General features: G+C 61.5%; 48 protein-coding genes (1 of these 48 running past the window's edge). 21 read left to right on the top strand and 27 right to left on the bottom strand.

Annotated features, from left to right (window positions below; all coding sequences use genetic code 11):
* The 3 genes from AABE10_RS32995 to AABE10_RS32985 all read left to right on the top strand — a co-directional run.
* Window positions 1-1,147: the 3' portion of a tyrosine-type recombinase/integrase gene (locus tag AABE10_RS32995; RefSeq protein WP_342937295.1), read on the top strand. The gene continues 92 nt to the left of window position 1, outside the view; 1,147 of the gene's 1,239 nt are visible here — the last part of the coding sequence; its start codon lies beyond the left edge, outside the window; the stop codon is at window positions 1,145-1,147.
* Window positions 1,148-1,653: 506 nt separating this feature from the next.
* A complete protein-coding gene (locus tag AABE10_RS32990; RefSeq protein WP_342937294.1) occupies window positions 1,654-5,106 on the top strand; it encodes an adenylate/guanylate cyclase domain-containing protein in 3,453 nt (1,150 codons plus the stop codon).
* Window positions 5,093-5,248 carry a hypothetical protein gene (locus AABE10_RS32985; protein ID WP_407670889.1) on the top strand — a complete coding sequence of 52 codons (156 nt, stop codon included), beginning with the start codon at window positions 5,093-5,095 and terminating at the stop codon, window positions 5,246-5,248. The genes AABE10_RS32990 and AABE10_RS32985 overlap by 14 nt, the downstream gene beginning before the upstream one ends.
* Before the next feature lie 509 nt (window positions 5,249-5,757).
* Here the strand turns inward: AABE10_RS32985 and AABE10_RS32980 are convergent.
* Window positions 5,758-6,840 carry a LysR family transcriptional regulator gene (locus tag AABE10_RS32980; RefSeq protein WP_342937293.1) on the bottom strand — a complete coding sequence of 361 codons (1,083 nt, stop codon included), beginning with the start codon at window positions 6,838-6,840 and terminating at the stop codon, window positions 5,758-5,760.
* Between AABE10_RS32980 and AABE10_RS32975 the strand changes: the two genes are divergently transcribed.
* From AABE10_RS32975 to AABE10_RS32940, 8 genes are all read left to right on the top strand, one after another.
* Window positions 6,822-8,213: a M20 family metallopeptidase gene (locus AABE10_RS32975; protein WP_342937292.1), complete on the top strand. Its 1,392-nt coding sequence runs from the start codon at window positions 6,822-6,824 to the stop codon at window positions 8,211-8,213. The two genes, AABE10_RS32980 and AABE10_RS32975, sit on opposite strands and share 19 nt — an antisense overlap.
* 61 nt (window positions 8,214-8,274) lie before the next feature.
* Window positions 8,275-9,567, top strand: a complete 1,293-nt coding sequence (locus tag AABE10_RS32970; protein ID WP_342937291.1) for an MFS transporter — start codon at window positions 8,275-8,277, stop codon at window positions 9,565-9,567.
* A 3-nt stretch (window positions 9,568-9,570) separates the two neighbouring features.
* Entirely contained in the window at window positions 9,571-10,704 is a 1,134-nt protein-coding gene (locus AABE10_RS32965; protein ID WP_342937290.1) for an aminotransferase class V-fold PLP-dependent enzyme, read from the top strand.
* Entirely contained in the window at window positions 10,701-10,862 is a 162-nt protein-coding gene (locus AABE10_RS32960; RefSeq protein ID WP_342937289.1) for a hypothetical protein, read from the top strand. The genes AABE10_RS32965 and AABE10_RS32960 overlap by 4 nt, the downstream gene beginning before the upstream one ends.
* Entirely contained in the window at window positions 10,828-11,952 is a 1,125-nt protein-coding gene (locus AABE10_RS32955; RefSeq protein WP_342937288.1) for a cupin domain-containing protein, read from the top strand. The genes AABE10_RS32960 and AABE10_RS32955 overlap by 35 nt, the downstream gene beginning before the upstream one ends.
* A gap of 10 nt (window positions 11,953-11,962) precedes the next feature.
* Complete coding sequence (locus tag AABE10_RS32950) at window positions 11,963-12,676, top strand: SDR family NAD(P)-dependent oxidoreductase (protein ID WP_342937287.1); 714 nt, start codon at window positions 11,963-11,965, stop codon at window positions 12,674-12,676.
* 13 nt (window positions 12,677-12,689) lie between these two features.
* Complete coding sequence (locus AABE10_RS32945) at window positions 12,690-13,919, top strand: dienelactone hydrolase family protein (RefSeq protein WP_342937286.1); 1,230 nt, start codon at window positions 12,690-12,692, stop codon at window positions 13,917-13,919.
* A 221-nt stretch (window positions 13,920-14,140) separates the two neighbouring features.
* Window positions 14,141-15,316 (top strand): porin, encoded by a 1,176-nt coding sequence (locus AABE10_RS32940; RefSeq protein WP_342937285.1) that lies wholly within the window; start codon window positions 14,141-14,143, stop codon window positions 15,314-15,316.
* Between the two features lie 603 nt (window positions 15,317-15,919).
* On the opposite strand, the gene AABE10_RS32935 is transcribed toward AABE10_RS32940, so the two are convergent.
* The 9 genes from AABE10_RS32935 to AABE10_RS32895 all read right to left on the bottom strand — a co-directional run bounded on the left by AABE10_RS32935 (window position 15,920) and on the right by AABE10_RS32895 (window position 28,302).
* Entirely contained in the window at window positions 15,920-16,093 is a 174-nt protein-coding gene (locus AABE10_RS32935; protein ID WP_342937284.1) for a hypothetical protein, read from the bottom strand.
* Between the two features lie 270 nt (window positions 16,094-16,363).
* Window positions 16,364-17,305, bottom strand: coding sequence for an electron transfer flavoprotein subunit alpha/FixB family protein (locus tag AABE10_RS32930; protein WP_342937283.1), 942 nt, complete (start codon window positions 17,303-17,305; stop codon window positions 16,364-16,366).
* 9 nt (window positions 17,306-17,314) lie between these two features.
* Window positions 17,315-18,064 carry an electron transfer flavoprotein subunit beta/FixA family protein gene (locus AABE10_RS32925; RefSeq protein ID WP_342937282.1) on the bottom strand — a complete coding sequence of 250 codons (750 nt, stop codon included), beginning with the start codon at window positions 18,062-18,064 and terminating at the stop codon, window positions 17,315-17,317.
* A 19-nt stretch (window positions 18,065-18,083) separates the two neighbouring features.
* Window positions 18,084-19,304, bottom strand: coding sequence for a PLP-dependent aminotransferase family protein (locus AABE10_RS32920; RefSeq protein ID WP_342937319.1), 1,221 nt, complete (start codon window positions 19,302-19,304; stop codon window positions 18,084-18,086).
* A 342-nt stretch (window positions 19,305-19,646) separates the two neighbouring features.
* A complete protein-coding gene (locus AABE10_RS32915; RefSeq protein WP_342937281.1) occupies window positions 19,647-20,819 on the bottom strand; it encodes an FAD-binding oxidoreductase in 1,173 nt (390 codons plus the stop codon).
* A 114-nt stretch (window positions 20,820-20,933) separates the two neighbouring features.
* Window positions 20,934-22,433, bottom strand: a complete 1,500-nt coding sequence (amaB, locus tag AABE10_RS32910; RefSeq protein ID WP_342937280.1) for an L-piperidine-6-carboxylate dehydrogenase — start codon at window positions 22,431-22,433, stop codon at window positions 20,934-20,936.
* A gap of 272 nt (window positions 22,434-22,705) precedes the next feature.
* Window positions 22,706-23,857 carry a branched-chain amino acid ABC transporter substrate-binding protein gene (locus AABE10_RS32905; RefSeq protein WP_428983423.1) on the bottom strand — a complete coding sequence of 384 codons (1,152 nt, stop codon included), beginning with the start codon at window positions 23,855-23,857 and terminating at the stop codon, window positions 22,706-22,708.
* A gap of 436 nt (window positions 23,858-24,293) precedes the next feature.
* Window positions 24,294-27,272: an FAD-binding and (Fe-S)-binding domain-containing protein gene (locus AABE10_RS32900; protein ID WP_342937279.1), complete on the bottom strand. Its 2,979-nt coding sequence runs from the start codon at window positions 27,270-27,272 to the stop codon at window positions 24,294-24,296.
* 1 nt (window position 27,273) lies between these two features.
* On the bottom strand, window positions 27,274-28,302 hold the full coding sequence (locus AABE10_RS32895) for a DUF1338 domain-containing protein (protein ID WP_342937278.1): 1,029 nt from the start codon (window positions 28,300-28,302) through the stop codon (window positions 27,274-27,276).
* Window positions 28,303-28,458: 156 nt separating this feature from the next.
* On the opposite strand from AABE10_RS32895, the gene AABE10_RS32890 reads away from it, so the two are divergent.
* Window positions 28,459-29,370 carry a LysR substrate-binding domain-containing protein gene (locus AABE10_RS32890; protein WP_342937277.1) on the top strand — a complete coding sequence of 304 codons (912 nt, stop codon included), beginning with the start codon at window positions 28,459-28,461 and terminating at the stop codon, window positions 29,368-29,370.
* A 363-nt stretch (window positions 29,371-29,733) separates the two neighbouring features.
* Here AABE10_RS32890 and AABE10_RS32885 read toward each other — a convergent pair whose 3' ends face one another.
* The 3 genes from AABE10_RS32885 to AABE10_RS32875 form a co-directional block, all read right to left on the bottom strand.
* Entirely contained in the window at window positions 29,734-30,516 is a 783-nt protein-coding gene (locus tag AABE10_RS32885) for a class II aldolase/adducin family protein (RefSeq protein ID WP_152764984.1), read from the bottom strand.
* A gap of 76 nt (window positions 30,517-30,592) precedes the next feature.
* Entirely contained in the window at window positions 30,593-31,564 is a 972-nt protein-coding gene (locus AABE10_RS32880) for an electron transfer flavoprotein subunit alpha/FixB family protein (RefSeq protein ID WP_342937276.1), read from the bottom strand.
* 36 nt (window positions 31,565-31,600) lie between these two features.
* Window positions 31,601-32,350 (bottom strand): electron transfer flavoprotein subunit beta/FixA family protein, encoded by a 750-nt coding sequence (locus AABE10_RS32875; RefSeq protein WP_342937275.1) that lies wholly within the window; start codon window positions 32,348-32,350, stop codon window positions 31,601-31,603.
* Window positions 32,351-32,727: 377 nt separating this feature from the next.
* Here AABE10_RS32875 and AABE10_RS32870 point away from each other — a divergent pair, with 377 nt between their 5' ends.
* The 7 genes from AABE10_RS32870 to AABE10_RS32840 all read left to right on the top strand — a co-directional run bounded on the left by AABE10_RS32870 (window position 32,728) and on the right by AABE10_RS32840 (window position 41,085).
* Window positions 32,728-34,827, top strand: coding sequence for a hydantoinase/oxoprolinase family protein (locus AABE10_RS32870; RefSeq protein WP_342937274.1), 2,100 nt, complete (start codon window positions 32,728-32,730; stop codon window positions 34,825-34,827).
* Between the two features lie 14 nt (window positions 34,828-34,841).
* Window positions 34,842-36,524, top strand: a complete 1,683-nt coding sequence (locus AABE10_RS32865; protein WP_342937273.1) for a hydantoinase B/oxoprolinase family protein — start codon at window positions 34,842-34,844, stop codon at window positions 36,522-36,524.
* A gap of 9 nt (window positions 36,525-36,533) precedes the next feature.
* Window positions 36,534-37,367 carry an NAD(P)-dependent oxidoreductase gene (locus AABE10_RS32860; protein ID WP_342937272.1) on the top strand — a complete coding sequence of 278 codons (834 nt, stop codon included), beginning with the start codon at window positions 36,534-36,536 and terminating at the stop codon, window positions 37,365-37,367.
* A 37-nt stretch (window positions 37,368-37,404) separates the two neighbouring features.
* Window positions 37,405-38,601 carry an FAD-dependent oxidoreductase gene (locus AABE10_RS32855; protein ID WP_342937271.1) on the top strand — a complete coding sequence of 399 codons (1,197 nt, stop codon included), beginning with the start codon at window positions 37,405-37,407 and terminating at the stop codon, window positions 38,599-38,601.
* 32 nt (window positions 38,602-38,633) lie between these two features.
* Window positions 38,634-39,374 carry an SDR family oxidoreductase gene (locus AABE10_RS32850; protein ID WP_342937270.1) on the top strand — a complete coding sequence of 247 codons (741 nt, stop codon included), beginning with the start codon at window positions 38,634-38,636 and terminating at the stop codon, window positions 39,372-39,374.
* A gap of 33 nt (window positions 39,375-39,407) precedes the next feature.
* Window positions 39,408-40,160, top strand: coding sequence for an SDR family oxidoreductase (locus AABE10_RS32845; protein WP_342937269.1), 753 nt, complete (start codon window positions 39,408-39,410; stop codon window positions 40,158-40,160).
* A gap of 172 nt (window positions 40,161-40,332) precedes the next feature.
* On the top strand, window positions 40,333-41,085 hold the full coding sequence (locus tag AABE10_RS32840) for a FadR/GntR family transcriptional regulator (RefSeq protein ID WP_342937268.1): 753 nt from the start codon (window positions 40,333-40,335) through the stop codon (window positions 41,083-41,085).
* Window positions 41,086-41,191: 106 nt separating this feature from the next.
* Here the strand turns inward: AABE10_RS32840 and AABE10_RS32835 are convergent, their stop codons facing one another.
* From AABE10_RS32835 to AABE10_RS32815, 4 genes are all read right to left on the bottom strand, one after another.
* Window positions 41,192-42,364, bottom strand: a complete 1,173-nt coding sequence (locus AABE10_RS32835; RefSeq protein ID WP_342937267.1) for a branched-chain amino acid ABC transporter substrate-binding protein — start codon at window positions 42,362-42,364, stop codon at window positions 41,192-41,194.
* A gap of 610 nt (window positions 42,365-42,974) precedes the next feature.
* Window positions 42,975-44,204, bottom strand: a complete 1,230-nt coding sequence (locus AABE10_RS32825) for a diaminopropionate ammonia-lyase (RefSeq protein WP_342937266.1) — start codon at window positions 44,202-44,204, stop codon at window positions 42,975-42,977.
* A 51-nt stretch (window positions 44,205-44,255) separates the two neighbouring features.
* Window positions 44,256-45,509 (bottom strand): Zn-dependent hydrolase, encoded by a 1,254-nt coding sequence (locus AABE10_RS32820; protein WP_342937265.1) that lies wholly within the window; start codon window positions 45,507-45,509, stop codon window positions 44,256-44,258.
* Window positions 45,510-45,526: 17 nt separating this feature from the next.
* Window positions 45,527-46,690, bottom strand: a complete 1,164-nt coding sequence (locus AABE10_RS32815) for a M20 aminoacylase family protein (protein WP_342937264.1) — start codon at window positions 46,688-46,690, stop codon at window positions 45,527-45,529.
* A 142-nt stretch (window positions 46,691-46,832) separates the two neighbouring features.
* Here AABE10_RS32815 and AABE10_RS32810 point away from each other — a divergent pair, with 142 nt between their 5' ends.
* Window positions 46,833-47,312, top strand: coding sequence for an Lrp/AsnC family transcriptional regulator (locus tag AABE10_RS32810; RefSeq protein ID WP_342937263.1), 480 nt, complete (start codon window positions 46,833-46,835; stop codon window positions 47,310-47,312).
* A gap of 5 nt (window positions 47,313-47,317) precedes the next feature.
* On the opposite strand, the gene AABE10_RS32805 is transcribed toward AABE10_RS32810, so the two are convergent.
* The 8 genes from AABE10_RS32805 to AABE10_RS32770 form a co-directional block, all read right to left on the bottom strand.
* Window positions 47,318-48,256: a branched-chain amino acid ABC transporter substrate-binding protein gene (locus AABE10_RS32805; RefSeq protein WP_342937317.1), complete on the bottom strand. Its 939-nt coding sequence runs from the start codon at window positions 48,254-48,256 to the stop codon at window positions 47,318-47,320.
* 203 nt (window positions 48,257-48,459) lie between these two features.
* Window positions 48,460-49,791, bottom strand: a complete 1,332-nt coding sequence (locus tag AABE10_RS32800; RefSeq protein WP_152765024.1) for an MFS transporter — start codon at window positions 49,789-49,791, stop codon at window positions 48,460-48,462.
* 116 nt (window positions 49,792-49,907) lie between these two features.
* Complete coding sequence (locus tag AABE10_RS32795; protein ID WP_342937262.1) at window positions 49,908-50,945, bottom strand: alcohol dehydrogenase; 1,038 nt, start codon at window positions 50,943-50,945, stop codon at window positions 49,908-49,910.
* 2 nt (window positions 50,946-50,947) lie between these two features.
* Window positions 50,948-52,120: a flavin monoamine oxidase family protein gene (locus AABE10_RS32790; RefSeq protein ID WP_342937261.1), complete on the bottom strand. Its 1,173-nt coding sequence runs from the start codon at window positions 52,118-52,120 to the stop codon at window positions 50,948-50,950.
* A gap of 3 nt (window positions 52,121-52,123) precedes the next feature.
* Window positions 52,124-52,804 carry a cupin domain-containing protein gene (locus tag AABE10_RS32785; protein WP_342937316.1) on the bottom strand — a complete coding sequence of 227 codons (681 nt, stop codon included), beginning with the start codon at window positions 52,802-52,804 and terminating at the stop codon, window positions 52,124-52,126.
* A 76-nt stretch (window positions 52,805-52,880) separates the two neighbouring features.
* Complete coding sequence (locus AABE10_RS32780; protein WP_342937260.1) at window positions 52,881-53,225, bottom strand: carboxymuconolactone decarboxylase family protein; 345 nt, start codon at window positions 53,223-53,225, stop codon at window positions 52,881-52,883.
* Window positions 53,226-53,293: 68 nt separating this feature from the next.
* Window positions 53,294-53,575 (bottom strand): hypothetical protein, encoded by a 282-nt coding sequence (locus AABE10_RS32775; protein WP_090874148.1) that lies wholly within the window; start codon window positions 53,573-53,575, stop codon window positions 53,294-53,296.
* A 28-nt stretch (window positions 53,576-53,603) separates the two neighbouring features.
* Window positions 53,604-54,383 carry a glucose 1-dehydrogenase gene (locus AABE10_RS32770; protein WP_342937259.1) on the bottom strand — a complete coding sequence of 260 codons (780 nt, stop codon included), beginning with the start codon at window positions 54,381-54,383 and terminating at the stop codon, window positions 53,604-53,606.
* Between the two features lie 147 nt (window positions 54,384-54,530).
* Between AABE10_RS32770 and gcvA the strand changes: the two genes are divergently transcribed.
* Window positions 54,531-55,445: a transcriptional regulator GcvA gene (gene gcvA, locus AABE10_RS32765; RefSeq protein ID WP_342937258.1), complete on the top strand. Its 915-nt coding sequence runs from the start codon at window positions 54,531-54,533 to the stop codon at window positions 55,443-55,445.
* Between the two features lie 166 nt (window positions 55,446-55,611).
* Here the strand turns inward: gcvA and AABE10_RS32760 are convergent, their stop codons facing one another.
* Together AABE10_RS32760 and AABE10_RS32755 are read right to left on the bottom strand one after the other, a co-directional pair.
* Window positions 55,612-56,538, bottom strand: a complete 927-nt coding sequence (locus AABE10_RS32760) for a LysR family transcriptional regulator (protein ID WP_342937257.1) — start codon at window positions 56,536-56,538, stop codon at window positions 55,612-55,614.
* A 12-nt stretch (window positions 56,539-56,550) separates the two neighbouring features.
* Entirely contained in the window at window positions 56,551-57,669 is a 1,119-nt protein-coding gene (locus AABE10_RS32755) for an MFS transporter (RefSeq protein WP_342937256.1), read from the bottom strand.
* Window positions 57,670-57,671 lie beyond the last annotated feature (2 nt).

Below are 57,671 nucleotides of genomic sequence, written 5' to 3'. Positions count from 1 at the left end.
CGCCGACGTCGCGCACTGCCAGCTGGCCGCCCGCCACGACCTCGACGCGGTGCGCGCGTGGCTGGCCAACTACGCGATCACGAAAACGACCTTCGACAGCTACCGCAAGGAAGCCGAACGGCTGCTGTTGTGGGCCGTCGTGCAGCTCGGCAAGCCGCTGTCGTCGCTCACGCACGAGGACCTGCTCGCGTTTCGCGCCTTCCTCGCCGATCCGCAGCCCGCGTCCCGCTGGGTCTCGACCGGCCGCGGTAAATATCCGCGGCGCGACGCGCGCTGGCGGCCGTTCAACGGTCCGCTGGGGCCGCACAGCCAGCGGCAGGCACTGGTCATCCTGAACACGATGTTCATCTGGCTGGTCGACGCGGGTTATCTGCGCGGCAACCCGCTGGCGCTGCTGCGCCAGCGCACGACGCGGCCGGCGCCGCGTGTCACGCGCTATCTGTCCGCCTCGCTGTGGGACGACGTCAAGGCGTTCGTCGCGCAACTGCCGCAGGCGACGGAGAGGCAGCGCGCCTGGGCTGCGCGCAGCCGGTGGCTGATGACCCTCTTCTACCTGCAGGGGCTGCGCATTTCCGAGGTGGCCGGCGGCCGGATGGGCGACTTCTTCCGGCGCGTCGGCGCCGATGGGCAGGAGCAGTGGTGGCTGCAGACGCTCGGCAAGGGCGGCAAGCTGCGTACCGTGCCCGTGTCCGGTGAGCTGTTGCAGGAGCTGCGCCGCTACCGGCTCGCGCACGGCCTCCCCGCGCTGCCCGCGCGCGCCGACGAGCTGCCGCTGCTGCTGCCGTTCCGGGGGCCGCCCCGCGCGCTGTCCCGGTCCGCCGTGCACGATGCGATCAAGGCGATCTTTGCGGACGCTGCGGCCTGGCTCCGGTCGCGCGGGCCGGCCTTCGCCGATCGCGCCGATGAACTCGGACGCGCGTCGGCGCACTGGCTGCGGCACACGGCGGGCTCCCATCAGGCCGACGGCGGCGTCGACCTGCGCACCGTGCGCGACAATCTCGGCCACGCATCGCTGAACACGACGAGCCTCTACCTCCACGCGGAAGACGACGCCCGTCACGCCGCAACGGTCGGGCGTCACCGGATGAACTGGGCGCGGGCGACGGAACGTGGGACGCCCGACGACCGCGATCCGCCTGACAGATAGACCGGCCGCGCCATCGGGTCTATTTGCGACGCCGATGTCTTGCCTGCCGTCCACGCCCGGCGCCCGGGCCGATCGCCGATCCGCCGCCACCTGGACACGGCACGTGTTGAGGCGGACGTCGCAACGGGCATTTTCGGCCACCCAGTCCTTAAAACGGGATGCGCTGCCCGCAGGAAGAGCTGACGACGGTGCGCGACAACCTGCACCGTGCCTCAATCGCGACGGTTGCCAAGGCAGAGAGATGAAGTCAAAGGGCTTGCCAGATGGATCGGGCTTTCACCGCACGGTAGCCCGCTGGATTCCCCCGGCAGTTGTCGCAGTTCGGCCCTCAACAGCCAACTCGAAAGTCCTTCGGACGTCCCTCTCCGTGACAGTAACCGACCGTGCGAGCGTCTCGCGGCCACCAAATCCCCATCTAACCGCCAACGGCTCCTGTACACCGAAGAACTTCCCTCGGGGTAGGGCTCATAATGTTCAAATGGCCGCATAGCAAGGGAAATGCTGTTATGCACTGCGCAAACTGCGGATACGACAACCTCGCCGGAGCCAAATTCTGCGAAGTGTGTGGAGCCATTCTGCCGCGCGCATGTCCTCGCTGTGGGCACGAAGCGACGCCTTCCGCCAGATTCTGCAATGAGTGTGGCTGTCCCCTGACCGAGGCGCCTGCCGCGTCTACTCCGCGTCCGCAGCCTGCTCCAGGACCATCCCCAGCGCCGGTTCATTACACGCCACACCACCTTGCCCAGCGCATCCTCGCCGAGCAGGCGGCCATGGAAGCGAGAGGCGAGACGGCCGGTGAACGCAAGACCGTTACGGCGCTATTCGCCGACATGGCCGGTTCCACCGCGTTGATCCACGACCTGGACCCGGAAGAGGCCCATCGACTGATCGAGCCTGTCATCGCGCTGATGATGGAGGCCGTGCACTACTACGAGGGCTACGTGGCCAAATTGCTGGGCGACGGCGTCCTCGCCCTGTTCGGCGCGCCCATCGCGCACGAAGACCATCCGCAGCGTGCGCTCTTCGCGGCGCTGCGCATGCAGCAGGCGATGCGCCGCCACGGCGATCGCATTCGCCTGGAGAAAGCCATTCCGCTGCAGATCCGCGTTGGCGTCCACACCGGGGAGGTCGTGGTGCGCTCGATCCGCACGGACGACTTGCACACCGACTACGATCCGGTCGGACACACGATTCACATTGCGTCCCGGATGGAAGGGATCGCCACGCCCTCGTCGATCCTCGTGAGCGAGGCGACCCACAAGCTGGCTGAAGGTTATTTCGAGTTCAGGGCCCTGGGGGCGACCCAGGTCAAAGGCATTCCCGAACCACTCCCGGTGTACGAGGTGCTTGGTCTTGGCGCGCTGCGCACGCGGCTGCAACTGGCGGCGCACCGTGGTCTCGCCAGGTTCGTAGGCCGCGAGGCCGAACTGGAGCACCTGAACCGGGCGCTGGATGAGGTCAGGACGGGCCACGGGCAGGTGGTTGCAGTGGTCGGCGAGGCCGGAGTCGGGAAATCGCGGCTGCTCCATGAATTCAAGGAGCGCTCCCGGCGCGGCTGTCTGGTGCTGGAGACGTTTTCGGTATCACACGGCAAGGCTTTTGCCAATTTGCCGCTCATCGAGCTGTTGAAGAACTATTGCCAGATCACCGCCCAGGACGACGAGCGACGTTGCCGGGAAAGGGTCATGGGCAAGGTGCTGACGCTCGAGCGCAGCTTCGGGGATCTCGTGCCTTACCTGCTCCATCTGCTGGGTGTTGGCGAAGCCGGTTCGGCGCTGGCAGAAATGGATTCCCGGATCCGGCGGGACCGCACCTTCGACGCGATCACGCAACTGCTGACGCGCGAGAGCCGCGATCAGCCCATCGAATTGCTCTTCGAGGACCTGCAATGGCTGGACCGCGAGACGGAAGCCTTCCTCGCATACCTGATCGAACACGTGCCAGGCGCCCGGATCCTGCTACTCCTGAACTACCGGCCCGAGTATCAGCCCGGCTGGCAGCACGCGGACCATTGCACCCAACTGCGGCTCGAACCGCTGGGGCCGGCCGAAGCCCAGGGACTGCTCACGGCGCTGCTCGGGGACGACCTCTCTCTCGTGCCCCTCAGGCAGCTCATCCTGGAAAAGACCGAGGGCAACCCGTTCTTCATGGAGGAAGTGGTCCAGACGCTGGCCGAGGAAAAATCGCTGCTCGGCGAGCCTGGCCGTTACCGGATCGAGCAGACCCCGGCGTCGCTGCATATTCCCACTACCGTTCAGGGCGTGCTCGCCGCCCGTATCGACCGGCTCCCTGTCGCGGAGAAGGAGTTGCTGCAGACGCTCGCCGTCATCGGCAAGGAATTCCCGTTCAGCCTGATCCAGCGCATCTGCGCTGCCCCCGTTGCGCACACGGATGACGATCTGCGCCAGCTTCTTGCCCACCTGGAAGCCGCGGAGTTCATTTTCGAACGGCCCGCGTTTCCGGAGGTCGAGTATTCGTTCAAGCACGCGCTGACCCAGGAAGTCGCCGGCCATTCGCTGCTCACTGAGCGCCGCAGCGCACTGCATGAGCGCACCGCGCAGGCGATCGAGGCGCTCTTCCCAACCCGCATCGCGGATTACTGCAGCGAACTGGCGCATCACTACGGCCTGAGCGGCAATATCCCGAAAGCCGTCGAGTATCTGCATCGTGCCGCGCAACAGGCCCTTCGACATGCGGCCCACCTGGACGCGATGCACCACCTCGGCGTCGCGCTCGAGTTGCTCAAGCGTCTGCCGGACACCCCTGCACGCATGCAGTGGGAACTGACACTGCTGCTTTCGCTGGGTCCGGCCTTGATGGACGTGAGAGGCTATGGCGCGCCGGAGGTGGCGGCGACCTATACCCGCGCGCTGGCATTGTGCGAGCAGATCGGCGAGACGTCACAGCTTTTCGCGGTGCAACTCGGACTGAGAATCCACTATGTGTCGCGCGCCGAGTATGCCACTGCGCGCGAACTGGCCGAACGGATGCTCCACACGGCGCAGCGCGCCCAGGATCCGGCCTTGCTCGGTTACGCACATGACGCACTCGGTATGTGCCTCCTCCTCCAGGGGGAGCCCGACGCCGCCCGCACCCACGCGGAACAGGCGCTTGCCCTCTACGACCCTGAGCAGCATCAGGCACATGCCATTGCTCATGCGCTGGATCCCGGCATCTGGGCGTTGAACATCCTGGTTCTGACCTTGTGGCTTCAGGGTTACCCCGATCAGGCGTACAAGCGAAACCTCGAGGCAGTTGCCCTCGCACAAAAGCTTGCCTTTGGTCCAACCCTGGCGAACGCGCTGGCTTACGCGGCCGAGTTGCATCAGCTCCGGCGGGAGTCATTGCGGGTCCTCGAGCACGCCGACGCGCTCACCACGCTCGCGTCCGAGGAGGGGCTGCCATTGTGGGTCGCGTGGGGAACCTATTTTCGGGGCTGGGCCCTGACCGAACTGGAAAGCCTCCAGGCGGGAATCGCCCAGATGCGCGAAGGCCTGGCCGCCGCCCGGGCTGCCGGTTCCGAGGACCATCGATCGTACTTTCTGGCCCTCCTGGCCGACAGCTATCGGTGCGGGGGCAACAGCGAAACTGCCCTCGGCATGCTTGAGGAGGCGATGGCGTTCGTGGACAAAACCGGGGAGCGCTACTACGAGGCGGAGTTGTATCGGCTCCAGGGCAGCATACTGCTCGGTGCAATGGACAAGGATGGTTGCCTGTCCGCGTGCAGCGACGAAGCGGAAACCTGTTTTCGCAAGGCAATGGCGGTGGCGCGCGATCAGGGCGCGAGATCGCTGGAATTGCGCGCGGCGTCAGGTCTGGCCCAGCTGTGGCAGCGCAAGGGCAAAATTGCAGACGCCCGGCAAGCGCTGTCCGAGGCCTACGGCTGGTTTACGGAGGGCTTCGACACCGCTGACCTGCGAGAGGCCAAGGCATTGCTTGGTGCACTTGCCCCGATTTAAGGCCGATGGCGGCGTCGATCTGCGCAACGTCGTGCGCGACAAACTCGGTCACGCGTCGCAGACCACGACGAGCCTCTACCCGCACGTCGACGACGACCGCCGGCACCGCGAGACGGGAGAAAAGCATCGCATTGACTGGTGACGGATGCGATTGCGCCCGCCGCGCCGCCCTCCGACACCCTGAGATAACCGTGCGCCGTGCCGGCGGGCATCGTGGTCACGTCGCACGCGCCTCGTGGTTCGCCTCCCTCGCTGCTGACGGATTGCTGGCGAAGCCGGCTACGACTAATAACGTTTCTGACCGTTAGTTGCAGATAATGGCAGAAGAACTGGTTTGGTTCGCGCATCGCGCAACGACATGCTTCATGTGCATGTGCCTGGACAGGTGACGCGCGTCGCCGAACAAGTCGCTTGCTGCGAAGGCCTGCATCCCGTTGACGTAGAACGAACGGCCCGATGCCTGTCATGGACGGTGCCGCGCCTTGCCGCCTCGTGCATCAGGACCGCGAGCCTACCGCCATGCCGATTATGATCAGGTTGCCACCAAAATCGGCTTTCCAAGTCAATCGATACGTTGATACGTATTCCTTATCATTCTATCCCTGACTTCGCTAGTTTGATTTATGTAAAATTTAGCGAACGTAGCGGCTCTCAGCTCCGCAGTGAGTGAACGTCAACCAACGAACCGCGGGACGTTTCCTCCAGATCCGCAACGATCCAGTTCAGGCAGCTCTGCGCCAGTTCGTCCAGCTGTCGCCCGGCTAGTGTCATCACCTGAAGCCGACGCTGCGTCAACAGCGGATTATCAAACGGAATCGCAGTGAGGCCGTCGACGCCCAGCCGCTTCGCGACCGACACGTACCCCGAGGGCATGATCGCCTCGCGTACAGCCTGAGCGAAACGATAGAGCGCGGCGACATAGCGGCTGGTCATCATTGGCACGATCTCGATGCCTTCGACATTGCACGCAATATCAAACAACTGCCGGTTGGTCGTGCCCTTGTCCTGTAGCACGACGGGATACCCAGTGAGATCCCTGAGCGAAACTTGTTGCTTACTTGCGAGCGGATGATCGACATGCATCAACGCCATGACTGGCGCTTTCTGCGTGAACTGCACGACGACACCCGGCTCGGGCTTGAAGCTGAATGCGAGCGCGATAGACGCTTGCCCCGACAGCAATAGTTGGCTCGCCCTTTCGGACGACACCACCTCCAGTTCAATGGCGATATCGGGATGCTCGCTGCAAAAGGTACTGAGCGATACGGGCAGAAAGTCGAATGCAAACCCTTCGGTGCACGCGATCGTAATCGTTCGTGCGCGCCTGCGCTCCTCGCCCTGGATTTCATCAAAGACCGCCTGCGCGTCGGATAACGTGCGTTGCGCGTGTCGCAACAGCAACCGACCCGCATGGGACAACACCATCCCGCGCGCGTGACGCTCGAAGAGCGGCACACCGATATCGCCTTCCAGCTTTGCGATATGGCGGCTCAACGCCGACACGGTAAGACCGAGCTTTTCCGTTGCGGACGACAGCGAGCCCGCCTGCGCGACGACCGAAAAATAATAGAGAGAGGGCTCGAGCAGTTTGCGCATCTTCCACTCAGGCGACGAGCGAGGTTTGATTTCCACGCAAATGTACCTTGTTTGATTGCGAATACCAACACACGTTGATGCGGCTAATCTGGACGCACCCGATCGAACACCACGCAGATATGTCCCGACAAAGCGCAATCGCCCGAGCCCGCTCGCATTTCGACAGCGGCGCCTTCTTCGACACACTGAGCCGCCGCGTCGCGCTCGCCACAGAAAGCCAGGAGCCCGACGCCGCGCCGCTTCTGCGCCGCTATCTATCGGAGGAGATCGAGTCCCAGCTCGTGTCGCTCGGCTTTGCATGCGAAATAGTGGAAAACCCTATCCCGGGCATGCCGCCCTTTCTGGTCGGCGAGCGCATCGAGTCGCCGAGTCTGCCGACGGTGCTGCTATACGGCCACGGCGATGTGATCGGCGGCGACGCGTCCAACTGGACGAACGCGCGCTCGCCGTGGCGAGTGAAAGTCGAAGGCGAGCGTTGGTACGGCCGCGGCATCGCGGATAACAAGGCCCAGCACTCGATCAATCTCGCCGCGCTCGCGACAGTCTTCGCGGAACGCGGCGACGAGCTCGGCTTCAATACGAAGATCATCTTCGAGATGGGCGAGGAAGTCGGCTCGCCGGGGCTCGACGTCATGTGCTCGACGCTGCACGAACGCCTGCGCGCCGACTTGCTGATCGCCTCCGACGGCCCGCGACAACGCGCGCTCTCGCCCACGATGTTCCTCGGCTCACGCGGTGCGCTGCATTTCCGCCTCGCGCTGGTCAATGCGTTCGGCGCGCGCCATTCGGGCAACTGGGGCGGCGTGCTCGCCAATCCGGCGACGGTGCTCGCGAATGCGCTTGCGAGCCTTGTCGACGGTCACGGGCGCATCCGTATCAACGGGCTCCTGCCGCCGGCGATTCCGCCGCAAGTGCGCGAACGCGTCGCGCATCTGGAAATCGGCACGGACGAAGGCGATCCTCCCTTGTCACCGAACTGGGGCGAACCGGGGCTGACACCCGCCGAACGTGTATTCGCCTGGAACACGCTTGAAGTGCTCGCGATGCAGTCGGGCAACATCGCCAATCCCGTCAGCGCGATTCCACGCGCGGCGGAAGCGGTCTGCCAGTTGCGCTTCGTCGTCGGCACCGACTGGCATCGCGCGAAAGAACTGATCGAAGCGCATCTCACCCGCGAAGGCTTCGACGGTATCGAAGTGACGATCGAAGCGTCGGGCGCCGCAACGAGGCTCGATCCGAACAACCGCTGGGTCGCCTTCACGGAGCGCTCGATCGAATCGACAACGGGCAAGCCCGTGACGCTGCTGCCCAATCTCGGCGGCACGATCCCGAACGAATGCTTTGCGGACACGCTCGGCCTGCCGACCATCTGGATTCCACACTCGTATCCCGGCTGTCGTCAGCACGCGCCCGACGAGCACGTGCTCGCTCCCGTCATGCGTGAAGCACTGGAGTTGATGACGGGCGTCTTCTGGGATCTGGGCGAGCCCGGTGCGCCGTACAGCAGTTGACGCCGTACCGCAGTGGAGCCGTTTTAGCTCTCCTTCCGACCTCTTGCACGGAACACACACCATGGATTCGACCGTCATCGATGAAGGCGTACCCCGCCCCGACGCCAGGCCAATGCGGCGTCTGATTGTCGCGACGAGTATCGGCAACGCACTCGAATGGTTCGACTTCGCGGCATACGGCTTCTTCGCCGTCACACTGTCGAAGCTGTTTTTTCCCGCGCACGACGAGACCGTCTCCCTGCTGATGACGTTCGGCACCTTCGGTCTCTCCTATGTGTTCCGGCCGCTCGGTGCGTTGTTGCTCGGACGTTATGCGGACCGTCGCGGACGCAAGGCGGCGCTGCTCGTGTCGCTTGCATTGACGACAATCGGCACGCTCATCTGCGCGGTCATTCCGACGTATGCACAAATCGACCTTGCCGCGCCTGTCGGCCTGATGACAGCACGCATTCTCATCTCCTTCTCGACGGGCGGCGAGTTCGGCAGCGGCACCGCACTGATGATCGAGCAGAAGAGCAAGCGCAAGGCGTTCCTCGCGAGCTGGCAGTTCTCAAGCCAGGGCATGAGCACCGTTCTCGCGTCGTGCACGGGGCTCGCGCTCAGCACACAACTGTCGCCCGAGCAGATCGAATCGTGGGGATGGCGCGCGCCTTTCATCTTCGGCTTGCTGGTCGCGCCCGTGGGTCTTTATATCCGCAAGCATATCGACGACACACTGCCGGATGCCGCTACCCGCGCAAAGCGCAACGCCCCCGTGCGCGAACTGCTCGCGCACAGTAAGGGCCGCATCCTGCTGGCCGCGGGCATCATGGCCGTGTCGACGGCCGCGAGCTATCTGATGATCCTCTACATGCCGACCTATGCAGTGAAGCAATTGCACTTGCCGGCATCGACGGGCTTCGCCGCGACGGTTGTGACGGGCGCAATCCTGATGATCTTCACGCCGCTCATGGGCCATCTCGCGGATCGCTACGGACGCAGCCGCATGATGGTGATCTCGGCCGTGGTTACGCTCGTTACGATCTATCCGTGCTTTGCGTGGCTGCTGTCGAGCCCGTCGTTCTCCGTGTTGATGGCGATCATGGTGCTGGCCGGCGCGTTGAAGGCCATCTACTTCGGTCCGCTCGCTGCCGTGCTCTCGTCGCTCTTCCCGACCAGCGTGCGCAGCACGGGTCTGGGATTCAGCTACAACATCGGCGTCATGGTGTTCGGCGGATTCACGCCTTGGCTCGTGACCGCGATGATCGGCGCGACGCACAATCCGCTGTCACCCGCGTTCTACCTGATGGCGTGCGCGGTGTTGAGCCTCGCATGCGTCGCGCTCTATCACTACAAGCTCGTCAAGCACATCTGAGCCATGAACCATCTCACCAACGATTTCAGCGGCTGGCTGATGTATCACTCGGTCGGCGTGTATCCGGGCCATCGCGAAGCGATGACCGAAGCGCTCGCGAATTTTGCCGCAACGTGGTGCGCGCCAGACGACACGCGCTGGGACGCCGCGCTTGCCGCACGCGCGCAGCTGCTTTCCGACTGGGCCGCGCTGATCGGTGCGCAAGACGCGAACGTGTTTGCCGCGCAAAACGTGACCGATGCCTTTGCCCGCTATCTCGACGGCCTCGCTGACGACGTGCTGCGCAATCGCACCGTGCTCGTCGCGGCGGATTGCTTCCCGAGCCTCCATTTCCTGCTGACGGGACTTGCACGGCGACGCGGCTTCACGCTGCGTACCGTGCCCGTACGCCAGGGGGAAAGCTATGTGCGCGACGAAGACTTCATCGAGGCGTGGACCGGCGATGTCGCGCTGGCGCTCGTGACATGGATATCGTCGCTGACATCGAAGCGCGTGAACCTGGCCGCGATTTGCGAGCAGGCACGCCGACGCGGCAGCCTCGCGGCGCTCGATGTCACGCAGGGCATCGGCATCCTGCCGTTCGATCTGAACGACACGCCCTTCGACTTCGTCTGCGGGTCGACGCTCAAATGGCTGTGCGGCGCGCCGGGGACGGGCCTGGGCTATATCGCGCCGCATGCGCTCGAAGCGGGCGCGACGCCTGCCGTGCGCGGCTGGTTCAGCCAGGAAGATCCGTTCAACTGGAACATCGACGCCTTCACCTATGCATCCGACGCGCGCCGCTTCGATACAGGCACGCCTTCGGTGCTGCCTTTCGTCGCGTCGCAGCCGGGAATGTCATGGATGCGCGCGCAGCCTGCAGGCAGCGCGCGGGCGCACAATCTCGCGCTGTGCCACGAACTGATCGCACTCGTCGACGACAAAGGTTATCGCCTGCTCTCCCCGCGCGCCGATGACGAACGCGGCGCGAGCATCATGGCCGAAGTCCCCGCTCATCTCGATGCCGCGAAGATCGTCGTGCAACTGAAGGACGCGGGCCTCTTCGTCGATTCGCGCAGTCGCACGCTGCGCTTGTCGCCGGGCATCTGCACGACCCGCGCGGGACTCGACAGGCTCGCGCGATGTCTGCCGCGATGATCGCGGGCGATAACTTCTCGCGCGCGCCGCGGCGCATGGGAATCGCCTGCGTGCTGACAGGGCCGCCGGTATGCGCGAAGACGACGCGTCACCGCTTCCCTTTCATCATCGATATGACTTCCCATGAACACTTCTTCCAGTACTTCCGCACCGACTGACGCAGCGATCGACGGCGTGCGAGGCATTCTCGTATCCATGCCCTGCACCGATCTTGCCGCTACGATGCAGTTCTTCATCACGCGCCTGGGCTTCCGGCTCGACGCGATCTTCCCCGCAGACGGCCCGCGCACCGCGATCCTTTCTCGCGACGGTTTCAAACTGCGACTCGGCCTCGATATACGCGACGGCATCAAGACGCTGGACGTCCTCTGCGACGACCCTTCGCAAGTGCCCGGCGAAACGCAGGATCTGATCGCGCCGAATGGCGTCACCATTCGTCTCGTTCATGCCAATCCACCGATGGTGCTGCCGCCGACGCGCCAGCAACTCGTGCTCGCCCGGGCAAACCACGATGCACACTGGAGCGTCGGACGCGCGGGCATGCGCTATCGCGATCTCCTGCCCGAACGACATGGCGGCGCGTTCATCGCCTCGCACATCCGCATTCTCGATGCCGGACCCGTGCCCGATTACGTGCACTTCCACAAGATCCGCTTTCAGACCATCTTCTGCCGCAAGGGCTGGGTGCGTCTCGTCTACGAAGGGCAAGGCGATCCATTCATGCTCGAAGCGGGCGATTGCGTGCTTCAACCGCCCGAGATCCGTCATCGCGTGCTGGAATGTTCGGCGGGTGCGGAGGTGATCGAACTCGGCAGCCCCGCCGAACACATCACGATGGCCGATCACGACATGGCGCTGCCCTCGCCTGTCTATGATCCAGACCATGAATTCAATGGTCAGCGCTTCGTACGGCATGTCGCAAAGCATGCGGTGTGGGAAGCGTGGAAATCACCGGGTTTCGTCGTGACGGACACAGGCATCGGCGCGGCGACGAAGGGACTCGCGGGCGTGCGCGTGGTTCGCCCGCAGGGCGAGGGACAGGAAGCCTTGCGCATGCACGATACAGAGTTCTGCTTCTTCTTCGTGCTCGCGGGCAGTCTCGACGTCGTGCACGGCGATGAGCAATGGCGTCTCTGTGCGGACGACAGCATCGCGATCCCGGGCATGCTTCCTTACGCGTTCAAGCATTGCAGCGCGGATCTGGAACTGCTCGAAGTGACCTTGCCGGCCGATTTCTCACTCTCATGACCCGCCGCTCATGATCGATCACAACACTGTCGCCTTCGTTTCGGGCGCGAATCGCGGGCTCGGCGCGCAGTTTGTCGCGCGCTTGCTCGCACGCGGCGCGGGCAAGGTCTATGCCGCATCGCGCGCCCGTCATGTCGATATCGACGACGCCCGCGTGGTTCCCGTCACGCTCGACATCACCGACGACGAGTGCGTGACTCATGCCGCGCGCCTCGCCGCGGATACCACGTTGCTCATCAACAATGCGGGCGTGAACCGTCACTCGTCGTTTCTCGCGCCGCTGAACATCGATGATGCACGCGCCGAAATGGACGTCAACTTCTTCGGCACGCTGCGCATGGCACGCGCGTTCGCGCCGATGCTCATCGACAGGCGCGGTGCAATGATCAACGTGCTGTCGATCCTCGCACGCGTGAGCCTTCCCGCGATGGGCTCGCTATGCGCATCGAAGGCGGCGGCGTTGCGACTCACCGAATCGCTGCGTGCGGAGCTCGGGCCGCACGGCGTGGGTGTGTTGGCGGCGCTGCCCGGTGCGATCGACACTGACATGAGCCGCGATTTCGAAGGCCCGAAGCTCGATCCCGCCGATACCGCCGATGCGGCGCTCGATGCCTTGGCAGGCATGGCAGGCGAGGCCTATATCGGCGCGATGGCGCACGGACTCGCGCAAGGTCTCGCGCTGGATCGTGCCGCCACGCACGCGCAACTTCTCTCAACACCCTGAGACGGATAACGACATGGGCTCTTACATCGACAGTCACGACGGCAAGCACTTTCGCGCGTACCAGGCAGCGCCCGCGCACGGCTCGGGGCCAGGCCTTGTGCTATTGCAGGAGATTTTCGGCATCAACGGGTACATGCGCGCGATGGCGGACCGCTTCGCCGAAGAAGGCTATGTGGTGCTCGTACCGGACCTGTTCTGGCGCATGAAACCAGGCGTCGAACTCGGCTACGGCGAGATGGATTTTCATCAGGCGCTCGGTTATAACGAGAGGCTCGATATCGATCTCGCGGTGCAAGACATCGGCTCGACGCTCAAAACTTTGCACGCACTGCCGATGCAGGCGGGCAAGGTCGGTACGATCGGCTATTGCCTCGGCGGAAAGCTCGCGATGCTGGCGGCCGCTCGACTGGATCTCGATTGCGCGGTGAGCTACTACGGCGTGGGGCTCGACGCGTACATCGACGAAGTGCCGTCGATCCGCTGCCCGATGCTCTTTCACTTCGCGGGTGAAGATGCCTTCTGTCCGCAAGATACACGCGAACGACTGCTCGCCGCTTTCGCTGACAACCCGCAAACGAAAGCGCATGTGTACCCCGGCTGCGATCACGCCTTCGCCACGCCGGAGCGCGCTCACTATGACAAGCCCGCCGCGACGATGGCCTATTCGCGCACCATCGCGCTCTTGCGAAGCGTGCTCGGTCCGATTCATGATCTGAACAACTTGTGGGAGCGCCACTGCTACTACGAATTCGCGACGCGCGACGTCGACGCCGTCATGCCGACGATGGTCGGCGAGCCGTACGTCAATCACGTCCCGACGATGACGGGCGGCGTCGGACATGACGAGTTGAAGCGCTTCTATCGCTATCACTTTGTCAATTCGAATCCCGAGGACACAAAGCTCATTCCGATATCGCGCACCATCGGCGCGGACCGCATCGTCGACGAATTCGTATTCTGCGCAACGCACGATCGGGAGATTGACTGGCTGCTGCCTGGCGTCGCGCCGACGGGTAAGTACTTCGAGGTACCGATGCTTGCCGTCGTGTGCTTTCGCGGCGACAAGCTCTATAACGAGCACATCTACTGGGATCAGGCTTCCGTGCTCGTGCAGATCGGCGTGCTCGATCCGAGCGGATTGCCCGTCGCGGGCATTCAGACGGCCAGGAAGATGATCGACGAAACGCTGCCCACCAATAGGCTGATGCGGAACTGGGCGTCGAGCGAGGGCAAGCCGATCTGAACTGACGTTTGGAGTCGTTTTGAGGAAGCGCGATGCCCGGATTCGGCATCGCGCTTTTTCTATTCGCAGACAGGAAAGAAGCCTTGCGATTCTCGCAAACCCAGCTTGATAGTTTGCGAATACAAGAATTTTTTCGTGTGGGTAATGTGGCATGAGGAGTCGACGCTGCATACACTCCATCACCGATAGGTTCTCAACAAATCCATTACTTCGTCATGCCAATGAAGATCAAGACAATATCGGCTGTCGCCATTTTCGCTGCCTGCGGCGTTGCGCAAGCGAATACCAGTTCCGTCACGCTGTACGGACTCATCGACTACGGCGTGAACTACCAGAGCAACGCCGGAGGCGGACGCGTGTTCGGCGGCGCGAGTGGCATCATGCAGGGCTCACGCTGGGGCTTCAAGGGTGTCGAGGACCTGGGCGGCGGCCTGTCGGCGATCTTTCAGCTCGAGAACGGCTTCGATCTCGGCAAAGGCTCAGCCTTGCAGGGCGGCTTGTTGTTCGGGCGGCAGGCGTACATGGGGCTGTCGAGCAAGACATATGGCACATTGACACTGGGACGTCAGTACGATTCACTCGTGACTTTTGTCGAATCCCGCATGAATTCCGCGAACTATGGCGGCGGCACCACGGCGCATCCGGGCGATCTCGACAACCTCAACAATAGCAAGCGCGTAAACAACTCTGTGAAGTACACGAGCCCGAGCTTTGGCGGCTTCACCGTGGGCGGCGTGTACGGCTTTGGCGGACAGGCAGGCGATTTCGCGCGCAATCAGATCTGGTCGGTCGGTGCGGGCTACGAATATGGCAACCTCTCGGCGGGCGCGGCCTTCATGGACGTGAGAAACCCGAATCAGTCGTTCTTTACCGCAACGCCCACGAACGTCACGGGTACGAACGTCAACAATATGACGGCGAGCCCGGTCTACAGCGGATACGCTTCAGCGCACACGTATCAGGCCGTCGCCGTCGCCGGCAACTATATCCTCGGCCCGGCTACGTTGGGTCTCGTCTACAGCAACGTGCAATTCAAGGATCTCGGCGATACATCGTCCGGCTCCAATCCCCTCAAACTGACGGGCACCGCGAAGTTCAATACTGGCGAATTCAACCTCACCTATTTCTGGACACCGGCTTTGGCGAGCGAATTCGTCTATAGCTACACGCACGGCTCGGGAGCGGGAACGATCGGCAGCTCGGAATACAACACGATTTCGCTGTCGCTCGACTATTACCTCTCGAAGCGCACGGACGTGTATGTAATCAGCAGCACGCAATTCGCAAGCGGCACAGACTCCACAGGCCACGCGGCGCGAGCGACACTCAATGCGCTGACGGCATCATCGACCAACCGGCAGACTTTCGTTCAGGTAGGGATTCGACACAAGTTCTGAGTCCGCAGACCGCCGCGACGCGATCTGCGGAGCGTCGGTAGAGGAGCGTCCTGGGCAAGCCGTTGAGCCACGATAGTTGTGTAAATCCGGGGACCGAGGCGGTTCAGAACGCGGAAGTCCACATGGAGAGGCGCGCAAGCGCGAGCGTCCTGACGACACGGCGTGGTCAAAAACCCTGGCACGCACGCTCTTTGCGCGAGAACAACCAGGTTTCTGATCTGGCCAGTTGCACTGTGAACTGGGCCGCATCGGGAAGATAAGGAGCCGTAGTCCAGGAGGAACGGGCGGAAGAAGTCAGACTCCGCCATAGTGTGGGTATGAGCAGTGCGTTGTTCAGCCCGGAGGTACGGTGCTATATCGGAACGCCTCGCGGGCCGAGGAAGGTAGCCGCCAAGGCCGGGCAACGCGTTACCGTACTGCCCTGCCCTCGTTAAACGCGGGGCTTCTGCGCGCGCGCCTTTACTGGAAATAGCAAATGCATTCGCGCACAGCGCTAAAGCCCAATGTCGCAACGACTTCCTGGCGATGCGCGTCTCCACTCACCAAGACCACAAGCGCGCCCACAATCAGGAACACGACGAACAGTCCAAGGAACAGGCCCAGCTACATACGAACCCTGAGTTTCGGCGAGGAAAGCAACTGGCTCCGCAGGCGCAACTGGCTAAGCGCGATGACGAGGTAGACCAGCAAGGCAATCGTCCTTGTCGTCGACAGCCATGACTCGAAGACGTACTTCGGTGCCAGGTTGTTGGCAGCGCAGCCAGCGAAAGCGGCCATGTCCATCCCCGAGCGTCCCACTGCGTTCAGACAGGTCAGAGGTCTCATAAAACAGCGGTTCGCTCATCGCATTGCATACGACGCGAAATCTGCTGTTCGGATACCTGCCGCGGCTTCGCCGCGACGTAGACTCTGTCGAGTCTCGTCCATGTCTTCTCCCGGATCTTTTGAAAGTGCAGCGGACTTTTGTGTCCGCCTTATCGAAGGGGATGGTCAAGATTCGACGGCGTGTACCCTTGTATCGTCGATTGCGATGCACATGGCAACGGGTCACGCGTCGAGTCTTTCCACCAGATCAGGTACGGCCTCAAAGAGGTCGCCGACGAGGCCGACGTCCGCAACCGAGAAAATCGGCGCTTCCGCGTCCTTGTTGATCGCGATGATGGTTTTCGAATCCTTCATGCCAGCAAGGTGCTGGATGGCGCCAGAGATGCCCACAGCAATGTAGACGTCGGGAGCGACGATCTTTCCGGTCTGTCCAACCTGATAGTCGTTGGGCACGTAGCCAGCGTCGACGGCTGCACGCGAAGCCCCGAGCGCAGCCTGGAGTCTGTCGGCAAGAGGTTCCAGCACGGACTTGTACTGGTCGCTCGATCCCAGTCCGCGGCCACCCGACACGATGACCTTTGCAGCCGTCAGTTCCGGGCGCTCGAGTTTAGTCAGCTCGCGGCTGACGAGCGTCGAAAGGCCTCTGTCGGGCACGGCCGCAAGGGCTTCGACGGGCGCCGTTGCCGCCGTTTCTGCGCTGCTCGCTTCGAACGCTGACAGACGGATCGTCAGAACCTTCACCGGGTCCAGCGACTGCACCGTTGCGATTGCGTTGCCCGCATAGACAGGACGCTCGAACGTGTCTGCGCTTATTACCGCAGTAATGTCCGAGATCTGTCCGACCGCCAGTTTCGCAGCGACGCGCGGAGCGATGTTCTTGCCATGGGCAGTCGCCGGAAAGACAAGATGCGAATACTGATTGCCGAGAGCGACTACGTTGGGCTCGATGGCCTCGGCCAACCCGTCTTTCAGATGTTCTGCGTCGGCGTGCCATATCTTCTCGACATCTTCGAGCCTTGCCGCCGCCGCTGCGACCTCAGCTGATCTGAAGCCCGCGACGAGTACGTGAATGGGTTCGCCAATTCGACGTGCTGCCGTCAGAGTATGAAGCGTCGAGGCGTTCAGTTCGACGTTGTCGTGTTCTGCAATTACCAATGTCGTCATGGCAGGACCTCAATTCAGCGTGACTTTGCTCTTGACCATCTGCGCCAGCGCATCGACATCCGGCACGATCACACCCGCCGCGCGTTTGGGCGGCTCACTGACCTTCAACGTTTTCACGCGCGGCGCGATGTCGACGCCAAGTTCCGCTACATCGACGACGTCGATCGGCTTCTTCTTCGCCTTCATGATGTTGGGCAGCGTTACGTAGCGCGGCTCATTGAGGCGCAGATCAGTCGTCACGAGGGCAGGCAGCTTGATACTGACGGTCTCAGCACCACCATCGATCTCCCGGGCAACGAGCGCCACACCGCCTTCCACCTGTAGCCGCGATGCAAAGGTCGCTTGCGGAAGATCCGCGAGGGCAGCCAGCATCTGACCTGTCTGATTCGCATCGTCGTCGATAGCCTGCTTGCCGAGAATGACGAGATCAGGCTTTTCCCGCTCAAAGATCGCGCGCAGGATTCGCGCGACACCAAGCTGCTGGAGCTCGGTGCCGACCTTCACGTGGATGCCACGATCAGCGCCGATGGCCAGTGCCGTGCGCAAGGTTTCCTGACACTGCGTCGGACCAGCCGATATCGCAACGACTTCTGTCGCGTGACCCACTTCCTTGAGCCGCACGGCTTCTTCGACGGCAATCTCGTCGAACGGGTTCATCGAGAACTTGACGTTTGCCAGTTCGACACCCGTCTGGTCGGCTTTCACGCGAACCTTTACGTTGAAGTCGACGACCCGCTTCACAGCAACCAATACTTTCATTTCCGAGTACCTCTGCCTGCTACGATTGAACTGATGAGATGGTGCCCGCTAGTACTTCGTCATATGCGCGCTTGAGCCGCTTCGCGCCTTCCATGATGTCTTCGACGCCAGGCGCTGCGAACGACAGACGCAATGCTGACGTGTCGATCTTGTCCGCGAAGAATGCCTTTCCTGGTACGAAGATGACCTTGTTCGCGATCGCGCGTTTGAGCAGCCCGGATGCATCGATGCCCTCAACGCGAGCCCAAACGAACATGCCGCCCTTCGGCTGGTGAAACTGAATGGCATGACCCAATTGCTCATTCAGCGAGTTGCACAACGCGTCACTCTTGCGCTTGTACATGCTGGTTATACGCGGCAGATGCCGTTCGAGCGCGCCATCTGCGAGGTACTGAGCGGCCGTTGCCTGCGTCCAGGGCGTGCTGCAAAGGTCGACGGTCTGTTTGGCGATCACGCAGCGGCGCGTAATTTCCGCGTGAGCAATCGTCCAGCCCACACGCAGGCCAGGCGCAACGATTTTCGAAAGGCTTGCGAAGTGCACGACCCACTCGCGCGAGTCTTCAACTTCGCTCGTGAGCGCCAGAATCGAAGGGACAGCGTCTTCCGCGAATCGCAGATCGCCATAAGGATCGTCTTCGACGATAAGAAGCCTGTACTTCACGGCCAGCTTCAGCAATGCGATTCGACGCTCACGCGTAAGCGTTGCCCCCGTCGGATTGGCAAACGTCGGGACCGTATAAATCAGCTTGGGACGCGCGACCGTGCCTGACGCAAGCAACGCCGCAAGCGCGTCGACATCGAGGCCGTGTTCGTCGACGGGCACGGTGACGATTCGGGCCTGTTGGAGCTTCATCGCCTGGAGCGTCGCTGGGTAGGCCGGCTGCTCCGTCATCACGACGTCGCCCGGCGCAACCATGATGCGAAGCAACAGGTCCAGGCCCTGCTGCGAGCCGGTGGTGACGAGAAGCTGGTCCGGCGCACATGTCACGCCGCGACGAACCATCAACGCGAGCAGTTCCTTCTTCAGCTCGGGCAATCCGTCCGTCGGACCGTATTGCAGACATTGATTGGAAGCCTGATATGCGCGTGCCTGAGCCGCTTCCAGACCCTCGACATCGAACAGGTCGCTGGCCGGATAGCCGCCCGCGAATGAAATCATTCCCGGCTCGCTCAGGTACTTGAACAATTCTCGAATCGGGGAACCGGAGGGGCTCTGGAAAGGCGCGGTGAATTCGTACATGTTGGTGATGGCCGAGAGCCGGGCGGTCGCGTCGTCCATGCCGTCGATGCTCGTGGGCGTCAGTTGGTAATTTGAGCCTTCATTGTGGTCAGCCATTACTCGTCCATCAAACGATATCTACGCACCAGGTCATGCCGTTTTCTCATCAACCGTGGCACTACATACGCTGACAGCCAGCTTTATGCGCGTCTGGAAACCGTCGGTACTTCCCCCGAATCCGCACTTTTGAAATAGAAGTTGAACCGTTTCGCGAGCAGAAAGAAAAAGACCCGACAGCGTCGGGCCCAAGCAAAAGATACCAGGGAGATTGCCACCCCGGAACGGAGCGGCGCTACGTCACAACTACACGACGTTCTTTTCGACAATGGGACGGTTTTCCAGAACACGGCACCAGCTGAGAGACGACAGATCGAGCGTCGTATACTTGCCTTCGAGAATCAGCTCACTCACACCGCGCCCTGTTGCGGGGCCTTGCTGCAAACCGTGACCGCTATAGCCATTGGCAAACACGCAGTTATCGATATCTGGGTGATAACCGATGATGGCGTTATGGTCGAATACGTTGTACTCGTAGTAGCCTGACCAGCAGTTCTCGACGCGCAGTGCTTCGAACTCCCGTACGCGGTTAGCCAGGGTCGGCCAGATGATTTCGTCGAAAATGTTGTGGTCGACTTCGTCCAGCGGCAGATCGTCCGGGTCGTTGTCAATGCCGGGCGACGTTCCAGTGATATACGTATTGCCTTCCGGGCGGAAGTACACGCCCGTCGGGTCAATCAGCAACGGCGCATTGGTTAGGCGGGCAGGCGACGATACATTGAAGATGCTTCGACGGCGCGCATAGACAGGGATGTCGATGCCCATCATCTCCGATACCGTGCGCGTCCATGCGCCTGCAGCGTTGACGAGCGTATCGCACGCGTACCGTTCACCGTCGCTCGCAATCACATGAGTCACTTTCCGGCCGCCAAGAACGAGTCCCGTCACATCCGCTGCGATGTAACGTGCACCAAGCGATTGCGCCTTCTTGCGCAAGGCCTGAACGAGGCCATAGCCGTCGAACCAGCCTTCACCGCTGACGCCGTATGCACCAGCGACGATGTCTTCGACATTCAGCCACGGAAACCGTGCCTTCAGCGCGTCTCGCGACATCAGGTCGATGTCCGCACCGAGGCTCTTCTGCAATGCATGGTTCTCGCGCAGCGTCGATTCACCTGCGGGCGTCGCCAGGAACAGGTAGCCGCCTTCGTGAAGGTCGATAGCGGGCTTGTTCCCGCCGACTTCGAGCAGGTCACCGATGTTGCGCAGGAATTCGATGCCATACAGCGACATCTGGATCGACAGCGGCGTCGAAAACTGCTGCCGAATAGAAGCGGCCGATAATGCCGACGACGATTTCGCGTAGCTCGGGTCACGCTCGATGACCGTCACGGAAACCGTCGGGTCCGAAGCGCGCAAAAAGTAAGCGATAGAACTACCGATTACTCCGCCGCCAACGATAACGACTTGAAAACTCACGACTTGCTCCACGTTGCAATTATCTCAGGCGCTCTGTCAGGCGCCAGTAAAACGGAAGGCCGATACGTTCTTCTGTAGAAGTTCGTACCGGCTGATATCGAAGGACGACTGACTTTAATCGATGTTGAAGTCGATGCCTTGTGCGAGTGGCAGTGCCGACGAGAAGTTGACCGTGTTCGTCGCGCGGCGCATGTAAGCCTTCCAGGCATCGGAGCCCGACTCGCGGCCGCCGCCCGTCTCCTTCTCACCGCCGAACGCACCACCGATTTCCGCGCCGCTCGGCCCGATGTTCACGTTCGCGATGCCGCAGTCGCTGCCTGACGCCGACAGGAAGCGCTCGCTTTCCCGCAGGTCCGTCGTGAAGACGCAGGACGACAGGCCGTGCACGGCCGCATTGTTTGCTTCGATCGCGTCATTGAAGTCGTTGTACTTCAGCACGTAGAGAATCGGCGCAAAGGTCTCTTTCAGCACGACTTCCGTCTGCGATGGCATTTCAACAATAGCCGGACGCACGTAGAAGCCCTTTTCTTTGCCAGCGACGGCATGGCGCTCGCCCCCGAACACCTTGCCGCCTTCGCGCTTTGCCTGCTCCAGTGCTGCCTGCATGCGATTGAACGACTGCTCGTCGATGAGCGGGCCCATCAACGTGCCATGTTCCAGCGGGTCGCCGATCGGGACCTTGCTGTACAGGGTCTTCAGACGCTCGACCGTTTTGTCGTAGACGCTTTCGTGAACGAAGAGACGCCGCAGGGTCGTGCAGCGTTGACCTGCCGTGCCGACTGCAGAGAACAGGATGCCGCGCAGCGCCAGTTCCATATCAGCCGTATGCGAAACGATGCCGGCGTTGTTGCCGCCCAGTTCCAGGATCGAGCGGCCAAAGCGGCGCGCAACTTCGATACCGACCGCACGGCCCATTTCCGTGCTCCCCGTCGCGCTTACGATATTCGAGCGCGGGTCGGACACCAGCTTCGCGCCGACGGCTCGTCCGCCATTGATGACGCTCGTCAGACCTTCGGGCGCATCGCCGAATTCCTTGAGTGCGTCCTGGAGGATCTTGTCGACAGCGAGCGCCGTCAGCGGTGTCTTCTCTGACGGCTTCCATATGACGGCATTGCCGCACACCAGTGCGAGCGCCGCGTTCCACGACCACACGGCCGCCGGGAAGTTGAATGCCGAAATGATTGTGCAAACGCCCATCGGGTGCCAAGTCTCGGCCATACGGTGACCCGGACGCTCCGACGCGATGGTCAGACCGTAAAGCTGGCGGGACAGGCCGACCGCGAAGTCGCAGATATCGATCATTTCCTGCACTTCGCCCAGACCTTCCTGAAAAATCTTGCCCGTTTCCAGTGTGATGATGCTGCCGAGTGCGCGCTTCTGTTCACGCAGCTTGTTGCCAAGCAGCCGTACCAGCTCGCCACGGCGCGGCGCAGGCACGCTACGCCAGATCTCGAAGGCACCCTGTGCTTTCGCCAGTGCCGCATTGACCTCCCCAACCGACCTGCTTGCAACACGGCCGATCAGTTCGCCGTTGATGGGCGAATGCACGGCGATGTCGCCAGCTTCCGCAACGTGGGAAATGCCGAGTTCCGAGAGAATGGCCGATGCTTTCACTTGATACCCCTTCAAATTTTCGATACGAAATAACAGTACGTCAGGAAACCATGCACACACGCCATTTTGGCTACAACACTCGCGCTCGCGTTTTTAAGGCCTTTAACGCACGCAGCAGCTTCCTGAAGTTTGATGCCGCCAAATCAGTCCGTCTGCAAACACGGGGCGCATTTCGCATGAAAACAGCACGCCATCTCGCATTCGATGCGGTTGCGGCAGCACGAATGCGGCCGGCCAAGCCGCACTCCTTCAATCAACGCCCGGACGATACATCAGTCCGCCGTCTTGGTCGTCACGGGAGCCCAGGCCACATTCTTGACCTGATACATCGTCGAGCTTGGATTCTTGAGGTCACCCGTCTGCGTAAATGCAATCTTCCCGGTAATACCGTCGTAGTTCGTCGCCTTCAATGCAGCGTTGTATTCCGCCGGCTTCACTGAGTTGGCCTTCTCCATCGCCTTGATGGCAACCCAGGTGGCGTCGTAGGCAAATGGCGCATAGGCAAGCATGTCGACGCCGTACTTCTGCTTGAATTTCACTTCGAAGTTCTTGCCCTTCGGAAGCGTGCCAAGCGGTTGGCCGTACTCCCAGACCGACGCGCCATCAGCGGCGTCACCAGCAAGCTTGATGAAGTTCGCATCCATCACGCCGCCACCGGCCAGGAACTGCGCCTTCATCCCGAGTTGACGCATACGCTTGACGAGCATTGCCGCCTGCGCGTCCAGACCACCGAAGAAAACCAGATCCGGATTCGTGCCCTTGATATGCGTGAGCTGGGCGCTGAAGTCCACCGCCTTGTCGTTCGTAAACTCCCGCGCGACGATGGTCCCGCCTGCGGCCTTCGCTGCCTTTTCGAATTCATCGGCCTCGCCCTGTCCGAAAGCGGTGCGATCGTCGATGATGGCGATGCGTTTGGCCTTCGTCACCGTTGCAGCGTACGTCCCGGCGTTGCCGGCGTTCTGCGAATCCGTTGCGATGACGCGGTAGACCGTGTTCAGTCCTGCCTGCGTGATGGTCGGGTTCGTCGCCGCGGGCGTAATCATCGGGATGCCCGCCTTTGCATAGACTTTCGACGCCGGCAAGGTCGTGCCCGAATTGAAGTGCCCGATAACGACCGCGACGTTGTCATCCACGAGTTGCTGGGCGACCTGAACCCCGATTCTCGGGTCGCTCTGATCATCCTGCGATTCCACGACGAATTTGACCGGCTTGCCACCAATCGTCAGATGCCCGGCGTTGGCTTCGTCGACGGCCATGCGCACGCCGTTCTCAATATCTTTGCCGTACGCCGCGCCACCACCCGTAAGCGGGCTGGCGACGCCAACCTTGACCACCACCTCTTGTGCGCTCACGCCGCCCGCAACCAGCGGGAGCGACATTGCGACAGCGAGCATACGAGGGGAAGTGCGAAGACGGAAAATCATGGGCGTTCCTTTGATATCTGAAGTCGGGTTTAAACGCACTTCGGCGACGATGAACGGCTCCAGCGCGCGTCTCACATTCACGTCGGAGTCGGTGCCAAGGGCATGAGCGTGAAGGCGTGAGCGGATTGTCCGTAGCCAATATCTGTGCATCAAACGATATCTATGCACGATCTGATGCGCTTTTATCATCAAGCCTTTGCTGACAATGCTTCGAGCACCTATAAGGCAGTCGTTTTGAAACGTCGGTAGATTCCCGAGGCCGGGCATTTCTGAACGGTTTGTCACTTGGGAGAGGTCGCAATGCATTGGCTTGGTATGCGACATCGACGAGGCAGATAACGGCTCGGAGCGTTATCTGCCTGTGTTTCGCTCGCGCTTCATTCAGTTCGGCATGCCATTTATATGGGCGAGTAACTCGTCGCCACGATGCGTCGACTTACGACACCGAGGTCAGGTCGCCCGTCACGCGCGGTCGATGCGCCGACTGAATCGACGGCATATTCTCGAGTGCTTTCAATGCAAGCTGGGCGATGTGCATTGGCGTCTTCCCTGCCCCCTGCTCGATCTGCTCGCGACAGCTGAATCCATTCGTCACGATGAAGGCATTGGATGGCACGTCGCGCACCAGCGGCAGCAGCCTGTCTTCCGCGATTTTCATCGACAGGTCGTAGTGTCCAGCGTCGAATCCGAATGAACCCGCCATCCCGCAACATCCCGTATCGAGCAGCTTCCAGTTCACGCCAAGCTTGTCCAGGAGCATCGTCTCGCCCTTCATCCCGAACAGCGACTTTTGATGACAGTGACCGTGCACGACCACTTCAGCGTCGAGTTGCGGCCAGTCGAAGTCCGTGCTAGCGACGAAGTCCGGGAAGAGGAATGTCTGCTCGGATAGCTTTCTCGCCATCACGTCATCGGGGAACTGCTTCAGCAGTTCGTCCTTGAAGACGGAGAGACAGCCCGGCTCGAGCCCGACGACAGGCACGCCTGCCCGGACATCGTCGGCCAGTTCATCGACCGCGCTGCGAAGCAAGGCTTTCGCTTCGTCAAGAAGCCCGTAGTCGTACAGCGGTCGCCCGCAGCAAAGCCGCTTGCGGGGCAGCACAACCTGATAACCGATTCTGGTCAATACATCGAATGCGGCCGTAGCGATTTCCGGCGAAAAATGATCGTTGAAGGTGTCAACCCACAGAATGACCTTGTTTGCCGGCTTCGAAGCGGCTTGCCCGTTCCTCAATCCGCGCCGGTTCGCCAGCGCCCTGAACGTCTCTGGCGCAAAGACAGGCAGATTGCGCCGCGGCGCGACGCCAGCGAACCATTTGCTGATACGAGCCAGGGGCGGGGTCGACACCAAAAAGTTCACAAGCCACGGAAAACGACTCGCCACCGGTGCCCATTGTCCGATCCTTCCCATGAACATCGCCTGCCTCGGCAGGCGATGGCTTTCGTAGTAGTGTGAAAAAAACTCTGCCTTGTACGACGCCATGTCCGTGTGCGTCGGGCAATCCGACTTGCAGCCCTTGCAGGCCAGACAGGCGTCCAGTGCTTCCTTCACTTCATGGCTGTTCCAGCCATTCGTGATGACTTCGCCCTGAAGCATTTCCCAGAACAGATGGGCACGCCCACGCGTCGAGTACTTCTCTTCTCTCGTGGCGCGGAAGCTCGGACACATCGTGCCGCCGTCGAGCGAGCGGCATTTGCCCATCCCGATGCAGCGCTCGACGGCGCGCTGCATGCCGTCGCCTTCAGGGCTCGCGAACATCAGTCGCGTAGTCAGCCTGACCGGCTTGTACGAGGGCCCCATACGCAGATTTTCATCCGCACGATAGGCGTTCACGACCTTGCCTGGATTCAACCGGTTCGCCGGGTCCCAGATGGCCTTGAAAGCTTCCATCGCCCGCATGATTTCGGGGCCATACATGATGGGCAGAAACTCCGCCTTCGCCTGACCGTCGCCGTGTTCGCCTGAGAGCGAACCGCCGAAATCGACCACCAGTTGCGCCGCCTCGCGCAGGAAGCTACGCCATGTCAGCACCCCTTCAGCAGTACGGACGTCGAACGTGATACGGGCGTGAACGCAGCCGTCGCCGAAGTGGCCGTAGAGACACGTCTCGTAACCATAGCGGTCGACGAGTGCCTGAAACTGGCGCAGATAATCACCGAGACGCAGCGGATCGACAGCCGCATCTTCCCAGCCAACCATCGGGTCAGGCTTTGAAGGATCGATTGATAGCGATACAGCAGAGGCGCCCGTCTCACGGATCGACCAGATCTTCTGCTGCTTCGCTTTATCTTCGACGACGAAGCCGGTGACACCAGCACCGCCCTCGCCCGCCGCAAACCAGGCGTGCGCATCGTTGGCCCGCTGGATAGCGTCGGCAACGGTGTCGGCGCCGAATTCGAGCACCACCCACGCATCGCCAGCGGGCAGCAATGCTATTTCCTCGGCCTTCAACCCGCGCGCCTGCAGTCCCCGGATGATGCCGCGATCCAGACCTTCGATCGCTATCGGCGAAAAGCGGTTGAAATGAGGAACCGCATCGGCGGCCGTATAGATGTCGCAAAAGCCGAGGACAAGCAGCACGCGGCATGACGGGCTGTGGACGAGACGGACCTTCGCCTGAAGCGTAACGGCGCAGGTTCCTTCGGTTCCAACCAGCGCACGTGCGACGTTGAACCCGTTCTCCGGCAGCAGCTGATCCAGGTTGAAGCCCGACACGCGCCGCCTGATTTGCGGGAACTCGTGCCGAATGCGGTCCGCGTAACGATCCCGCAGATCGCGCAGCTTGCGGTAGATCTCGCCGCGACGACCGCCTTGCGCGATGATGTCTACGAGTTCGGCGTCGGTGGTCGGCCCGACCCAGAAGCGGGCGCCATCGTACGTGACGATTTCGAGCGCCTCGACGTTTTCGACGGTCTTGCCCGCCATGACGCTATGCGCGCCGCACGAGTTGTTGGCAATCATGCCGCCAAGCGTGCAGCGGCTGTGCGTCGCCGGGTCCGGCGCAAACGTGAGACTGTGCTTTTCCGCGGCGTCGCGCAACGTATCGCACACGACGCCTGGCTCGACGATTGCCGTCCTGCTTTCCGGATCGACTGAAACGACCCGGTTCACATACTTGCTTGCGTCGGCCACGACCGCCACGTTCACGCACTGCCCGTTCTGCGACGTGCCACCGCCGCGGGTCAGAAACGGAACGTCCTTGCGACGGCACGCGTCCAGTGCTGCAACGAGGTCATTGACATCGGCGGGCACGACGACGCCTAGCGGTATCTGCCGATAGTTCGACGCATCGGAAGCATAGAGGGCCTTCGAGCTGGAATCGAAACGGACTTCACCTCGAATCGACCTCCGAAGCTCCGCTTCGACTTCCTGAAGGAGACTCTTGCTGGCCTGAAACGGTGTGGCGGCTTTCACGTTACTTCGCTGCGTTGGCGGTCATCTTGAAGATTCCCGTGGCGTTGCCGGCGTCGAAGCGCAGGTCGGTCTGCCAGCGGCGCTCGTTTTGATCGAACGCGCGCTTGCGCGTAATGAATTCATAGAACGAGCCCGGCACTTCCCGCGTCACGGTCCTGCCGTCGGCGGACCTGAACTCACGCCTGACCGTATCGGCACGGTACGCCGTCTGGAAAACGAGGCCCGAACGCGAACGCTCGACTTCGGGCTTCATGGGCCGGCCTTTCGCCTTCTCGGCATCCGACAATGCGAACACATCGTCCACGCGGTCCGTTGCATGATTGAAAGCATTGCCTTCGGTCGAAATCCATGCCATCTCAGCGGATTCCAGCAGCAGCGCTTCATAGTCTGCTTCGCTGGGAATGTCGTGCTGACGGGCAAATGCGCCAACGATGACGGGCAGCAATTCCTGAGCCGCCTCGAATGGCAGCGAGCCGTCGCGTTCAAGATCCGACAGTTGCGAAATAGCGGCCGGCGTCAACGGGTCCTTCGACGATTTCACGACGTTGGTGACGGCCGTTTGAAATTCCTTCGAAAAGCGCTCCGGGTGCAGTTCGCTGACGAAAAACTGCGCGATCTCGTCTGGCGCGTCTTCGTGCGCGTACGCGCGGCCCGTCATGCCGAGCTTGTCCAACGGATAGCGACCGTTCAGCCTGAAACCCAGCGGACGCAGGATTCGGGTGAAAGCACCTTCGCCCGGAGGCAGCGCTCCGTTATGCGGCCAGCGGACAGTACGAAGCGCCCCATGGTCGAAGTACACCGAGCCACCGCTGGCGATGGCGTCATTCGTGTACATGCGTCCGTTCGGCGAGCGCAGTAGCAGGTCCTCGAAAAGCGCCATGTTCATGGCTTGCGCCAGTTCGGCACGCGTGACGGTACCGTCCTCCCAGTCCTGCAGGACAGTTGGGGCATTCAGCGTCGAGAACAGGAATTCAGTCTTTTCGTGGCCGAGCAGCTTCGTCAACAGACGTTCTACGTTCGCATTGCGCATCGCTTATCTCTCAGAGCAGACCGCCGCGAAGGCGGGAATGGGTCATCCTTCTGCCTTCCGGTTAAAGGAGAACCTGACGTGATTCGCATTATTGGAATCCTTGCGGACCTCGTAAAGCGATATAAAATTGTCACTTGATGAGTTTTTGGAACCAAGATGCGCAAGTTCAAGATTCCGAACATGGGTGCGCTAATGGCCTTTGAAGCCGCAGCGCGGCACGAGAGCTTCACGCATGCGGCCAAGGAGTTGTTTCTGACTGAGAGCGCAGTGTCGCGGCAGATAGCGACGCTCGAATCGAATCTCGGCGTGCGCCTCTTCGTTCGTGCGAAGCAGCGCGTGGTTCTTACCCGGGCCGGGCGGCTGTACGGCACGCAGGTGCGCCGGGCGCTGGAGAATCTGGACCGCGATACGCTTTCGATCATTGCGCACGGCAGCGGCGGCGGCTATCTCGAACTTGCCGTGCTTCCGACATTCGCCTCGCACTGGCTGATTCCCCGGCTGAAGGACTTCTACGATCGAACGCCCGACGTACGGGTCAACATGGGTGTGCAGACCGGCATGTTCGACTTCGAGGAATCGCACTTCGAGGCGGCCATTCACTACGGCAAGCCCACCTGGCCTGGCACGTCCGCAGATTATCTGTTCGGGGAAGAAGTCGTACCGATCTGCGCGCCGTCGCTGCTATCCAGACCGATAAGAAAAGCGCACGAGTTGCTCAACTATCCGCTTCTTCACTCCACGACTCGCCCCGACGCATGGACGCGCTGGTTTTTCAATCTGGGCATCGAGGACAATTCGACGATGCAAGGTGTGCGCTATGAGTTGTACACGATGCTGATTGCCGCCGCAGCGGCGGGACTAGGAATCGCGCTGGTTCCGAAATTTTTTGTCGATGGGCATCTGAAACAGCAGGGCCTTGTCATTCCGTTCGAAGTGGCCTCCGCGGTTGATTCAGCCTACTACCTCGTTTATCCGACCGAACTCAGCCATGGCAAGCCGCTCGAACTTTTCAGAGCGTGGCTCCTCGAAGAGGCCAGCGCGTACAACGCGATCCACAAGCCGGCGTGACAAGCGCGACACCGCGAGCTGGACACCAGCGCACATGGTCGCGACGTCTACGCAACATCGAGGGGCGCGGTGATCGCCAATGCGCCCGCAAACGGTAACCCGTACCTGCCGATAATCGAAGAACTGCAACAGCACGGGACCTCTTTGTTCGACCGGTCCGTAAATATCCTGGCCTCACACCGCGCTCCAGACCGGGAGCGGGTCTCATTAGTGAGCGCTTGGTCCACAGATCGACTTGCGCCATTGCAGTACAACCAGTTTTCACTTCCCCCGAACCGGCATGATGAACCTCGTTCGTCGCTCGAGCTGAGGTTCCCGACGGGCAGCGCGTTCTTCCTTGAATCACTACGGGTATATCCGATATCAAACCCGATAGTTCGCGCCATCACGCTCAAGCAGCCGCAGCAACGCCGTCCATTCGCGGTCAAGATGCACCGTACCGAGGTAGGCATAGTCATCGTGCTGCTTCGCGGCGTGCTCGCACACCTCGGGAGAAGGAATGACGACCTTCTGTCCCGCTGACAGTGTCGCCACCTGAATTTCGCAAGCCCTGTTCAGATAGAACATGCGTGTGAATGCCTCTGCAACCGAGCGGCCCGTAGTCAAAAGGCCATGATTGCGCAGGATCAGATAGTCTCTGCTGCCAATCGATGCGACTATGCGCTCGCGCTCATCGAGTTCCAGCGAAATGCCCTCGTACTCGTGATACGCCACGCGGTTATAGAACTGCATGCTGATCTGGTTCAACGGCAGGAGACCGCACTCCATCGCTGCGACGGCCATGCCGTACGTCGTATGCAGATGAACGACACACTCGACGTCGTGTCGCGCCTGATGCAGCGCGCTATGAATCGTGAAGCCCGCAGCATTGACTTCGAAGCGATCATCGCCGATCGGATTTCCGTTGACATCGATCTTCACCAACGACGATGCCGTGATTTCGTCAAAGAACCAGCCATGGGGATTGATCAGGAACTGGTCGGTGATGCCGGGCACGCGGGCCGAGATGTGGGTGTAAATCAGATCCGTGAGTTCGAACTTTGCTGCCAGCCGATAGGCTGCCGCGAGTTGCACACGTGTGTCCCACTCGGCTTGGGAAACGTTTCGAGGTTTTCGATTAGTATGCGGATCGGTCGTGGAAATCATGCTGGATGCTCTCCGGGTTCGATAGTCATAACGCGCAGCGATACCGCGCGCTCAGGTTTGTTGTTTCGGTTGCCGTTCAGATCCCGGCTACGAGGGCTGGCACTGCTTCAAACAAGTCGCTCACCAGACCGTAGTCCGCGATGCTGAAGATCGGCGCTTCTTCGTCCTTGTTGATCGCGACGATCACCTTCGAGTCGTTCATGCCCGCGAGGTGCTGGATCGCGCCCGAGATGCCCACCGCGATGTACAGTTGCGGCGCAACGATCTTGCCGGTCTGGCCGACCTGATAGTCGTTCGGCACGTAGCCCGCATCGACGGCTGCGCGGGATGCGCCCATCGCCGCGCCGAGCTTGTCGGCAAGCGGCTCGAGAATCTCCGTGTAGTTCTCGCCGCTGCCGAGACCCCGGCCACCCGACACGATGATGTTCGCCGACGTCAGTTCCGGACGGTCCAGCTTCGTCACTTCACGGCTCACGAACTGCGAGATGCCTGCATCGGCTGCGGCGTCGATCTTCTCGACCGATGCGCTGCCGCCTTCTGCTGCCACCGGGTCGAAGCCGGTTGCGCGCACCGTGATGACCTTGACCAGGTCTTGCGATTGAACTGTTGCAATCGCGTTGCCAGCGTAGATCGGGCGCTCGAACGTGTCCGCGCTATCGACCGCCGTGATGTCGCTGATCTGCGCGACGTCGAGCTTCGCGGCGATGCGCGGCGCGATGTTCTTGCCGTAAGCGGTCGCGGGCGCAAGGATGTGCGAATAGTCCTTCGCCGGGTCTTGCACAAGCGTCAGCACCGTCGCTTCGACGTTTTCGGCGAGGCCCGCTTCGAGTTGAGGCGCATCGGCGAGCAGCACCTTCGCTACGCCTGCAATTTTCGATGCGGCTTCAGCCGCTGCCTGTGCGTTGTGGCCCGCGACCAGCACGTGAATATCGCCACCGATCTTCTGCGCGGCAGCGACCGTGTTCAGCGTCGCGGCCTTGATCGACGCGTTGCCCCCCACGGGGACTCCCTTCGGTGCGTTGTGTTCAGCAATTACCAGAATCGTCATTTCATTCGTCTCCGCTTCCCGCAAAATTCGCGTCGATCAAAGCACCTTGGCTTCCGTCTTGAGCTTCTCGACCAGCGTTTTCACGTCCGGCACCTTCACGCCAGCAGAGCGCTTCGGCGGCTCGCTGACTTTCAGCGTCTTCAGACGCGGCGTCACGTCGACGCCCAGCTCCTCGGGCTTCACGGTCTCGAGCGGCTTCTTCTTCGCCTTCATGATGTTGGGCAGCGTCACGTAACGCGGCTCGTTGAGGCGCAGATCCGTCGTCACGACAGCGGGCAGCTTCAGCGACAGCGTTTCCGCACCACCATCGACTTCACGCGACACCGTCGCCTTGCCATCCGCAACCGTGACTTTCGATGCGAAAGTCGCCTGCGGCAGGTTCGCCAGCGCGGCCAGCATCTGGCCTGTCTGGTTCGAATCGTCGTCGATCGCCTGCTTGCCGAGAATCACCAGCTGCGGCTGTTCCTTGTCGACCAGCGCCTTCAGCAGCTTGGCCACGGCCAGCGGCTGCAGGTCTTCATTCGATTCGATGAGGATCGCGCGATCCGCGCCGATCGCCAGCGCCGTGCGCAGCGTTTCCTGGCACTGCGCGACGCCCGCCGACACCGCGATCACTTCCGTCGCGACACCCGCTTCCTTCAGGCGCACCGCCTCCTCGACGGCAATCTCGTCGAACGGATTCATCGACATCTTTACGTTCGCGATGTCGACGCCCGTCCCATCCGACTTCACGCGGACCTTCACGTTGTAGTCGACCACCCGCTTCACTGGCACCAAAACCTTCATCGTTGTTCCTCTGCCGTCGGGCCCTCAGTGTGCCCGAATTTTACGGAAAATCCCGATTTTTCGCGTCCACTACCGTTCCACCTCCTCACTCGCAGCGCCTCGGCCGCAGACCGAGCCAAACCACGAAATCTCACGAAAACCCTTATAAAACCGTGTTTTACAAAGAAACAGGAGCAATCAAAAATGGCCTGGATACGAAATTCATTTTGTTCGTGTTGACAGCACTGTAAGACGTCACTCATCATATGTCAACGAACAAAAAAATAGCTCTTCCGACGCTTGATGGAGAAAGGAAACGAAGCACTGCCGGAGCGATCGTCGGCGGTCTTTTTCGCCGGGACATACCCGGCGCATGTCATTGGTTAAACAGGAGAATCATGGTGGCCAGTCACGACAACGCACGGGTTGGCGTTGATATCGGTGGGACCTTCACCGACGTTGCGCTCGAACTCGGTGGAACGCTGTTCTCCACCAAGGTGCTAACGGATTACACGGCGCCCGAACGTGCCATCATCAAAGGCATCGGCATCGTTGCAGACAAGGCCGGTATCGCGCTGCAGGATATCGGTGTCATCATCCATGGCACCACCCTCGCCACCAACGCACTCATCGAGCGACGCGGCGCAAAGACGGCCTTTGTCACGACGGAAGGCTTTCGCGACACGATCGAGATGTGCACGGAAAACCGCTTCGAGCAATACGATCTGAACATCAAGCTCCCTCCCCCGCTGATCGAGCGCTGCGACCGCTTCACGCTCGGTGAACGGATCGACGCGCAAGGCGGCATTCTGCTCGCGCCGACGGAAGCGCAAATCAAATCGATCGTCGACCGTATCGTGCAAGGCGGCTATGAGAGCGTCGCGATCGGTTTCATTCACGCGTATGCGAACGGCGTGCATGAACGCATGATGCGCGATGCGATCGAGAAGCGTCTGCCTAACGTGTCCGTGTCGATATCGAGTGAAGTGTCGCCGCAGATTCGCGAGTTCGAGCGCTTCAATACGGTCTGCGCGAACGCCTACGTGCGTCCCATCATGAAGTCCTATCTGGATCGCCTGCTCGGCAAGGTCCGCGAAGCGGGCGCAGTGTGCCCGCTTTTTATCATCCACTCGGGCGGCGGCATCGTCTCGATCGAAAGCGCGTCCGCGTTCCCGGTTCGCCTCGTCGAATCGGGCCCGGCGGGCGGCGCGATCTTCGCCGCGCACATCGCCGCGCGTTACGATCTGAACAGCGTGCTCTCCTTCGACATGGGCGGGACCACCGCCAAGATCTGCCTGATCGACGACCTTACGCCGAAGACGGCCAACACGTTCGAAGTCGCCCGCACCTATCGCTTCAAGAAAGGCAGCGGCATGCCCATTTCGATTCCTGTCGTGGAGATGGTCGAAATCGGCGCGGGCGGCGGCTCAATTGCATCGCTCGACGTGATGCGCCAGATTCGCGTAGGCCCGCATAGCGCAGCATCGGAGCCCGGCCCCGCATGTTATCAGCGCGGCGGCACGCAGCCGACCGTGACCGACGCCGATCTGCTGCTCGGACGCCTCGATCCCGCCAATTTCGCAGGCGGCACGATCCCGCTCTCCACCGACAACGCCGCCACCGCGATGGTCGAGGAAGTGGGCGGCGCAATCGATCTCAACGCTGAGGAAGCCGCCTATGGCGTCGCCGAGGTCGTCGACGAGAGCATGAGCAATGCGGCGCGCGTACATGCTGTCGAAAGCGGCAAGGACATCGGCGACTACACGATGATCACCTTCGGCGGCGCAGGTCCTCTCCACGCGGCGCGTCTGTGCGAGAAGAGCGGTATCCGGAAGTTCATCGTGCCGCCGGGCGCGGGCGTCGGCTCTGCGATCGGTTTTCTGCGCGCGCCGTTCGGTTATGAAAGCGTGCGCAGCGCGAGCATGCGCTTCAACGACTTCGATGCCGATGCATTGAACGAGATCGTCGGCCAGTTGAGCGAAGAAGCCGTGCACTTCGCGCGGCAAGGCTCGGGCGATGCGGAGCCGCTCGTCGAAATCAAGGCGTTCATGCGCTATGTCGGCCAGGGCTGGGAAATCCCCGTGACGATTCCACGCCGCCATTTCGCCACCGACGATCGCACTACCTTCGCGGATGCATTCACGAAGGCCTATACGCAGTTCTTCGGCCGCCCGATCGATGGTCTCGACATCGAAATCGTCAGCTGGGCCGTGAAGGCAAGCTCGCCGATGCCACCCGTCGAGCGCCTGCAACTCGTGACGTCGCGCGAGACCGTAGCCGCTGCAAAGACTCGCAAGATTTTCGACGCGGCCCTGCATCGTTTCGTCGAAGCAGCCATCGTCGAACGCGGTTCGCTGAAAGTGGGCGAATGCGTTGCGGGACCTGCGATCATCGTCGAGCCGGAAACCTCGACGCTCGTGACCTCGTCTTTCGATGCGATGGTGCAGCCCGATGGATGTCTGCTCGTCGTCGCCAAAGAACCGAACGCCACTCGCTGATCAGGAGTCAAACCATGTCCCTTGACAATCTCGACACGATCCACATGCAGGTGATGTGGAACCGCCTGATTTCCGTCGTGGAAGAACAGGCGATGGCCCTGATCCGTACTGCGTTCAGCACCAGCGTGCGCGAAGCGGGCGACCTCTCCGCGGGTATATTCGACAGGCGCGGCCGCATGCTCGCGCAAGCCGTGACGGGCACGCCCGGGCACGTGAACACGATGGCTGAAGCCGTCGAGCACTTCATGAACGATATCGGCGTCGACAGAATGTACGAGGGCGATGTCTACCTCACGAACGATCCGTGGAAAGGCACGGGCCACCTGCACGATTTCACAGTTGTGTCCCCTTCGTTCCACAACGGCGAACTGATCGGCTACTTCGCCAGCACGGCGCACGTGGTCGATATCGGCGGCCGCGGCTTCGGGCCGGACTCGCGCGAAATCTACGAAGAAGGTCTGTTCGTGCCTATCATGAAGCTGATCGAGCGCGGCGAAGTCAATCGCGATCTGATCAACATTCTGCGCAACAACGTGCGTGAGCCCGACAAGGTCGTCGGCGATCTCTACGCGCTGGCGGCATGCAATGAAACGGGCCACAAGCGCCTGCTGGAGATGCTCGGGGAGTTCGACCTGAAAGACGTCGAAGGGATCGGCGAATACATTCTGGCGCGCAGCCGCGAAGCAACGCTCGAACGCATTGCCGCGCTCCCGAAAGGCACACAGACCAACGACATGACGCTCGACGGCTACGACACGCCCGTCAGGCTCAACGTGACGCTCACCGTCGGCGACGATCATCTGCTGGCGGACTTCGCCGGTTCTTCGCCGGCCAGTCCGTACGGCATCAACGTACCGCTGCTCTACGCGAAAGCGTACGCATGCTACGGCCTGAAGTGCATCATCGCGCCGGAGGTGCCGAACAACGCGGCATCGCTGGAACCGTTCCGCGTGGCGGCGCCGGCGGGCTGCATCCTGAACGCGCAACGTCCGAGTCCCGTCGCGGTTCGCCATGTGCTCGGCCACTTCGTGCCCGACCTCGTTCTGGGCGCATTGCACAAGATCCTGCCGGACCGTGTGCCAGCGGAAGGCTCCGGCGCGTTGTGGAACCTGCACGTCAGTGCGCGTCCCGTGCATGAAGATTCGGGCCTCAAGGGCAGCGAGATCCTGATGTTCAACAGCGGCGGCACGGGCGCGCGAGCGGAACTCGATGGACTGTCCGCCACTGCGTTTCCGAGCGGCGTGCATGCGATGTCCGTCGAAGCCACCGAGCAGGTCGGACCGATCGTCGTGTGGCGCAAGGAAATGCGCTCGGGCTCGGGCGGCGCAGGCAAGCTGCGCGGCGGCCTCGGCCAGATCGTCGAAATCGGGCCGCGCGCAGGCTACCACTTCCGCTTCAATGCGATGTTCGATCGCATCGATCACCCCGCGCGTGGACAGTCGGGCGGCCAGTCAGGCGCGCCGGGTCGGGTCACACTGTCGGACGGCACGAGAATGAAGGGCAAAGGGACGCAGGCCGTCGCCGAGCATGAACGCGTCACGCTGTCCCTGCCGGGCGGCGGCGGCGTCGGTTCTCCGGAACGGCGCGACCGCGAAGCCTTGTTGCGCGACATCCGCAACGAGTACATCTCCGAAGCGCAACTGCGCGACGACTACGGTCTAACGCTCGATGCCCTGAAAGCACCGGCAGGAAAGTAAGGAACAGACATGACCGACATCAGCAAGCCTCCGTTCAAGAACATCCTCATCACGGGCGCCGCGGGCGCGCTCGGCTCCGTGCTGCGCGAATCGCTGCGGCCGTACGCCGAACAACTGACGCTCAGCGACCGCGCGCCGCTCGGCGAAGTGCGCGCGAACGAGCGTCACTTCGTCTGCGATCTGGCCGACCGCAACGCCGTGTTGGACATGATGAAAGGCGTCGACATGGTCATCCATCTGGGCGGCGCGCCGCGCGAGAACACGTTTCAGGTCATTCTCGATTCGAACATCGCGGGCAGCTATCACATCTACGAAGCGGCGCGCCAGGAAGGCGTAAAGCGCGTGATCTACGCGAGTTCCGTTCATGCGATCGGCTTCTACGAATGCACGCAGACCATCGATGCCAATGTGCCGCAACGCCCGGACAGCCTGTATGGCGTGAGCAAGACCTTCGTCGAAAACCTGTCGCGCTACTACTTCGACAAGTTCGGGCTCGAGTCGGTGTGCGTGCGCATCGGCTCGTGTTTCCCGAAACCCGTCGACCGCCGCATGCTGGCCACCTGGCTTTCCTACGACGACTTCTCGCACCTGTGCATTCAGGCGCTGATGACGCCGAGCGTCGGCCATATGATCGTCTACGGCAACTCGAACAACAGCGCGAACTTCTGGGACAACACGCAGGCCGGCTACCTCGGCTACCGCCCGAAGGATTCCGCCGATGCGTATCGCGCCGAAGTCTATGCGAACACGCCCATCGGCGATCCGCGCCATCCCGCCGTGCGTTTTCAGGGTGGCCAGTTCGCTGCCGACAGCCACTTCGAAGATGATCCGAACAACAGGTAAGCGCCGCTAACCCGATCGACTTTCTGGAAGCATTGAGATGGCACAGCAAGCAACAAAGAACCACTACGACGTGGTGATCGTGGGCGGCGCAGTCGTCGGCAGCGCGACCGCGTACTTTCTCGCGACGAACCCGGACTTCAACGGCTCGGTGCTGGTCGTCGAGCGGGACTGGACTTACGCGAAATCCGCCACGGCGCTGTCGAGCGCTTCGATCCGGCATCAGTTTTCGAATCCGCTGAACATCCGCATTTCGCAGTTCGGCACCGAGTTCATTCGCAAGTTTCACGAACTCGTGGAAGTTGATGGCGACGCGCCCGAACTCGGTTTCAAGGAAAACGGCTACCTGTACCTCGGCGATGCCAAAGGCGCGCCGATGTTCGAGCGCAACTACGCGACGCAACGCGAAAACGGCGCCGATGTCGCGCTGCTCGATCACACGCAGTTGAAAGACCGCTTTCCGTGGCTGAATACCGAAGGGCTCGTGAACGGCGTCTACGGACAAAGCGGCGAAGGCTGGTTCGACAGCTATGGGCTGCTTCAAGGCATGCGCCGCAAGGCACGCTCGCTCGGTATCGAATACATCGAAAACGAAGTGGTCGATGTGGTTCGCGAAGGCCCGAGCATCACGGGCGTCAAGCTCAAGAGCGGCGAGAGCATCAGTTGTGGCCTGATGGTGAACGCAGCGGGCACGCGCGGCCCCGCGATGGCGCGACTCGCTGACCTCGACATTCCTGTGGAGCCGAGAAAGCGCTGCCTGTTCGTATTCGACTGCCGCACGCCGCTGCAAGGCACCGTCCCGCTCACGATCGATACGACGGGCATCTTCTTCCGGCCCGAAGGACAGTACTACCTGACGGGCTGCTACCCCGACCCCGATCCGCTTGCGGATGTCGACGACTTCGACGTGATCCATTCCGAGTTCGAAGAAATCATCTGGCCCGCCCTCGCCGAACGCATTCCCGCGTTCGAAGCCATCAAGGTCGTCAATTCGTGGGCGGGCCATTATGACTTCTGCGTGCTGGACCATAACGCGATTGTCGGCCCGCATCCCGAGGTCACGAACTTCCTGTTTGCCAACGGATTCAGCGGACATGGCTTGCAGCAGTCTCCCGCGATCGGCCGGGGCTTGAGCGAGCTGATCGTCTACGGCCAATACCGTTCACTCGATCTCAAACCGCTCGGTTATGAGCGCGTGGTCGAGAACAAGCCCTTCCTCGAAGAAGGCGTGATCTGAACGCGTCATCACTGTTTGCAGAGGTTGAAAACATGACTTCCCATTTGTACCGGACCGCACTGGTTACGGGTGCATCGAGCGGCATCGGGCGCGCCGTTGCGCAGCGGCTCGTCAACGACGGGCTGCACGTCTATGCGCTCGGCCGCGATGCAAAGGCGCTCGATGCGCTCGCGAGCGAGTGCAACGTCACGCCGATCGCGCTGGATCTGCAGGACACGGCGCCTTTGCGCGATCTGTTCGAGCGCGTCGAAATCGACGTCGTCGTGAATAACGCTGGCCTGCTGCCTGCCATTGCGAAATTCGGCGAGAGCGAGCTGGCGGATATCGACCGCATGATCGATATCAATCTGCGCGCGCCGTTGCGTCTTGCTCACATGGCGCTCGACGGCATGACCCGACGCAAGCGCGGCCACCTGTTTTTTGTCGGGTCGAGCGCGGGGCGTTTTCCGCACCCGAACACGGCCGTCTATGGCGCGACCAAGGCCGCGATCAGCATGTTCTGCGATTCGCTGCGTTGCGATCTGCTCGGCACGAAAGTGCGCGTCACCGAGATTGCGCCCGGCCGCGTGCAGACGAGCCTGTATCGCACCGCACTCGGCGCGCAAGGCGCGAACGAAAAGCTGTACGACGCCTATCGCTCGATCCAGCCCGACAACATCGCGGAACTGATTGCAACGGCGCTCTCGCTGCCCGATGCAGTCGACGTCTCGCGCATGGAAGTTTTCCCGACCGATCAGGCAGCAGGCGGCTCGCAGATCGTCGCCGTCAAGTAATCAACGCATCGTCAAACAGGACATATTCGAACCATGAAGAATCAACGAGTCGTTATCGTCGGCGGTGCCTCCGGCCTTGGCTTGATCGTCGCAAAGCTGATGCTCGCGGATGATGCTGAAAGCGTCGCGCTGATCGACAAGAACGGGCCGCTGCTCGACGAAACCGTGGGCGCGCTGAAGGCGCAAGGTCACCAGGTATTCGGCGCGATCGGCGACATCACGCGCAAGGAATCCGCGCAGGAAGTGTTCCGCAACGCGCTGGAAGCACTCGGCCGTGTCGATTGCCTGATCAACAGCGCGGCGATCTATCCGCGCCGCCCGATCCTCGAAATCTCCGACGACGAATGGGACCTCGAGAACGCCGTCAATATCAAGGGCACCTATCACATGATGGTCGCCGCGATCGACCATATGCGCAGCCGTCCGAAGGTCGAAGCGCACGTCGCGGGACGCATCGTGAACATTACGTCCGTCGATGCGTTCAAGGCTCATCCGCAGAACGCGCACTATGCGGCGACCAAAGCCGCCGTCGTGAGCCTGACGAAATCGTTCGCGCAGGAAGTCGCGAAGGACGGCATTCTCGTGAACTCTGTTGCGCCCGCAGGTTTTGCGACAGAGAAAGCGAAAAAGGCCGGCTTTCTCGGTGAACTCGCCGCTGCAAATCCGCTGGGACGTGCCGCGGAACCCGAAGAGATCGCGCAGTGGGTCGTCATGATGGCGAGCGCACGCAACACCTATGCAACGGGCGAAAACGTCATCGTCAGCGGCGGCTATATCTACGCTTGAGTCTCATCAATCAGTCGGCCCGCCCGGTTAATGGGCGGGCAACGACGCATCCGCGCCTGTGGTAGAGTCATAATATGTCATACGGCGCAGGTCAGACCCGTTCCACCACGCCGGCGCGGTACGCCTGCAGCCGAGAAATGCAGAGCACTCTGATCCGGTGTGAGTACACGGAATGACTCTGGACGCTGAAACTCTACTGAAGAACGCGGCGAGCACTGGCAAGCGCCGCAGCCTGACCGAACTGGTCATCCAGGCACTGAACGACAAAATCGACCGCGGCGAATACGCGCCGGGTGGCAAGCTTCCAACCGAACCTGAACTGTGCAGTGAATTTGGCGTCAGCCGCACCGTTGTGCGCGAAGCCGTTGCGTCGCTCAAGCTGGGGCGCAGGCTGATTGCGCGCCATGGTGTTGGCGTGTTCGTTTCGGAGGCCCCTAGCCAGTCGGGCGAAACGGGTTTCATCGACACGACGACACTGCACAACTCGATGCATGTGCTGGAACTGCGCATAGGCGTCGAGACGGAGTGCGCGGCCTATGCGGCGCAACGGCGGTCAGAGCCTCATCTGCGGGCGCTAAAGGAAGTGTATGCGCGCATGGAAATCGTCGCCGCGGATGACGACGCCGAATGCGCGCGCGCTGACTTCGAATTTCATCTGGCCGTCGCCACCTGCTCTGAAAACCCGCACTTCACTTCGATTCTCCGCTCGCTCGGCCAGGAGATCATCATTGATCTGCGTCTGAAGCACGCGAAAGCGAACCCTAAGGAGCGTAAGACATACATCAGGCGGATTCAGCGCGAGCACGCCGACATTCTCGATGCAATTGAAAGGCAGGACGAGAGCGGGGCGCGGCGCGCGATGCGACGCCATCTGAACGAGAGTCTCGAACGATATCATCATCTTTCGAGCACGCGCAGCGAGTGAATTGGCGCTTCGCGTCAGCGCCTTCCTTGACAACAAACGCCGGATGAACGGCGCGTCGCGTGACGCTTCGTTTCATCCGGCGTATTAACTTGAGCACGACGCCCCGTTAGTTCTGCAATGCCTCGACCTTGTCGCCAATCGCGATTGCCTGCGGCACCCACTTTCCGCCAATCACCTTGTAGAACGTCGCGGCGGGGTCTTTCATGTCGCCGTTCTGCATGAAGGCGATATTGCCCGACACGCCTTCGAACGCAACCGATCTGATGAGCGGACCATACACTTGCGGGTCGGTCGAGTTCGCCTTCTGCATCGCGTTGATCAGCACCCACGTCGCGTCGTACGCGGAAGGCGAATAGGCGACAACGCCTTCGTTGTACTTCGCCTTCATCTTGTTGTCGAAATCTTTCCCGGCCTTCAGCTTCGACAAGGGCACGCCATAGTCCCACGAAACAGCGCCCTCCGCGCTATCGCCCGCTACCTTCAGGAACGTATCGTTCTCGAAGCTGCCGCCGCCCAGCAAGGTCGCCTTGATGCCGAGCTGCCGCATCTGCTTGATCAGCATGCCCGCCTGTTGATCGAGCCCGCCCCAGAAAATGACGTCGGGACTGAAAGACTTCATGCGCGTGAGCTGGGACTTGAAATCGACGGCCTTGTCGGTGGAAAACTCACGATCCACGATCTTCCCGCCCGCCGCTTCCACGCCTTTGACAAACTCATCTGCCATGCCTTGCCCGAACGCCGTCCTGTCGTCGATGACGGCGATGCTTTTGCCCTTCAGCGCCTGCACGGCTGAATGACCCGCGAGTTGCCCCATCTGCGCATCGGAGTTCGTGACGCGAAATACCGTCTTGAAGCCCTGCGAGGTGAGCATCGGGTTCGTTGCCGTCGGCGACACCATCGGGATACCGGCGTTGTAGTAGATCCGCGAAGCCGGGATGCTCGTGCCGGAATTGAAGTGCCCAACGATTCCCGCGACCTTCGCGTCGACCATCTTTTGCGCGACCTGCGACCCCATGCGCGGGTCGCCCTGATCATCTTCCGCATCCAGTACGAAATGCACCGGCTGGCCACCTATCACGAGCTTTTTCGCGTTTGCGTCGTCGATTGCAAGTTCGACGCCGCGCTTCAGATCGACCCCGTAGTGGGCAGATGCCCCCGTCAACGGGGCGGCGAAGCCGATCGTCACGTCCCCCGCATGAGCGGCCGGAGCGGCCAGCAATGCCCCTGAGGCCACGCTCGCGGCGAACACAATGCGTTTGAGTTGATGTGGGATGTTCATCTGATTCCTCTGCGAGTTTCGACAGGTTGAAAAACAGGTGTCAGTCTGGACCACGCCCGCTTCAACCCGGTCCGACCACCGGGCCCATGCATCGGAACCAGACATCATGCCCACCAAGGTATTAGGTGAGACGTCATATGTCAACGGATCAAAAAGGCTCGGGAGCCAGGGTTTTCGAGGGTATTGGGCGAACAGTCAAATGGGGGCGGGACATCCCTGCGCTGATGTCGATAAAAATCGATGTAGCGCCTGTCCGGGTCGGCAACGAGGTAGGCAGCGGAGTGTAGGCCTCTGGAAACGTCGTACCCGGTTCTGCGTAAGTCAGTGCGATGGCCAGCACGACAGCCGCACCAATGACCCCATGCAACGATGGGGCCGAGCCCGCAATCCTGGAACCGTGCGAAGCCCCAAGCAGCCATCCGGAGCCGATAATCGAGCCCAAGCCTGCAAAGAGCAATGCAACCGGGCCGATACTTCGGTTGACGTTCATCAACGTGTCTCGTGAATCGCGTCCGCGGGGCGTGACTGATCCTCGCCGCCGCGGCGCTTCGTTGTCGTCCGGGCAATTAAGCCGTCATCGCGATGGAGATGACGGCGAGCGGGAGTTCGCTCAGGCTATCGCTTTGGCGCACCAGGCCAGTTGGCGCTCGAGGACGGATTCGGCGGACTCCTCGACCAGCTCCTGATAGGTCGCGGGCGCGGTCGCGCCTTCAGTATTGACGAGCAACACGCGGGAAGCGCCATTGAGGCGCACTTGCCTGGCCAGTTGCTGGTCCTGCAGCAATACGATGAGACCAGCAAGACCCGCTACACCCGACTCGCCAGCAACGATCGGTGCGTCGGTATCGCTGCCGGCAGCCAGAATACGCATGGCGTTCACTGCATCGTCATCGCTGATCGTCATGAAGTCATCGACGCCAGGTTGGAGAAACCTCCATGCGAGCGGCGAGGTCTCGCCGCAAGCGAGCCCAGCCATCACGGAGTCGACCGAGCCCGTCGCACGTGCAGCGCGTCCCGCCAATGCGCTCTGATACAGGCAGTCGGCCTGCTGCGGTTCGACGACGACAAATCGCGGACGATGCTTGCCATGGAATTCCCATAGGTAACTCGCCAATCCTGCTGCAAGGCCACCGACACCGCCCTGAAGAAACACGTGCGTGTAGGCCGGCTGATCCGGCTGGCTATCGCTCTGCTCGACGATCTCCGCTGCAATCGTGCCGTAGCCTTGCATCACATCACGCGGGATGTCTTCGTAACGGTCGTATGACGTGTCGGAAACGACGTGCCAGCCGTTCAGCGAAGCCAGGCGAGCCGCCTCTTCGACCGACTCATCGTAGTTTCCGGTGATCCGGACAATTTCGGCACCGTACGCGGCAATGGCCTTCTCGCGCTCGACGCTGACATTGGCATGCAGCACGATCACGCAATGGCAACCCAGCGTTTGCGCGGCAGCAGCCAGTCCCTTTCCGTGATTGCCGTCCGTGGCGCTCACCACCGTGAAATGCGTCAGCAGGTCCCGATAGCGTCCTTCAAAAAGACCACGCGCATCGAGATCATGATCCGGCCACAGCCGCTGGATCAGGCGCACCAGCGCAATGGGCGCGCCCAGAGCCTTGAAGCTACCCAGTACGGAGCGCGCTGACTCGTCCTTGACGCTGATGCTGCCGACCTTGAGCGTCGCGGCCAGCCCGGGCAACTCACGCAGCGGCGTCGCATCGGGCGAAATCTTGTCCCAGCAGGAAAGCCATGCGCGGCTCTCCTGTGCTTTTTCGATGCTGAGAATCTCCTTCAGCTCAGCGGGATATGAGGTGCGCGTTGCGCGCGGATTTGCTACCAGCATGACCGTGACACTCCAGTAATGAATGATGTGAATTGGCGAATGGAATCCCGCTCACTTCGCCGCGAGGAGCTGGAGCACGACGTCTAGCAGAACGTTTGCGCCATCGATGAGCTGATCGTCGTCGGTATGTTCGCGCGGGTTGTGGCTGATGCCGCCGCGGCTCGGCACGAATATCATCGCCGCGGGCGCGATGCGCGCGATCATTTGGGCGTCATGTCCGGCGCCCGACGTCATCCGGCGATGCGTGAAGCCCATGCGCTCTGCCGACGCTTCAATCGCATCGGCTAGTCCTGCATCGAATACGACCGGCTCGAAGCGGACCAGGCGCTCGTTCGTGATCTTCACGCCTTCCTTCTCCGCGACCTCTTCGAGGAACTCAGCGAGCCGCCGCTCGGCATCCTGCAGGCGCTGTTCGTCCGGATCACGCAGATCGACCGTAAAGACTGCCTTGCTCGGAATCACGTTGATGACATTCGGCTCGATGCGCAGCATGCCGATTGTCGCCAGCGTGGTGCCGGTAGTAACGGCCAGCTCACGCAGGAACGTCGAAACGGCAGCGGCCGCCCAGCCCGCATCATGACGAAGCCGCGTTGGCGTTGTACCCGCGTGATTGGCATTGCCCTCAACAGTAATCTGCTGCCACGAGATGCCCTGGAGATTCTCGACCACGCCAATGCAAATGTTCTCTGCTTCGAGTATCGGGCCCTGCTCGATGTGCAGTTCGAGATACTCGTGCGGAACGATTGCGCGTGGCTCCAGGTCGCCGGCATAGCCAATGCGTACGAGTTCGTCGCCAAGCCGCGTGCCGTCGATTCCGATAGTGTTCAATGCTGCATCAACGGACAGGCCGCCAGCGTAGACCAGCGAACCCATCATATCCGGCTGATAGCGGATGCCTTCCTCGTTGGTGAACACACCGATGGTGATGGACCGCTGCGGCCCGATGCCTGCCTGACGAAAAGCTCTCACGACCGCGAGCCCCGCCAGCACGCCGTAGCAGCCTTCCAGCGCTCCGGCGCTTTTCACCGTGTCGATGTGCGAACCCATCATCAGTGGACGCTGACTGCCGTCATCATCGGAACGCAGCGTGCCGAAGATGTTGCCGATACGATCGACGCGGACATCGAGGTCCAGTTCGCGCATCCATCTGACGACGAGATCGCGCCCGGCGCGCTCATCGTCTGTGAGTGCAATGCGCGTCCGTCCACCGGCTTCACGATCGGCGCCCAGTTCGCCGAGCTGGCGCAATTGCTCGATCATGGGTGTGCCGTCGAGGGTCAATGATGAAGGTACAGACGTATTCATTTATTTCGCTTTGGTCGTTAGCCGACCGGCAACTCGAGCCGGGCGATCTCAGCGAAATATCTGGCTCCCGTCAAAAGGATTTCGTCATTGAAATCGTAGGTAGCGTTGTGGAGGGGAATACCCCCTTTCTCCACCGACTCGCCGTTGCCGATGAAGATGAAGTTGCCGGGAACGACCTGCAGGAACGCGCCAAAGTCTTCCGAAATCATCATCGGCTGGATGTTGGCGTCGACGCCATCGCTTCCCGCCACATTGCGCGCCGCTGTTACCGCGACGTCCACGAACTGCTCCGAGTTCACCGTCGGAGCAAATTCGTGCGTGTACTCGAACGTGCAATCGGCACCGTGCGTGCAACAGATACCTTCGCATACTTCGCGCATGCGCGTCTCGAGCAGCGTCTGCACTTCGCGCGAATAGCTTCGCGTATCGCCCTTGATGATGACATTCGACGGAATGACGTTTCTCAGGCCGTCAGTGATGAATTCCGTACAGGAAATCACTGCCTGCAGACTCGGGTCGAGATTGCGCGAAACGACGGTCTGCAATGCCATGACGATCTGCGACGCGATGACGATTGGGTCCACCCCCATATGCGGACGGGCGGCATGTGTGCCGCGCCCCTTGATATGAATGACAAAGTTGTCTTCACTCGCCATGATGCCGCCCGGACGCGTTGCGAACGTTCCCGCACGCATGCCCGGCATGTTGTGCGCGCCAAAGATCGCCTCGATCGGGAACCGTTCGAACAGGCCGTCGGCCATCATCGCCTTCGCGCCGCGGCCATGCTCTTCTGCCGGCTGAAAGATGAAGCGGACGGTGCCGTTGAAGTCGCGCCGCTCGGCAAGGAGCCGAGCCGCTCCCAGGAGCATCGACATATGCCCGTCGTGCCCGCACGCGTGCATTTTTCCGGCGGCGCGAGAAGCATGCTGCCGGTCAGGCGCCTGCTCCACAATGTTCAGCGCGTCCATATCGGCGCGCAGGCCGATAGCTCGCTTCCTGTCTCCGACCGAAAGGTTGGCAACGAGTCCGGTTCCGCCGATGCCACGGTGAACCTCCAGTCCCAGCGTCCTGAGAATGTTCGCCACATAGTCGGACGTATTGACTTCCTCGAAGCCAGTCTCGGGATGTTGATGCAAATACTGGCGCCAGCTCTTCAACTGGCTCTGCAGCGTGCTTTCCATAGTCGGACGTCCTTGCTTATGAAGTTCGCGGAATGTGCATGTCGGTCATGGAGATAATATTGTTTGTGGTGCTAGAAAAAGCCTCGAAATCTAGGGCTTCCGTGCAAAAATATCTTTGTTTCGACCTTCTGGCTGCAAAACCATGACACTCAGCCTCGACGACTTTGATCTGAAGCTGTTAATGGAAGTCCAACGCGACGCGCAAATCCCTCAAAACGAACTCGGCGCACGCGTCAACCTGTCTACGGCTGCCGTCAATCGCAGATTGCGACGCCTGTCCGACGAAGGCATCATTCGCAACTACGCCGCCATCGTCGCGCCCGAGAAGGTTGGGTATCCGCTGACGATCATCGCGACGGTCGAGGTCGAGAGCGAGCAGATCGATCTGCTCGACTCGATGAAACGCACCTTCGCGCAGTGCCCGCAAATCCAGCAGTGCTACTACGTCGCGGGCGAATGGGATTTCGTGCTGATACTGACGGTTCGCAACATGGAGGAGTACACGGCCCTCACGCGACAACTGTTCTTCTCGAACAACAACGTCAAACGCTTCAAGACGCTGGTGAGCATGAGCAGCGTGAAGGTGGGGCTTGGCGTACCCGTGGCTTCCGAGGGCGGGTGACGCAGTCAACGCACTACTGACCTGTCGGTCCAGTTGCCCTGGTCAAACTGGCGAACAGTAATTGCGCCGTTACGGATATCGCCCTTCTCGTCAAACTGGATCGCGCCCGTCACGCCGTCCAGCTTCGAAGCGCGCAGCTTCGGGAGATACACCTTCGGGTCTGTCGACCCGGCAGCCTGCATTGCGTCTGCCATCGCGAGCACTGCGTCATAGGCGTAAGGGGCATACAGCTGCACGGGAACACCAAAGCGCTGCTGATAGCGCTTGAAGAATTCGGGGCCTTGCGGCATCTTTGCGGGCGGCACACCCGCCAGCGTGCAATAGGTATCGTTGTTCATCGAGGATCCGGCCAGCTTGATGAACTGCGGGGTACACGCTTCATCGCCGGCAATGAACTTGACCTTCAACCCAAGCTTTTGCGCCTGCTGCACAAATGCCGCAGCTTGCGTGTCGCCACCCGTGAAAGCGATACCTTCTGGTTGACGGCTCTTGATGGTCGTGAGAATCGCCATCCAGTTCGTTGTCTTGTCGGTGCCAAATTCACGTGCGACTACGTTGCCTCCGGCAGCCTTGACTGACTTTTCGATCTCATCGGCAAGACCTTGACCGTACGCCGTGCGGTCATCGACGATGGCAACCTTGTGCGCGCCAAGATCGTGGACCAGATACGCGCCGATGACCGAACCCTGTCTCACATCATTCGCAACCATACGGAACACATTCGTGAATCCTTGCTGCGTGAGCTTCGGATTGCGGACCTTTCTGTTGTTCAGATCTTCGATTGCGAGCCGCACACCATTCTCGTCGTCCTTCCCGATGTGGGAGAGTTCGCCAGTCAGAGGGGAAACCTGCCCGATCTTTACCGTCAGATCTGCGTGAGCCGTGAGAGGTTGCAGGAAAAGCATCAGAGACGCGAGGCATATCGTCGGTCGGGATAATTGCATGGTCGTACTCACGATAGGTTGGCTGTGGATCGGATCGACAGAATCCGCGACCCGTTGGGCTCGGCAACACTGCGCCCGCCCTGTAACCATCGTAACGACGCCGCACAGTAGCCAAAATCAGGCGCGAGGACCTTTCTGCAAATTTCGATCGAGATGCGGACACTTTTCGATAATTTTTCTCGATGCGTCCTCTCCGGGCAGCCTCAGTATCCAGGCAGCCTGATCCTTTGCCCCGCTATCGAGGCGACGCAGATACCCGGGCTACCCCTCGTGCCGAAGTCAGACACCCGGAACGTGGCGCATTGATCACCCCGGTGTCCCACGGCTGCGCGCCGCAGACGAGCCAGCGAGAACGAGGACGCCAGTACGAGCGGAACAAATGACAGCCGAAGCACCGTGCCCCATCCATATGCCGTCAGCAGGCCACCCGACAGGAACGAGCCGAACGCCATCGTCCCGAATACGACGAAATCATTGAGCGACTGCACGCGGGCCTTTCCTTCCGGGTAATGACACTCGAGCACGAGAGCCGATGCGCCCACAAACCCGAAGTTCCACCCGATGCCGAGCGGGATAAGCGTGAGCCAGAAATGCGCGACATCGATGCCCAACATGCCGACTGCTGCCGAGAGGGCTGTGAGCGCCAGGCCGGCGATGATCACCCGGTGCGCACCGAAGCGCGTAATCAGCCGCCCGGTAAAGAAGCCTGGAGCGTACATCGCGATGACGTGCCACTGAATGCCGAGGTTGGACGACGCCTGTGACAGGCCGCACATTTGCATGGCCAGTGGTGCCGCCGTCATGAGGAAGTTCATCAGCAGGTACGAGACGACCGCGCAGATGACGGCAGTCACGAACCGGGGCTGGCGGGCAATGACGCCGATCGGACGGCCGCCCGCTGCCTCTGACGCCGCCGGCATTGGAAGACGAACGCCAAGCAGGATGAGTGCGGACAACGCAGCGACGGCCGCTTGCGCCAGGAAAGTCGCTGCGAACGTGTAAGGTGCCCACAGATACATGGTGTGGATGACGAGTTGTGGCCCTATTGCTCCGGCGAGCACGCCGCCCGCCATGACCAGGGACAGCGCACGAGGACTCCGCTCCGGCGGCACACAGTCCGCGGCCGCGAAACGGAAGGAAAGGACCACAGCGGCATACGCGCCGCCGAAGAACGTCGCCGCGCAGAATAGCCAGAAGGAGCCCAGCACAACCGCCAAAGCCGCGAGCAAGCCGACAAGCACGCCAAATCCGGTCCCGATCAGGAAGGCGACGCGGCGACCGTGACGTTGGGCCATGGCCCCTGCAGGTAACGAGCAGGCCGCCATCCCCACCACAAAGATCGAGATCGGCAGGGTCGCCAGCGCATGACTGGGTGCCAGCGTGTTGCCGACGATCGCGCCTGTTGCGTAGACGACGGTCGAGTTCGCGCCGGCGAGCGCCTGCGCGATGGTCAGTCTTGCGACATTGCCCCTTGCTTGAGGGTAAAGGGGCGACGATGCCGCCTCAGTGAGAGTGTCCGCGTTGATGTATGACATTTGATTCAAGTTGGTGCGGCTCGCCGCCGATCCGAAGCAGCGTCCGCCGGGCACTGGACTCGAAACCCCATCCGGCTTTGCTGGCATGAACGATGACCGGTTGCCACAGGTCGTCGTTAGCGCACGTCGCGCGTTTGCCCCATGGTCAGGACCATCCGGAACTTGACGTCGCCGCGCTTCATCCTCTGGTAGGCGATGAACGCGTTCTCCAGTGGCATCGTCTCGATCATCGGACGCACGCCCGTCAGCACGCTGAAGTTCAGCGTTTTCTCGTTCTCATAGGGTGAGCCGGTGATCGATCCCGCGACGCTGCGCTCGCCGACGACTAGCTGGCCGGTCGATATGGGCAGCGGGTCTTTGCCCACACCGAGCACGATCAGCCGGCCCTGCGGCGCAAGCCCCCGCAACAGCGCGGACACTACGGCGGTGTTGCCGATGGTCGTCACGATGGCCTTCGCACCACCCATCGCCTGGAGCCTCGCTGCCGCGTCTTCCTGGTTCGTGTCGATATAGACATGCGCGCCGAGTGATCGCGCATCGGCAGCGATGTCAGTGCCGCGTCCGACCGCAACGACCTTGAAACCCATGCGACGCGCGTACTGAAGGGCCATGTGCCCTAGGCCGCCAATGCCCAATACGGCCACGACATCGCCCGCCTCCGCGCCGGACTTCCTGAGCGCATTGAAGGTAGCGACACCTGCGCACAGGATGGGCGCGGCTTCTTCGGCGTTCAGTTCGTCGGGTATCGAAATCAGGCCTGTGCTACGGGCCAGCATCATTTCGGCATAGCCACCCTCACACGAGGCGCCGACGATCGGCTGGTTCTGGCAGAGCTGGAACTGGCCGCGGCGACATTGAGGGCATTCATTGCAGTGTCCGCCGAGACGGCCCACGCCTACGCGTTGACCGATCTTCCAGATCGATGGCGTACCCGCTCCAATGGCAGCAATGCGGCCAACCACTTCATGGCCGGGCACGCGGGGCGACTGCAGTGTCGGGGCCGCCCCTTCGATATCACTGACGTCGGCTCCGCAGATGCCACATGCCTCGACCTCGATCAACACCTGACCGGCGTCCGGTGCGGGTATCGGGCGTTCCACCAGTTCAAGAATCCCGGGTTTCGTCGCGTGCATTGCGCGGTAAGTCTTTTTCATCGTCAACTCCTGGTCGTATTCCGTTTGCCGCAAGACGCGTCCTGACGTGTCGCGGCATCCTTCAATGCACGCACCCCCAGGCTCGCAGCCTCGATGGCACCCGCAACGTAGCCGGGAAAGTGCGGCGACCATTCGCTGCCGACGCCCACGAGCCGGCCATGCCAGACGCCCGACGAGGCTTCGGCCGAAGGTACCGCGCTGTGCTGGACCACTGCATCCTGATCGGCTGCGGTGGCCGTGTATGGGTCGGCAGCCCAGTCCTTGATGAATTCGGCTGTGGGCGTTGCGGCCCTCGCGCCGAACAGCCGGATGAGCTGCGCACGGCAATGCGCGCGCAACACGTCGTCGGCAACCCTTCTTCGGACCCTTGCCGGAACGCCAAAGAAGCCGAACAGCGCCGCACTGCCGCCGGGTATCGATGCGTCGTGGATTTCTCCCAGCGGTCCCCGCGCGCTGCGTGCTTCGCCGGACAGTCCTTCCTCACGCCAGAACGGCGCGTCGTAGACGGCGACGTACTTTGCATGTGGCGCCATCCAGGTCGCGGTACGGCGCCACGCCCGCTCCAGGGTTTCGGGCAGCGCCGGTGTGAATTCGATTGTCGCCGCGGCGAGACGTGGCGGAATGGCGAGCAGCACATGCCCGGCACACAAGGACGTGACCTGTCCACTTGGGCCCTCGATGTCCAGTTCGACGTGATGCCCAGTACAGCGCAGGCGTCGCACCGGGTGGCCCGTCATCATGCGCGCCGGCGCGAGGCGGCTGCGCACCGCGTCGATGAGCGCAGCCATCCCTCCGACCAGGCGCGCGGAAGATGGCGAGGACGCATAGCCACGGATTCGCGCTGGCCGCTCGTCCGGCGAGCGTTCAACCATCATGTCGCCCGCTTCGTGTTGCTCGAAGCGCTCCAGTCCCAGGTCGTGGACAAGTCGGTCCAGCTGAGGCTGTAACGCAGGCCAGAACCACGCCGGTCCGAGGTCGAAACGGTGACGATCGGCCGTTGCGCTCCTGGTGCCAGCAACGATCGACCCGTTGGCAGGAACGGACTCAATCCGGCCACCGAATGTGTGGCGTGCCTCAAGGAGTACGTAGTCCCTGTGGCCATGCTCTTCGAGCAAGAAGGCGGCATACAACCCACTGAGGCCGCCGCCAATGATCGCGATGTGTGCGGTTGACATGGCTTATCTGCAAGTCGTAAGACCGGCGAAGTGGCCCGTCTTCAGATACAGGGCGGCGCCATGCGGGCCAGCCACAAGATCGGGATATTCGCCTGCAGGCAAACGCAACCAGCTACCTCGAACGTATTGCCGCCCGTCGCTCCACAGTTCGCCGCACAGTTCGCCCGTTAACACCAGCAGTTCGGCGCTATCGATCGCGTTCGCGAAGAGCTGCTCGTCCGGATCGAGGCGTAACAGAGCGGTCCGTTCGGACGCATCTGAAAACAGCAAGCAAACGTCACGGCCTGCGCGTCGTCCCCAGCACAACGGGTCGTGTGTGTCGATACGCACGGCGCGATCTTCCCCAGGCGGCATCTGCCCGAGCTTGACGAAAATGATTGCGCCCTCATCGCTGGAGGGCTGATGCGACGACCCAGGTGGATTGCGCAGATACCATCCGGCCGGATAGTGCCGATTCCCTTCCGAGAACGTGCCGGACAGCACCAGTATCTCCTCGCCACCTGCGTGTTGATGCTGCGGGAAACACGAGGCCGAAGCGTAGCGCACGATGCTCGTGGCACGGCCCGTCTCGCCGCCCAGCCGGTCGAGCATCACGCGCTCGACCCCGCTTTGTGGTGAAGCGACCCAATGGTATTGATCGGCCGCGACGACAGCGCAGCGCGAGAAGTCCGCGTTGACGAGCATCGCGTTTCCTCCAGGCATGAACGGGAGGCCGTCGGCTGATCGCTGCAAGAGCCCCAACCAACGGCCTCAGATTGGACTATTTGTTCGGCAACGAAGCGTGTGCGTCGAGGACGCGCGCCGAGTACGTCAGCGCAGCGCCTGCGTTCAGCGCAATCGCGACGCCCAGCGCTTCGGAGATTTCTTCCAGCGTGGCGCCGTGCTCGACCGCTTTTCTGGTATGCACAGTGATGCAGCCGTCGCAGCGCGTCGTGACAGCGACGGCCAGCGCGATCAGTTCATGGATCTTCGGCTCCAGTTTGCCGGTCTTCGCGGCAGCGCCTTCGATCGTCATCAAACCACGCACCACATCGGGAGTGAGCGTGGCGTATTCGTTCACGCGCGTCATCAGCACGTCGCGATAGGTATTCCAGTCTTGCATCATGGTGGTGTGTCCAGGCGACCAGGTGAGGGCTCGTGCCGTGGCTCGAAGCCCCATTGAATAGGTGAGTGTTATGCGGCCTGATAGATGCGCACGTCCGGCACGTCGTCCAGCAGCGGCTTGAGACCGCCGACCACATCGGCGCTGAACAATGCGCTCTCCAGGTAGGCTTTCGCGTTTTCCTCTGTGTCAAAACCGTGCAGCACCTGCACATCCTGCTCGCGCACCAGCAGTTCCTTCGACTTCGCGCCCGCGATCGTATTGAGGAACGCGGCCTTGTACTTCTGATAGACGCCGACGGCAGCGGCACGGTTGGCATCGGCGATCTTCAGGGTGATTTGCAGATAGACCATTTCTCGGCTCCTGTCACGGAAGGGTTGATCAGGCCTGGCGACCGGCCATCACGCCGCCATCGACGGAGAGGACGGTGCCGGTAATCCACGACGCACTCGAAGAAGCCAGGAACAGAATCGCCTCGGCGACGTCGGCCGGCTGTCCATTGCGACCAAGCGGGTGGAAAGCATTGAAGGCCGGCAAGGATTCCTTGACCTGGTCGTCCGTCATGAACGTGTTGTAGACGGGCGTTTCCACCACGGCCGGTGCGACGGTGTTGACCCGGATGTTCGAGGCCGCAAGTTCGATAGCAAGGTTGCGCGTCAACGCGTGTACGCCGCCATTCGCCGCGGAGTACGCAGCCGAAGGCGTCGCCCCGATGGCCTGCAGGGCCCAAAGCGAGCCTGTCTGCACGATGGCGCCACCACCGCGCAGCTGCATCGCCTTCGCCGCGGCCTGCGCCATGAAGAATTTACCCTTGAGGATCGTGTCGAGAAACCAGTCGTACTCGGACTCGTTCACGTCGAGAAATGCCTTGGGGCGGAACACGCCCGCGTTGTTGACAAGAATGTCGACGCCGCCAAACGCCTGCGTCGCCAGTTCGACCAGCGCCGTCGCCGTACCAGGCCGGGCGATGTCACCCGCATGGACACGCACTCGGGCGCCGGACGGGTCGATATCCGCCGCTGCCTGCCTGAGCTTGGCCTCGTCACGGCCGCCAATGACCACGTTGGCGCCGGCGTTCACAAGGCGGGCGGCGACTTCTTTACCGATGCCCGATCCGCCGCCCGTGATGATAGCGATTTTGGAAGAAAAACTATTATCCATGACTGCTCCTGAAAAAGAATGAAAGATCGGAACGAAAGCAACACGAATCGTGTCGTTATCGCTAATTCATGGGAATATTCTCGCCACCCTGCACCACACTCACAAATGAGATATTCTGTTTATCGTTGAAAGAAAATCTTTCTATCAATGACCGCTCCGATTTTCCTGAACGCGCTGCGCGCCTTTGAGGCGAGCGCGCGCCACCAGAGCTTTTCCGCCGCGGCACTGGAACTGAACGTCACGCCCGCTGCCGTCGGTCAACTCGTTCGCAGCCTCGAAGAATGGCTCGGTGTACCGCTGTTCCATCGAGGCAGCGGCGGGCGAGCGCGTCTTGTGCCAACGGACGTTGCGCTACGGGCACTGCCCGACATCCGCGACGGGTTCGATCGGCTGAACCTCGGGTTCGCGCGACTCAAGGAAGGCTCGGCTGTCGGCGTGCTGACGGTGACCGTCAGCACGGCGTTCGCCGCGAAGTGGCTGCTGCCGCGCATTGACCGCTTCCAGAGCGCCTGGCCGGAAACCGACGTGCGTCTCGACACCAGCCTGAAGCTGATGGATTTTGCGACCCAGGGGATCGATATCGGAGTCCGTTACGGCGCGGGGAACTGGCCGGGATTGGAGGCCGAGAAACTGATGGACGAAGAGGTTTTTCCCGTGTGCTCACCGGCGTTTCTCGACAAGCATCGCCGCTTGCGCGGCCCGGCAGACCTGGCCGGGCTGACGCTGATAGACGATCTCTCCGTCGATCGTCAGATCGGATTCGTCACCTGGGACGCGTGGCTCGAAACCGTTGGAAAGAAAACAATCGCGGCTCGATCCGGGTTGAAGATCAACAATTCTGCCGCGGTCTTGCAAGCCGCGATCGATGGCCGCGGAGTCGCGCTAGCGCGTAGCGTTCTCGTCCGCGATGATCTGGCCGCCGGGCGTCTGGTCCGGTTGTTTCCAAACATCGTGCGGCCGTCGGTGCTCGCGTATTACGTCGTCTACCGGAAGGAGTGTGCTGCGTTGCCGAGACTTGTCGCGTTTCGCGATTGGCTTCTTAGTGAGGCTTGCGTCGACTGACATACGAAGTACGTTGGCCCTCATATCGAGTGACCGCTTTGTGGATACGATCGTCGAATGGGCGTCTGCCAGCGCTTGCGCAAGCGTCAGTCTCGCGATGTTGCTACTGGCATCGGCCATCTCGTGCGGCGAGCCGCCCCGTTGCGAGGCTTCTGTATTCATTGCGTCACTCCAGATCCGTTTGGTCGACCACCATCCGTTGCGCAGGGACCCAGAGATCGTGCGCCATCGTCAGAAATCCGGCGATATAGGCGACATCCTCTTCGCCCTTGCGAACCCCGACATTGATGCTCTTGCTCAAGCCATGCTCGCCGAGCCGGACGGTCCGTACAGGCAACCCGTTCCCCTCCTCCGCGACGAGCCAGTTCGGTAAGACGGCGATGCCGCGACCGGCCGCAACCAGTTGCAGCATCAGTTCAGTCTGCTCAGCCGTCCGATGAAATTTCGGCTTGCAGTGCGCGGGCACCAGAAAGCGCGTGAAGATGTCGAGGCGCTCCTTGCTCACGGGAACCGTGATCAGTTCCTCGCTCATCAGGTCCTGAGGCACAGCGAACTCGCGTGTGGCGAGCGGATGGCACTCCGGCACCACCAGCATCAACTCATAGTCGATGACGGGACAGAACGTGATGTCCGGCACGTCGATCGGGTCGGGCGTGATCAGAAGATCGATTTCATACCCGAGCAGCGCGGCAACGCCATCAAAGCGGAATGCGGTGCGCACATCGAAATCGACATCGGGCCACGCGGTGAGGTAGTGCGGCGTGAGCCGGGTAAGCCATTTCTGGCACGGATGACATTCCATGCCCACGCGCAGCGCTCCACGGCGACCCTCTGCGAAATTCGTCAGCGTCCGTTCTGCGTGCTCCATCTGCGGTAGCACGCGCCCAGCGAGGCCAAGCAGATATTCGCCGGCGTGCGTGAAGCGCAGTCCACGGCCGTTCTTGGTCCAGAGCTTGACGCCATGCCGCTCTTCAAATTTTCGAACCATGTGGGATAGCGCCGACTGCGTCACATTCAACCGGTCGGCCGCTGCGGTCACGCTGCCGAGGCGATCCACTTCCATCACGATCGAGAGGTATTGGAGGTCTAGCATTCCTGTTCTCCATCAGCGCAACGCTTCGGTGCTTCGCGGGCGATCGACGCTATCGGTGCGTTGGATCGGCTCTTGCGACGATCTCGCTTTTCGCAAAGTGAGCGCAAACCCGACCAGACCCAGCACCGGTCCTGGCACCAGAAGCCACATCGCATCGAGTCCGATATGTTCGAAAAGCGAGGTGCTCGCTTCAATCGATAACACCGTGATCGCAAAGCCAATCGAGTTCTGGATCGCGAGCGCGCTTCCCACGAGCGCGCGCGGACATGCGTCGGCAGCGAGCGCGGAAAACTGCGGCGAGTCAGCGGGGGCCGACGCGCCCCAGATCAGCAGAAGCACGGCCATCGTTTCGGGAGTCAGGTGACGCCAGCCCAAAGCGAAGACGAGCCCACATAGACCGGATATCGCGAGTGCGCATGTCGCTACCTTCGCACTGCCGTGGTATCGCGATACAACACCGCCGAGCAAGGAGCCCAGAGCGCCGATCGCGACCACACCGAATGACATCGCGGAAACACTGAGCCCAGGAAAAGCGCTAGTCAGAGAGGTATGGGCAATCAGCAGCGGTACCGCGGTCCAGAACGCGTAAAGCTCCCACATGTGACCGAAATACCCGAGCGTCGCGGCCCGAAACCGGCGAACGCGAAACGCGCTGAATACGGATGGCGGCGACGTCGCTGATGTCTCCTTGCCGCTCGCAGAACGGGTCGACACGACGGAGTGCGGCCCATCGCCGAGCGCGCCGATAATGCCGGCCCCACCGACAGCAAGCAACGACGACGCAGAAATGACCAGTTGCCATGAGAGACCCATTCCCAGCACTCGCATCGCATGGGGCAGCGCCGTGCCGAGTATGAGCATCCCGACAAGCTGCGCGAGCGCTTGCCCCGTGCGATTGGGCGCCCAGCCGATGATCAGCTTCATTCCCATCGGGTAGATGCCGGCGAGGCAGATACCGACGCCGAACCGGAAGAGCGCGCCACTCACGAGACCGGTCGACAGCCACGCAAAGCCGAGGTTGAACAGCGCACCGACGACGGCGCTGCAGACGAAGATTCTGCTCGCGCGAAAACGATCGGCGGCGCCGCTCAGCGAGACGATGAGTGTGCCGAGGATGAACCCAAGCTGCACCG

This window comes from Paraburkholderia diazotrophica, from assembly GCF_038900755.1.
GTDB lineage: Bacteria > Pseudomonadota > Gammaproteobacteria > Burkholderiales > Burkholderiaceae > Paraburkholderia > Paraburkholderia diazotrophica_A.
This window is presented reverse-complemented; position numbering and strand designations above follow the sequence as displayed.

What these genes read in the sequence shown, in the direction of transcription:
- AABE10_RS32955 (WP_342937288.1), top strand. Translation starts at nt 10,828, where the DNA reads ATGAACACTTCTTCCAGTACTTCCGCACCGACTGACGCAGCGATCGAC.
- AABE10_RS32925 (WP_342937282.1), bottom strand. Translation starts at nt 18,064, where the DNA reads ATGAAAGTATTGGTTGCTGTGAAGCGGGTCGTCGACTTCAACGTAAAG.
- gcvA (WP_342937258.1), top strand. Translation starts at nt 54,531, where the DNA reads ATGACCGCTCCGATTTTCCTGAACGCGCTGCGCGCCTTTGAGGCGAGC.
- AABE10_RS32930 (WP_342937283.1), bottom strand. Translation starts at nt 17,305, where the DNA reads ATGACGACATTGGTAATTGCAGAACACGACAACGTCGAACTGAACGCC.
- AABE10_RS32895 (WP_342937278.1), bottom strand. Translation starts at nt 28,302, where the DNA reads ATGCGCAATGCGAACGTAGAACGTCTGTTGACGAAGCTGCTCGGCCAC.
- AABE10_RS32940 (WP_342937285.1), top strand. Translation starts at nt 14,141, where the DNA reads ATGAAGATCAAGACAATATCGGCTGTCGCCATTTTCGCTGCCTGCGGC.
- AABE10_RS32810 (WP_342937263.1), top strand. Translation starts at nt 46,833, where the DNA reads ATGACACTCAGCCTCGACGACTTTGATCTGAAGCTGTTAATGGAAGTC.
- AABE10_RS32840 (WP_342937268.1), top strand. Translation starts at nt 40,333, where the DNA reads ATGACTCTGGACGCTGAAACTCTACTGAAGAACGCGGCGAGCACTGGC.
- AABE10_RS32785 (WP_342937316.1), bottom strand. Translation starts at nt 52,804, where the DNA reads ATGCTCGTCAACGCGGACTTCTCGCGCTGCGCTGTCGTCGCGGCCGAT.
- AABE10_RS32760 (WP_342937257.1), bottom strand. Translation starts at nt 56,538, where the DNA reads ATGCTAGACCTCCAATACCTCTCGATCGTGATGGAAGTGGATCGCCTC.
- AABE10_RS32780 (WP_342937260.1), bottom strand. Translation starts at nt 53,225, where the DNA reads ATGATGCAAGACTGGAATACCTATCGCGACGTGCTGATGACGCGCGTG.
- AABE10_RS32835 (WP_342937267.1), bottom strand. Translation starts at nt 42,364, where the DNA reads ATGAACATCCCACATCAACTCAAACGCATTGTGTTCGCCGCGAGCGTG.
- AABE10_RS32855 (WP_342937271.1), top strand. Translation starts at nt 37,405, where the DNA reads ATGGCACAGCAAGCAACAAAGAACCACTACGACGTGGTGATCGTGGGC.
- AABE10_RS32825 (WP_342937266.1), bottom strand. Translation starts at nt 44,204, where the DNA reads ATGCTGGTAGCAAATCCGCGCGCAACGCGCACCTCATATCCCGCTGAG.
- AABE10_RS32935 (WP_342937284.1), bottom strand. Translation starts at nt 16,093, where the DNA reads ATGGCCGCTTTCGCTGGCTGCGCTGCCAACAACCTGGCACCGAAGTAC.
- AABE10_RS32965 (WP_342937290.1), top strand. Translation starts at nt 9,571, where the DNA reads ATGAACCATCTCACCAACGATTTCAGCGGCTGGCTGATGTATCACTCG.
- AABE10_RS32880 (WP_342937276.1), bottom strand. Translation starts at nt 31,564, where the DNA reads ATGACGATTCTGGTAATTGCTGAACACAACGCACCGAAGGGAGTCCCC.
- AABE10_RS32920 (WP_342937319.1), bottom strand. Translation starts at nt 19,304, where the DNA reads ATGTACGAATTCACCGCGCCTTTCCAGAGCCCCTCCGGTTCCCCGATT.
- AABE10_RS32770 (WP_342937259.1), bottom strand. Translation starts at nt 54,383, where the DNA reads ATGGATAATAGTTTTTCTTCCAAAATCGCTATCATCACGGGCGGCGGA.
- AABE10_RS32970 (WP_342937291.1), top strand. Translation starts at nt 8,275, where the DNA reads ATGGATTCGACCGTCATCGATGAAGGCGTACCCCGCCCCGACGCCAGG.
- AABE10_RS32950 (WP_342937287.1), top strand. Translation starts at nt 11,963, where the DNA reads ATGATCGATCACAACACTGTCGCCTTCGTTTCGGGCGCGAATCGCGGG.
- AABE10_RS32800 (WP_152765024.1), bottom strand. Translation starts at nt 49,791, where the DNA reads ATGTCATACATCAACGCGGACACTCTCACTGAGGCGGCATCGTCGCCC.
- AABE10_RS32870 (WP_342937274.1), top strand. Translation starts at nt 32,728, where the DNA reads ATGGTGGCCAGTCACGACAACGCACGGGTTGGCGTTGATATCGGTGGG.
- AABE10_RS32820 (WP_342937265.1), bottom strand. Translation starts at nt 45,509, where the DNA reads ATGAATACGTCTGTACCTTCATCATTGACCCTCGACGGCACACCCATG.
- AABE10_RS32990 (WP_342937294.1), top strand. Translation starts at nt 1,654, where the DNA reads ATGCACTGCGCAAACTGCGGATACGACAACCTCGCCGGAGCCAAATTC.
- AABE10_RS32975 (WP_342937292.1), top strand. Translation starts at nt 6,822, where the DNA reads ATGTCCCGACAAAGCGCAATCGCCCGAGCCCGCTCGCATTTCGACAGC.
- AABE10_RS32875 (WP_342937275.1), bottom strand. Translation starts at nt 32,350, where the DNA reads ATGAAGGTTTTGGTGCCAGTGAAGCGGGTGGTCGACTACAACGTGAAG.
- AABE10_RS32945 (WP_342937286.1), top strand. Translation starts at nt 12,690, where the DNA reads ATGGGCTCTTACATCGACAGTCACGACGGCAAGCACTTTCGCGCGTAC.
- AABE10_RS32850 (WP_342937270.1), top strand. Translation starts at nt 38,634, where the DNA reads ATGACTTCCCATTTGTACCGGACCGCACTGGTTACGGGTGCATCGAGC.
- AABE10_RS32885 (WP_152764984.1), bottom strand. Translation starts at nt 30,516, where the DNA reads ATGATTTCCACGACCGATCCGCATACTAATCGAAAACCTCGAAACGTT.
- AABE10_RS32890 (WP_342937277.1), top strand. Translation starts at nt 28,459, where the DNA reads ATGCGCAAGTTCAAGATTCCGAACATGGGTGCGCTAATGGCCTTTGAA.
- AABE10_RS32795 (WP_342937262.1), bottom strand. Translation starts at nt 50,945, where the DNA reads ATGAAAAAGACTTACCGCGCAATGCACGCGACGAAACCCGGGATTCTT.
- AABE10_RS32860 (WP_342937272.1), top strand. Translation starts at nt 36,534, where the DNA reads ATGACCGACATCAGCAAGCCTCCGTTCAAGAACATCCTCATCACGGGC.
- AABE10_RS32905 (WP_428983423.1), bottom strand. Translation starts at nt 23,857, where the DNA reads ATGATTTTCCGTCTTCGCACTTCCCCTCGTATGCTCGCTGTCGCAATG.
- AABE10_RS32805 (WP_342937317.1), bottom strand. Translation starts at nt 48,256, where the DNA reads ATGCAATTATCCCGACCGACGATATGCCTCGCGTCTCTGATGCTTTTC.
- AABE10_RS32815 (WP_342937264.1), bottom strand. Translation starts at nt 46,690, where the DNA reads ATGGAAAGCACGCTGCAGAGCCAGTTGAAGAGCTGGCGCCAGTATTTG.
- AABE10_RS32790 (WP_342937261.1), bottom strand. Translation starts at nt 52,120, where the DNA reads ATGTCAACCGCACACATCGCGATCATTGGCGGCGGCCTCAGTGGGTTG.
- AABE10_RS32960 (WP_342937289.1), top strand. Translation starts at nt 10,701, where the DNA reads ATGATCGCGGGCGATAACTTCTCGCGCGCGCCGCGGCGCATGGGAATC.
- AABE10_RS32865 (WP_342937273.1), top strand. Translation starts at nt 34,842, where the DNA reads ATGTCCCTTGACAATCTCGACACGATCCACATGCAGGTGATGTGGAAC.
- AABE10_RS32775 (WP_090874148.1), bottom strand. Translation starts at nt 53,575, where the DNA reads ATGGTCTATCTGCAAATCACCCTGAAGATCGCCGATGCCAACCGTGCC.
- AABE10_RS32845 (WP_342937269.1), top strand. Translation starts at nt 39,408, where the DNA reads ATGAAGAATCAACGAGTCGTTATCGTCGGCGGTGCCTCCGGCCTTGGC.